The organism is Ectobacillus polymachus, assembly GCF_048159605.1.
GTDB classification, from domain to species: Bacteria; Bacillota; Bacilli; order Bacillales; family Bacillaceae_G; genus Ectobacillus; species Ectobacillus polymachus.
In genome coordinates, this window is the sequence record NZ_JBLREB010000001.1 from 691156 (window position 1) to 747701 (window position 56546).

At 36.1% G+C, this 56546-nt stretch carries 65 protein-coding genes and 2 pseudogenes (2 of these 67 only partly in view); 51 read left to right on the forward strand and 16 right to left on the reverse strand.

From position 1 onward, the window contains the following. Both ACM5BR_RS03480 and ACM5BR_RS03485 read left to right on the forward strand, forming a co-directional pair. Positions 1-947, forward strand: the 3' portion of a protein-coding gene (locus ACM5BR_RS03480) for a PTS fructose transporter subunit IIABC (protein WP_416825909.1). 901 nt of this gene lie to the left of the window's left edge; 947 of the gene's 1848 nt are visible here — the last part of the coding sequence; its start codon lies beyond the left edge, outside the window; the stop codon is at positions 945-947. Positions 948-1106: 159 nt separating this feature from the next. Beyond that, on the forward strand, positions 1107-1547 hold the full coding sequence (locus tag ACM5BR_RS03485) for a DUF3939 domain-containing protein (protein WP_416825911.1): 441 nt from the start codon (positions 1107-1109) through the stop codon (positions 1545-1547). Positions 1548-1639: 92 nt separating this feature from the next. On the opposite strand, the gene ACM5BR_RS03490 is transcribed toward ACM5BR_RS03485, so the two are convergent. Both ACM5BR_RS03490 and ACM5BR_RS03495 read right to left on the reverse strand, forming a co-directional pair. Beyond that, positions 1640-2119: a DUF3995 domain-containing protein gene (locus tag ACM5BR_RS03490; protein WP_416825913.1), complete on the reverse strand. Its 480-nt coding sequence runs from the start codon at positions 2117-2119 to the stop codon at positions 1640-1642. Positions 2120-2249: 130 nt separating this feature from the next. Next, positions 2250-2441, reverse strand: coding sequence for a DUF3896 family protein (locus ACM5BR_RS03495; RefSeq protein ID WP_416825915.1), 192 nt, complete (start codon positions 2439-2441; stop codon positions 2250-2252). Positions 2442-2699: 258 nt separating this feature from the next. On the opposite strand from ACM5BR_RS03495, the gene ACM5BR_RS03500 reads away from it, so the two are divergent. Together ACM5BR_RS03500 and ACM5BR_RS03505 are read left to right on the forward strand one after the other, a co-directional pair. Next, on the forward strand, positions 2700-3662 hold the full coding sequence (locus ACM5BR_RS03500; protein ID WP_416825917.1) for a CobW family GTP-binding protein: 963 nt from the start codon (positions 2700-2702) through the stop codon (positions 3660-3662). A gap of 220 nt (positions 3663-3882) precedes the next feature. Further along, positions 3883-4263, forward strand: a complete 381-nt coding sequence (locus ACM5BR_RS03505) for a VOC family protein (RefSeq protein ID WP_416825919.1) — start codon at positions 3883-3885, stop codon at positions 4261-4263. A gap of 201 nt (positions 4264-4464) precedes the next feature. On the opposite strand, the gene ACM5BR_RS03510 is transcribed toward ACM5BR_RS03505, so the two are convergent. Both ACM5BR_RS03510 and ACM5BR_RS03515 read right to left on the reverse strand, forming a co-directional pair. Next, a complete protein-coding gene (locus ACM5BR_RS03510; RefSeq protein WP_416825921.1) occupies positions 4465-5751 on the reverse strand; it encodes an MFS transporter in 1287 nt (428 codons plus the stop codon). A 9-nt stretch (positions 5752-5760) separates the two neighbouring features. Further along, a complete protein-coding gene (locus ACM5BR_RS03515; protein ID WP_416825923.1) occupies positions 5761-6051 on the reverse strand; it encodes an ArsR/SmtB family transcription factor in 291 nt (96 codons plus the stop codon). 508 nt (positions 6052-6559) lie between these two features. On the opposite strand from ACM5BR_RS03515, the gene ACM5BR_RS03520 reads away from it, so the two are divergent. From ACM5BR_RS03520 to ACM5BR_RS03535, 4 genes are all read left to right on the forward strand, one after another. Then, entirely contained in the window at positions 6560-7306 is a 747-nt protein-coding gene (locus ACM5BR_RS03520; protein WP_416825925.1) for a TIGR03943 family putative permease subunit, read from the forward strand. Positions 7307-7521: 215 nt separating this feature from the next. Continuing rightward, on the forward strand, positions 7522-8073 hold the full coding sequence (locus ACM5BR_RS03525) for an HD domain-containing protein (RefSeq protein ID WP_416827823.1): 552 nt from the start codon (positions 7522-7524) through the stop codon (positions 8071-8073). 134 nt (positions 8074-8207) lie between these two features. Then, positions 8208-8660 (forward strand): methylated-DNA--[protein]-cysteine S-methyltransferase, encoded by a 453-nt coding sequence (locus ACM5BR_RS03530; protein ID WP_416825926.1) that lies wholly within the window; start codon positions 8208-8210, stop codon positions 8658-8660. A 607-nt stretch (positions 8661-9267) separates the two neighbouring features. Next, positions 9268-9642 (forward strand): hypothetical protein, encoded by a 375-nt coding sequence (locus tag ACM5BR_RS03535; RefSeq protein WP_416825928.1) that lies wholly within the window; start codon positions 9268-9270, stop codon positions 9640-9642. A gap of 283 nt (positions 9643-9925) precedes the next feature. Here the strand turns inward: ACM5BR_RS03535 and ACM5BR_RS03540 are convergent, their stop codons facing one another. Continuing rightward, positions 9926-10309 carry a CotG/ExsB N-terminal domain-containing protein gene (locus ACM5BR_RS03540; RefSeq protein WP_416825930.1) on the reverse strand — a complete coding sequence of 128 codons (384 nt, stop codon included), beginning with the start codon at positions 10307-10309 and terminating at the stop codon, positions 9926-9928. A gap of 188 nt (positions 10310-10497) precedes the next feature. On the opposite strand from ACM5BR_RS03540, the gene ACM5BR_RS03545 reads away from it, so the two are divergent. From ACM5BR_RS03545 to ACM5BR_RS03560, 4 genes are all read left to right on the forward strand, one after another. Continuing rightward, complete coding sequence (locus ACM5BR_RS03545) at positions 10498-11568, forward strand: CotH kinase family protein (RefSeq protein ID WP_416825931.1); 1071 nt, start codon at positions 10498-10500, stop codon at positions 11566-11568. A gap of 185 nt (positions 11569-11753) precedes the next feature. Beyond that, on the forward strand, positions 11754-12353 hold the full coding sequence (gene uptA / locus ACM5BR_RS03550; RefSeq protein ID WP_416825933.1) for an undecaprenyl phosphate transporter UptA: 600 nt from the start codon (positions 11754-11756) through the stop codon (positions 12351-12353). 278 nt (positions 12354-12631) lie between these two features. Continuing rightward, positions 12632-13357, forward strand: coding sequence for an AzlC family ABC transporter permease (locus ACM5BR_RS03555; RefSeq protein ID WP_416825935.1), 726 nt, complete (start codon positions 12632-12634; stop codon positions 13355-13357). Further along, entirely contained in the window at positions 13348-13665 is a 318-nt protein-coding gene (locus ACM5BR_RS03560; RefSeq protein ID WP_416825937.1) for an AzlD domain-containing protein, read from the forward strand. The genes ACM5BR_RS03555 and ACM5BR_RS03560 overlap by 10 nt, the downstream gene beginning before the upstream one ends. Positions 13666-13878: 213 nt before the next feature. Here the strand turns inward: ACM5BR_RS03560 and ACM5BR_RS03565 are convergent, their stop codons facing one another. Together ACM5BR_RS03565 and ACM5BR_RS03570 are read right to left on the reverse strand one after the other, a co-directional pair. Further along, positions 13879-13968 (reverse strand): YjcZ family sporulation protein, encoded by a 90-nt coding sequence (locus ACM5BR_RS03565; RefSeq protein ID WP_416825939.1) that lies wholly within the window; start codon positions 13966-13968, stop codon positions 13879-13881. A gap of 171 nt (positions 13969-14139) precedes the next feature. After that, complete coding sequence (locus ACM5BR_RS03570; protein ID WP_416825941.1) at positions 14140-14925, reverse strand: SDR family oxidoreductase; 786 nt, start codon at positions 14923-14925, stop codon at positions 14140-14142. Positions 14926-15307: 382 nt separating this feature from the next. On the opposite strand from ACM5BR_RS03570, the gene spoIIP reads away from it, so the two are divergent. The 5 genes from spoIIP (at position 15308) to ACM5BR_RS03595 (ending at position 19638) form a co-directional block, all read left to right on the forward strand. Beyond that, positions 15308-16468 (forward strand): stage II sporulation protein P, encoded by a 1161-nt coding sequence (gene spoIIP / locus ACM5BR_RS03575; protein ID WP_416825943.1) that lies wholly within the window; start codon positions 15308-15310, stop codon positions 16466-16468. 157 nt (positions 16469-16625) lie between these two features. Beyond that, positions 16626-17045, forward strand: coding sequence for an NfeD family protein (locus tag ACM5BR_RS03580; RefSeq protein WP_416825945.1), 420 nt, complete (start codon positions 16626-16628; stop codon positions 17043-17045). Between the two features lie 2 nt (positions 17046-17047). Beyond that, a complete protein-coding gene (locus ACM5BR_RS03585) occupies positions 17048-17983 on the forward strand; it encodes an SPFH domain-containing protein (RefSeq protein WP_416825947.1) in 936 nt (311 codons plus the stop codon). Positions 17984-18160: 177 nt separating this feature from the next. Next, on the forward strand, positions 18161-18574 hold the full coding sequence (gene ytfJ, locus ACM5BR_RS03590) for a GerW family sporulation protein (protein WP_416825949.1): 414 nt from the start codon (positions 18161-18163) through the stop codon (positions 18572-18574). Positions 18575-18861: 287 nt separating this feature from the next. After that, positions 18862-19638: an oxalate:formate antiporter gene (locus tag ACM5BR_RS03595; protein ID WP_416825950.1), complete on the forward strand. Its 777-nt coding sequence runs from the start codon at positions 18862-18864 to the stop codon at positions 19636-19638. 144 nt (positions 19639-19782) lie between these two features. On the opposite strand, the gene ACM5BR_RS03600 is transcribed toward ACM5BR_RS03595, so the two are convergent. Then, the gene (locus ACM5BR_RS03600) at positions 19783-20115 is read right to left on the reverse strand and encodes a permease (RefSeq protein WP_416825952.1); all 333 of its coding nucleotides are present in this window, start codon (positions 20113-20115) and stop codon (positions 19783-19785) included. Positions 20116-20258: 143 nt separating this feature from the next. Between ACM5BR_RS03600 and ACM5BR_RS03605 the strand changes: the two genes are divergently transcribed. The 3 genes from ACM5BR_RS03605 to ACM5BR_RS03615 all read left to right on the forward strand — a co-directional run bounded on the left by ACM5BR_RS03605 (position 20259) and on the right by ACM5BR_RS03615 (position 24236). After that, entirely contained in the window at positions 20259-20948 is a 690-nt protein-coding gene (locus tag ACM5BR_RS03605; RefSeq protein ID WP_416825954.1) for a class I SAM-dependent methyltransferase, read from the forward strand. 250 nt (positions 20949-21198) lie between these two features. Further along, the gene (locus tag ACM5BR_RS03610) at positions 21199-22887 is read left to right on the forward strand and encodes a formate--tetrahydrofolate ligase (RefSeq protein WP_416825955.1); all 1689 of its coding nucleotides are present in this window, start codon (positions 21199-21201) and stop codon (positions 22885-22887) included. A 206-nt stretch (positions 22888-23093) separates the two neighbouring features. Continuing rightward, positions 23094-24236, forward strand: coding sequence for a DEAD/DEAH box helicase (locus ACM5BR_RS03615; protein WP_416825957.1), 1143 nt, complete (start codon positions 23094-23096; stop codon positions 24234-24236). Between the two features lie 83 nt (positions 24237-24319). On the opposite strand, the gene ACM5BR_RS03620 is transcribed toward ACM5BR_RS03615, so the two are convergent. Next, positions 24320-24529: a DUF3925 family protein gene (locus ACM5BR_RS03620; protein ID WP_416825958.1), complete on the reverse strand. Its 210-nt coding sequence runs from the start codon at positions 24527-24529 to the stop codon at positions 24320-24322. Positions 24530-24738: 209 nt separating this feature from the next. Between ACM5BR_RS03620 and ACM5BR_RS03625 the strand changes: the two genes are divergently transcribed. Together ACM5BR_RS03625 and ACM5BR_RS03630 are read left to right on the forward strand one after the other, a co-directional pair. Then, positions 24739-25218: a glutathione peroxidase gene (locus ACM5BR_RS03625; RefSeq protein WP_416825960.1), complete on the forward strand. Its 480-nt coding sequence runs from the start codon at positions 24739-24741 to the stop codon at positions 25216-25218. 86 nt (positions 25219-25304) lie between these two features. Then, positions 25305-25502, forward strand: coding sequence for a hypothetical protein (locus tag ACM5BR_RS03630; protein WP_416825962.1), 198 nt, complete (start codon positions 25305-25307; stop codon positions 25500-25502). A 305-nt stretch (positions 25503-25807) separates the two neighbouring features. Here ACM5BR_RS03630 and ACM5BR_RS03635 read toward each other — a convergent pair whose 3' ends face one another. From ACM5BR_RS03635 to ACM5BR_RS03645, 3 genes are all read right to left on the reverse strand, one after another. Further along, a complete protein-coding gene (locus tag ACM5BR_RS03635) occupies positions 25808-27682 on the reverse strand; it encodes an ATP-binding protein (protein WP_416825964.1) in 1875 nt (624 codons plus the stop codon). Then, on the reverse strand, positions 27679-28080 hold the full coding sequence (locus tag ACM5BR_RS03640) for an anti-sigma regulatory factor (protein WP_416825966.1): 402 nt from the start codon (positions 28078-28080) through the stop codon (positions 27679-27681). Before ACM5BR_RS03640 ends, ACM5BR_RS03635 begins: the two co-directional genes overlap by 4 nt. A gap of 405 nt (positions 28081-28485) precedes the next feature. Next, positions 28486-28824 carry a hypothetical protein gene (locus ACM5BR_RS03645; protein WP_416825968.1) on the reverse strand — a complete coding sequence of 113 codons (339 nt, stop codon included), beginning with the start codon at positions 28822-28824 and terminating at the stop codon, positions 28486-28488. A gap of 128 nt (positions 28825-28952) precedes the next feature. Between ACM5BR_RS03645 and ACM5BR_RS03650 the strand changes: the two are divergent. The 8 genes and pseudogenes from ACM5BR_RS03650 to ACM5BR_RS03685 all read left to right on the forward strand — a co-directional run. Beyond that, positions 28953-29075 (forward strand): annotated as a pseudogene (locus ACM5BR_RS03650) (HD domain-containing protein); the annotation flags it as partial. 130 nt (positions 29076-29205) lie between these two features. Further along, positions 29206-31095 (forward strand): ABC-F family ATP-binding cassette domain-containing protein, encoded by a 1890-nt coding sequence (locus tag ACM5BR_RS03655; RefSeq protein ID WP_416825970.1) that lies wholly within the window; start codon positions 29206-29208, stop codon positions 31093-31095. Positions 31096-31183: 88 nt separating this feature from the next. Continuing rightward, positions 31184-31915 (forward strand): Bax inhibitor-1/YccA family protein, encoded by a 732-nt coding sequence (locus ACM5BR_RS03660; RefSeq protein ID WP_416825972.1) that lies wholly within the window; start codon positions 31184-31186, stop codon positions 31913-31915. Positions 31916-32079: 164 nt separating this feature from the next. Further along, a complete protein-coding gene (locus ACM5BR_RS03665) occupies positions 32080-32859 on the forward strand; it encodes an ABC transporter ATP-binding protein (protein WP_416825974.1) in 780 nt (259 codons plus the stop codon). Between the two features lie 200 nt (positions 32860-33059). Then, complete coding sequence (gene ssb / locus ACM5BR_RS03670; protein WP_416825976.1) at positions 33060-33407, forward strand: single-stranded DNA-binding protein; 348 nt, start codon at positions 33060-33062, stop codon at positions 33405-33407. A 57-nt stretch (positions 33408-33464) separates the two neighbouring features. Further along, a complete protein-coding gene (locus ACM5BR_RS03675; protein ID WP_416825978.1) occupies positions 33465-34595 on the forward strand; it encodes a conserved virulence factor C family protein in 1131 nt (376 codons plus the stop codon). A gap of 76 nt (positions 34596-34671) precedes the next feature. Continuing rightward, positions 34672-35106, forward strand: a complete 435-nt coding sequence (locus tag ACM5BR_RS03680; protein WP_416827824.1) for a BrxA/BrxB family bacilliredoxin — start codon at positions 34672-34674, stop codon at positions 35104-35106. 89 nt (positions 35107-35195) lie between these two features. Further along, entirely contained in the window at positions 35196-35969 is a 774-nt protein-coding gene (locus ACM5BR_RS03685; RefSeq protein ID WP_416825980.1) for a class I SAM-dependent methyltransferase, read from the forward strand. Positions 35970-36064: 95 nt separating this feature from the next. Here ACM5BR_RS03685 and ACM5BR_RS03690 read toward each other — a convergent pair whose 3' ends face one another. Beyond that, on the reverse strand, positions 36065-36895 hold the full coding sequence (locus tag ACM5BR_RS03690) for a pirin family protein (protein WP_416825982.1): 831 nt from the start codon (positions 36893-36895) through the stop codon (positions 36065-36067). 207 nt (positions 36896-37102) lie between these two features. Between ACM5BR_RS03690 and ACM5BR_RS03695 the strand changes: the two genes are divergently transcribed. From ACM5BR_RS03695 to ACM5BR_RS03720, 6 genes are all read left to right on the forward strand, one after another. Then, a complete protein-coding gene (locus ACM5BR_RS03695; RefSeq protein ID WP_416825984.1) occupies positions 37103-37927 on the forward strand; it encodes a polyphosphate kinase 2 family protein in 825 nt (274 codons plus the stop codon). Between the two features lie 91 nt (positions 37928-38018). Further along, positions 38019-39062, forward strand: coding sequence for a DUF2332 domain-containing protein (locus ACM5BR_RS03700; protein WP_416827825.1), 1044 nt, complete (start codon positions 38019-38021; stop codon positions 39060-39062). 177 nt (positions 39063-39239) lie between these two features. Continuing rightward, positions 39240-39428, forward strand: coding sequence for a hypothetical protein (locus ACM5BR_RS03705; RefSeq protein ID WP_416825986.1), 189 nt, complete (start codon positions 39240-39242; stop codon positions 39426-39428). A gap of 83 nt (positions 39429-39511) precedes the next feature. After that, positions 39512-39988: an NUDIX hydrolase gene (locus tag ACM5BR_RS03710; protein ID WP_416825988.1), complete on the forward strand. Its 477-nt coding sequence runs from the start codon at positions 39512-39514 to the stop codon at positions 39986-39988. A 172-nt stretch (positions 39989-40160) separates the two neighbouring features. Then, positions 40161-40859 carry an ABC transporter ATP-binding protein gene (locus ACM5BR_RS03715; RefSeq protein ID WP_416825990.1) on the forward strand — a complete coding sequence of 233 codons (699 nt, stop codon included), beginning with the start codon at positions 40161-40163 and terminating at the stop codon, positions 40857-40859. After that, on the forward strand, positions 40849-42171 hold the full coding sequence (locus tag ACM5BR_RS03720) for an ABC transporter permease (RefSeq protein ID WP_416825992.1): 1323 nt from the start codon (positions 40849-40851) through the stop codon (positions 42169-42171). Before ACM5BR_RS03715 ends, ACM5BR_RS03720 begins: the two co-directional genes overlap by 11 nt. A gap of 46 nt (positions 42172-42217) precedes the next feature. Here ACM5BR_RS03720 and ACM5BR_RS03725 read toward each other — a convergent pair whose 3' ends face one another. After that, the gene (locus ACM5BR_RS03725) at positions 42218-42637 is read right to left on the reverse strand and encodes a hypothetical protein (protein WP_416825994.1); all 420 of its coding nucleotides are present in this window, start codon (positions 42635-42637) and stop codon (positions 42218-42220) included. 389 nt (positions 42638-43026) lie between these two features. Between ACM5BR_RS03725 and ACM5BR_RS03730 the strand changes: the two genes are divergently transcribed. From ACM5BR_RS03730 to thyA, 11 genes are all read left to right on the forward strand, one after another. Beyond that, positions 43027-43335: a TrbC/VirB2 family protein gene (locus ACM5BR_RS03730; RefSeq protein WP_416825996.1), complete on the forward strand. Its 309-nt coding sequence runs from the start codon at positions 43027-43029 to the stop codon at positions 43333-43335. Positions 43336-43338: 3 nt separating this feature from the next. Beyond that, positions 43339-43731: a hypothetical protein gene (locus ACM5BR_RS03735; RefSeq protein WP_416825998.1), complete on the forward strand. Its 393-nt coding sequence runs from the start codon at positions 43339-43341 to the stop codon at positions 43729-43731. After that, the gene (locus ACM5BR_RS03740; RefSeq protein ID WP_416826000.1) at positions 43643-44302 is read left to right on the forward strand and encodes a hypothetical protein; all 660 of its coding nucleotides are present in this window, start codon (positions 43643-43645) and stop codon (positions 44300-44302) included. The genes ACM5BR_RS03735 and ACM5BR_RS03740 overlap by 89 nt, the downstream gene beginning before the upstream one ends. Further along, entirely contained in the window at positions 44283-46112 is a 1830-nt protein-coding gene (locus ACM5BR_RS03745) for a VirB4 family type IV secretion system protein (protein ID WP_416826002.1), read from the forward strand. The genes ACM5BR_RS03740 and ACM5BR_RS03745 overlap by 20 nt, the downstream gene beginning before the upstream one ends. Before the next feature lie 133 nt (positions 46113-46245). Continuing rightward, positions 46246-47097 (forward strand): bifunctional lytic transglycosylase/C40 family peptidase, encoded by an 852-nt coding sequence (locus tag ACM5BR_RS03750; protein ID WP_416826004.1) that lies wholly within the window; start codon positions 46246-46248, stop codon positions 47095-47097. Next, entirely contained in the window at positions 47094-47585 is a 492-nt protein-coding gene (locus ACM5BR_RS03755; protein WP_416826006.1) for a hypothetical protein, read from the forward strand. Before ACM5BR_RS03750 ends, ACM5BR_RS03755 begins: the two co-directional genes overlap by 4 nt. A gap of 11 nt (positions 47586-47596) precedes the next feature. After that, positions 47597-48436 (forward strand): conjugal transfer protein TrbL family protein, encoded by an 840-nt coding sequence (locus tag ACM5BR_RS03760; protein ID WP_416826008.1) that lies wholly within the window; start codon positions 47597-47599, stop codon positions 48434-48436. Positions 48437-48504: 68 nt separating this feature from the next. Then, positions 48505-49206, forward strand: a complete 702-nt coding sequence (locus tag ACM5BR_RS03765) for an ABC transporter ATP-binding protein (RefSeq protein WP_416826010.1) — start codon at positions 48505-48507, stop codon at positions 49204-49206. After that, positions 49199-50398, forward strand: coding sequence for an ABC transporter permease (locus ACM5BR_RS03770; RefSeq protein WP_416826011.1), 1200 nt, complete (start codon positions 49199-49201; stop codon positions 50396-50398). Before ACM5BR_RS03765 ends, ACM5BR_RS03770 begins: the two co-directional genes overlap by 8 nt. 197 nt (positions 50399-50595) lie before the next feature. Further along, positions 50596-51168, forward strand: a complete 573-nt coding sequence (locus ACM5BR_RS03775; RefSeq protein ID WP_416826013.1) for a YpjP family protein — start codon at positions 50596-50598, stop codon at positions 51166-51168. Between the two features lie 168 nt (positions 51169-51336). Beyond that, positions 51337-52131, forward strand: coding sequence for a thymidylate synthase (gene thyA / locus ACM5BR_RS03780; protein ID WP_416826015.1), 795 nt, complete (start codon positions 51337-51339; stop codon positions 52129-52131). A gap of 60 nt (positions 52132-52191) precedes the next feature. Here the strand turns inward: thyA and ACM5BR_RS03785 are convergent, their stop codons facing one another. Further along, positions 52192-52686 carry a dihydrofolate reductase gene (locus ACM5BR_RS03785; protein WP_416826017.1) on the reverse strand — a complete coding sequence of 165 codons (495 nt, stop codon included), beginning with the start codon at positions 52684-52686 and terminating at the stop codon, positions 52192-52194. 188 nt (positions 52687-52874) lie between these two features. After that, positions 52875-53177: pseudogene (locus ACM5BR_RS03790) on the reverse strand (3D domain-containing protein); the annotation flags it as partial. A gap of 702 nt (positions 53178-53879) precedes the next feature. Here ACM5BR_RS03790 and ACM5BR_RS03795 point away from each other — a divergent pair. The 4 genes from ACM5BR_RS03795 to ACM5BR_RS03810 all read left to right on the forward strand — a co-directional run. Then, complete coding sequence (locus ACM5BR_RS03795; protein WP_416826019.1) at positions 53880-54515, forward strand: FMN-dependent NADH-azoreductase; 636 nt, start codon at positions 53880-53882, stop codon at positions 54513-54515. Between the two features lie 198 nt (positions 54516-54713). Beyond that, positions 54714-55430, forward strand: coding sequence for a lysophospholipid acyltransferase family protein (locus ACM5BR_RS03800; RefSeq protein WP_416826021.1), 717 nt, complete (start codon positions 54714-54716; stop codon positions 55428-55430). Between the two features lie 171 nt (positions 55431-55601). Then, positions 55602-55775 (forward strand): twin-arginine translocase TatA/TatE family subunit, encoded by a 174-nt coding sequence (locus ACM5BR_RS03805; RefSeq protein WP_416826023.1) that lies wholly within the window; start codon positions 55602-55604, stop codon positions 55773-55775. Positions 55776-55947: 172 nt separating this feature from the next. Beyond that, positions 55948-56546 carry the 5' portion of a DegV family protein gene (locus tag ACM5BR_RS03810; RefSeq protein WP_416826025.1) on the forward strand. Its footprint extends 244 nt past the window's final position, so 599 of the gene's 843 nt are visible here — the first part of the coding sequence; its start codon is at positions 55948-55950; the stop codon falls past the right edge of the window.

Sequence of the window (56546 nt, forward strand, 5' to 3'; positions counted from 1 at the left end):
TTGTTGTGGGCGGTGGTATTTTAATTGCGCTTGCATTTGCTTTCGGTGGTATACATGCTGAAGGTACAATTGCTTCGACCTTAATGAAAATCGGCGGTGGTACTGGTGCTTTCTTCTTCATTGTACCGGTTTTAGCAGGATTTATTGCAAGTAGTATTGCAGATCGTCCCGGATTTGCACCAGGTATGGTTGGTGGTTACTTAGCAGCTCAAGCCGGAGCAGGCTTTCTAGGTGGTTTAATAGCAGGCTTTCTTGCAGGCTATATCGTAGTGTTATTGAAAAAAGTATTTTCTTTATTGCCTGAACAGTTAGAAGGAATTAAGCCAGTGTTGTTGTATCCATTGTTTGGTATTATGCTTACAGGACTAATTATGATTCTAGTAATTAATGATCCCGTTGTTTTTCTTAATAAATCATTAACAAATTGGTTAAATGGATTAACAGGAACGAATGCAATTTTACTCGGTGTACTTTTAGGTGGTATGATGGCAGTTGATATGGGTGGACCAATCAACAAAGCAGCATTTACGTTTGGTTTAGCTGCTATTGCAGCAAATAATTTCTCACCACATGCAGCAGTTATGGCAGGGGGGATGGTTCCTCCATTAGGTATTGCATTAGCTACGACCTTCTTTAAAGGTAAATTTACATCCGAAGAACGTAAATCAGGTTTTACCAATTATATAATGGGTGCTTCTTTTATTACCGAAGGTGCGATTCCATTTGCAGCAGCAGACCCAGTTCGTGTAATTGTGAGCTGTATCATTGGATCATCTCTAGCTGGAGCGCTTTCAATGGTGTTTGGCATTACGCTGCCAGCGCCTCACGGAGGAATATTCGTTATTCCTCTAGTAAATCATCCATTGCTATATTTATTAGCTATCCTAATTGGATCTGCAGTAACAGCGGTTATTCTTGGAATATGGAAAAAACCAATTAAAGTTTAAGAATGTACTATTGATACAAAAAACGATACCGTAGCGTATCGTTTTTTGTATTTGGAATGATGGAGAGATTATTTCATTCATTTGTATCAATTTTCATACTTTCCCTAATTTTCAAAAATAAATATGATACAATGAAGATAAGAGAGGGGGAGAAATGTCATGTTTCACTTCTTTAAGGAAAAAAATAGAGAAAGAGAGATTACAAAAGACGAACTGGAACAAGCAATTGCGAAATTTCTCGAGCATAATACTCGTGTTACGTATACAGTCCTCGTAAATGATGATTATACTGTTAATTACAATTTATTAAAGCCGTATCTTCCGGCAATTCCAACAAATTCATTTTTAATTACGAGAGAAACCTTAGAAGTGTTTCAGAATACAGAGGAGAATAAACAATTTGTCAAAGAAATCGATTCAGTCCAACGAGCGGTTGATCGATATGTAGTAGAGAAAGAGACCTTTCCTATCATTGAAGGAGATAGGGATCGAAAAATTAGTTCTATAAAGATAAGACCTTATTTAGGTCGTGAACTAACGCGTGATTTATATATTTCAGAAAAACATTATTTAGTTACAAGTAAACCAGATCTTAAATAATAAGAATCAGTCTTTAGTATAAAATAAGGGCTTGCAACGGTAGCAGCCTTTTTCTTTTATAACTAAGAAAGAAAAGTACTTACATAACAATACTATAACGATAAAACTCTTTTATTTTTCTTCTTTTTAATGGAGAAATAATAAAATATACCTCCAATCATCCAATAAGGTTCCCAAAAAAACAATCTCCAAAAAGTAGCGTATTTATCTACTTCAAAGTCTAAAATACCGGCTGCGCTTAAAGATATAGTGATAAAATTAAGTAATCCATATAAAAATAGTAATAGGCCCAAAATCTTTGTTATGAAATAGAGTATCTTTCCTATCCGTAAATTTCTCCAATTAAACAATAGCATCATAAGTATTACTGCTCCCAGCAATTTTATGAATCCCGTAATCCAAACAATTATTATGAAAGATGGCTCCGGATGCAATGCCATTTTATAAATTGCACCCCCTAAAGATCTAACACCAATCATGCCACCCATTGCCCAGTAGAAACTTATGCCAGCAAATAAAATTGTCCATGTAACTCCTAAATACAAACAATATTTATTGGTTTTGGTTTCCATGCAGAAAGCTCCTCCAGTTTAACAAAAACAATTCTATACAAATTATGCCATTTTATAGAAGCTTACATAATAATACAGAATAGAACAAAAGGAAATAAAAAAAGAAAGGCTGTAGCCTTTCTTCTAGGTATTAATGTCGAAATCCTCTTTCATAGTAATTCATATCCGTTAAATCTAAAATGTATTGATAGTTGTCAATGGATAATTGAAGATCTCGTCGTTCTGACTCTGTAATGGCAGGGTTTTCTAATTTTTTTACTAAATCTAGTTTTTGTGTTTCTAATCGATCCTTCATTTCTTGGTAGCTGTATAACTTAGTCATAGTAACAACCCCCTATGGAATAGATTCCTTTTACATCTTTATTATAGTAAATTATGTAACCAATTTATTTCCTAAATTTTGAATATTATTTGAAACGTTTTATTGTAGTACCTTAAATCTCTGGTGTAGAAGGATTTTATTCAGTAGTGTAAACTAATGAAGGATACTTTTCAATTTCATACTGTCATTGGTAGTAAATAGTGAACGCGGTTATTTTGTGAAGAAGAGGCTTATACATGGCTAGGAGTTGAAATCAATATGAATCAAAAAACAAAGATTCCAGTTACGATCCTAACTGGATATTTAGGATCAGGTAAAACAACATTAGTGAATCGTATTCTATCCGAACAATTTGGACAAAAAATAGCAGTTATCGTAAATGAAATCGGCAGTATTGGAATTGACAATGAACTCATTGTACGTTCAGAAGAAGAAGTGGTAACGTTAACGAATGGATGTCTTTGCTGTACAGTAAGAGAGGATTTACTTGTTGTGCTTAAACAACTTGTGAAAAAATGTGAGACGGAACATTTTGAAGGCTTGCTTATCGAAACAACAGGTCTAGCAAATCCAGGGCCTATTATTCAAACTTTCTTTCTAGATCCTATTATTCAACAATCTTTTGAAATTGATGGTGTCGTAACTGTAGTAGATGCATACCATGTGGAACAACACTTTTGTAAAGGGATTGAAGCGAAAGAACAAATTGCGTTTGCAGATACTATCCTATTAAATAAAATAGACTTGGTAACAGATAATCAAGTAAAGAAGATAACATCTTTTATACGTAGCATAAATCCAACAGCAACCATTACTCCTACTATTGATTGTGAAGCAGACATACATTCACTGCTTCACATTTCGACTTTCCGAGTGAAGGATGATTTGCATGTCCATCACCATGAACATAATCATTTGGAAGAAATTGTATCATTCGTTTTACGAGAAGAAAGACCATTAGACTTTGAAAAAATAAACGAATGGATGGCTGCGATTGTTAGTGAACTAGGTGAATATTTATATCGTTATAAAGGAATATTAAATATTCAGCAAACAGATAAGCGAGTTGTGTTTCAAGGTGTCCATACGTTATTTGCTGCAACATATGATCGAAAATGGCGTGATGAGGAAACACGATTGAGTGAAATCGTTTTTATTGGAAAAGGGCTTAATAAAGAATGGTTTGAACAACATTTTCATTCGTGTGTCTTTGAAAAATAATAGATATACATTTTTATCTATAGAAAAATTATCAAAACATAAATTGTAAAAGATTAAGGGTGGTACATATTATACATGACTAATATGTACCACCTTTTACGTTTGATACATCAAACGTGCTCGATTGTTGAATGACTTTATTTTTAGTAAAAAATTTATTGCTCAACTTCCATTATTATGTATAGTCGAATTATCTGAAAGTTATAAGGGGAGATTTTTATTGGAAACTACTATGATTCAGAAGGTCGGACAAATCGGAGTGCCAGTTAAAAATTTAGATAAGGCAATTTATTTTTATAAAGAAAAACTAGGGTTATCACTTCTATTTAATACCGACAGTATGGCATTCTTTGAATGTAATGGGTTGCGTCTCTTTTTAAGCCTTCCAGAAAAAGAGGAATTTGCTCACTCTAGTTCAGTCATTTATTTTCAAGTTGAAAATATTAAAGAGACTTATGAAGACTTCTTAAGGAAGGAAATTGTTTTTATCGATGAACCACATATAGTAGCGAAAATGGGACAAACAGAAACATGGATGACATTCTTTAAAGATACAGAAGGTAATACTCATGCTTTAATGAGTGAAGTACAAACTCAATGATATGAATGAAAGAGATCGTCTAATATCAACGGTCTCTTTCATTCATATAAGTTTTTAGTATATTTCGGTTTACCTTTTGGAAAAAACAATAACCGTTCATAGATTTCGGGTGGGATTTCATATTCATACCGTTGGATGTCTTCCAAGATTTCCTGCAAACTTCAATGCATTTGATATATTTGTGAAAAATACCATCCCTCTTTATGCACTTTCTTTCACCTGTGCTTGTTTGTTAAAGATTCCACTTTTATTATAGATAAATAATGTAATAACATACATCACGACTGTAAAATAAGCAATTCCAAAAAATCCAGTAAATTTTGAAATAACAATTCCACCTATAATTCCTCCTAAGGAAGAACCAGCATACATTGCTGCATTTGCTAGAGAAGAAATCGTGCTTCTTGCTGTTGTTGTTGTACTTTGTAAAGTCGTCATGAAAATAGGAAAAATAAATCCATTTGTTAGCATTACTAAAGTTAGCCCCAATACAGCTAGATTTAGAGAATCTGCAAAAGGTAATACAATGTATATGCCAAGCAAAACATATAAACCTAAAAGTAATGATTTAGAAATCCCAATTTTATTAATTAATTTACTTCCAAAAGTTGTACCAATTAAATTACCAATACCGATAGCGATCATGGCTGTACCTATGCCCGATAAAGAAAGAGCAAAACTTTTTGTAAACCAAGAACCAATAAAATTTAAAACGCAGAAATTTCCTGTTTGAAATGTAAAGTAAGCAACCAAATAAGATAATGCACGCCTATTTTTGAATGCTTCAGAATAAATCGATGAAAATGAAGGTTTTTCCTTGAAGGTTTCCCCATTATTAATGCTTGGCATAACAAATTGTGTAATAAGGACTAAAATGAGGCTAGCTGCTGATATAACGAAAAATGGAGTTTTCCAAGAAATTGCTGCAAGATAACTGCCAATTGGAACCCCTATCAGTTGGGAAACAGAAAGAGCAGCTGACGTGTAGCCCATAACTTTAACTATATCCTTTTTTGGGATAATAACTGGAATTGAGGCCCATATTTGTGGCCCTGCGAAAGAAGCGCTAACCCCGGCAGCAAAACGAAAGAGCAACATTAAGTAAAAATTTGTTGCGAATCCACACAGAAGGGTAGAAATTCCAAAAGCAAGAAATCCCCAAATCAAAACTTTTTTCTTGTCTAGTCCATCTGAAATGGGTCCAGAAATTAATGCGAATAAAAAATAGCCCAAGGCATAAGCACTAACCAGCCACCCAGAAGTACTTGTTGAAATACCGTACATTTCTCTTAATGTAGGAAGTAAAGGAGAGATTAGAAAAGTATCAGTACCTATCACAAACATAATAAGAAAAAAGAGAATTGTATATTTTTTCAATTCATTCACCTCATTAGTTTTTGTTTTATAATTCGATAACAATAAAACTATCGAATTAATAATTATGTAGTTCGACAGTTTTGAAACAATTAGAATATAAATCTTAAACAAACCTAGACCCTATAAAGTGTCTAGGAAGCCGGGAAGGTACTTTTCAAAAGTATCAGTGCGAATGCTTACAAACTTGTTTTGTCCCTCTTTTCTAGTATAGGTCAATCCAGCTTCTTTCAGTGTTTTAAAATGGTAGGACACTGTTGATTTGTTTAACTTAAAATTTTCACCAACCTCTCCGCAACTCATTGCTTCCCCCTTTTTATACAACACACGTATAATTTTTAAACGACCTTCATCGGCAAGTGCTTTCAAAATTTTAACTCTGATTTCGTCTTCGTTTTGTAGTTTTATATTCATGAAACTATGATAACACTCTTGAATAATTTTACAAGTTTTAAATTCATGGTCGTTGTAGACTAATGAAATGAAAAAAAAGTTATTTATCTATTCCTAATATCAAGATAGGGAGGCAAAAGAAACAATCCTAAGGTCATTCTTGTCTAATTTTTCGACTAATAAAATTAAGGTACATTACCTCTTTTGTAAAGATAGGAATAGGGTAGTAGGACGAACATATATTTAAATAGAAGAGTAATAAGGGGGGATTACGATAATAAAACAAAGGGATCGTTTTGGTCTGCTTGTTGGCCTTATTATAATAATTTTATTCTACTTTGTTTACGATTCACACGTTTATTTTCATACAAGCATATCATCTTCGTTTGTTACCTTAGTAAATATTGCTTTTCTTGTATTTGTTCCAATATTATTGATTTGTATTTCATCTTACATGATCGCTTCACACCGCCAACGGAATCAAAATTTTTCTGGAATAAATTTTAACTATGAAAGGCTTTATGTTTATATGAGCGGTATTGTCCTTCTTGGGGTAGCACTTTTTTTATTTGAGTTTTTGGGGAAAAATCAGCAAGTGCCCCTATATGTTTTATACAGTCTTCTAGTTGTTTGTATTTTAATTGGCAGCGGTTCTATTCTAATAAGTTCAGAAAATAAAGATTATTTTATTAAAATGAACAACTCTATTCATTATCTATTCGTTGTAATTTCACTTATCATCATCTTCTTTTATATCGCTTACAATCATCGATCCCCTCTACCTCAAAGCAAAGCAAAAGAGAATAATGTCTTTCAGCTTATGCAAGATGCTGAGGAAACCCCACAAGCTACAGCAGAGCGGCCCAAAAATTATGAACAACAGTTAGAAAATACATTATTACAGGAAAATGAAATACGAGTGGATGATCATAATTACGTTTCTATTATGAATGTAATTGCGCATGATGTAGAAGCTTTTGTAGGAAAACAGATTACATTTATAGGATTTGTACATAAAGAAGCAGGGTTAGATAGAAATCAAGTTGTCATTGTTCGGTATGCTATTCCATGCTGCGGGGATGATGAGTCAGTACTCGGCATGATTACAACTAGTTCTACCACTGCTTCTTTGCAGGAAGGAGATTGGGTACGTGTATCAGGCCAACTTGGAAAAACTATTGTTTCTAGCACGTTACTCCCCTTTGTACAAGCTGAAAAAATGGAAAAAGTAGCTGCTCCCTATACACCGTATGTGTCTGAGACGTATTCGAAATAATATGTACATCCGTCTTTTCATTAGAAGGTTGCTAACTTAATCAAATATTTCATATACTTAAACTCAAATACGAAATAAAAAAAGCATAAAGGATAAATCAATCTGCTGCAGTATTAGAAAAAATTAGTGATTTTAGGGTGTTGACTATAGGAATTTCATCTATAAAACCTTACATGCTAAAAATGAATAAGGAAAGAATGTGATCATCATTGGATATGCAATTTGTTCATCGGATAAGTAAAGCAGTAGAGATAGCTGCTGCATCTCATCAATGGCAGCTACGTAAGGGTAGTGCTCTTCCTTATATTACTCATCCCTACTCTGTAGCAATGCTTTTACTTCAAGCAGGATGCGCTGAAAATGTAGTAATTGCTGGCCTTCTTCATGATACAGTTGAAGATACAGACCTTACCTTGCAGGACATTGCTCGTGAATTTGGAATACAGGTCGCTCAGTTTGTAGAAGAATGCACAGAACCAGAAAAATCAAAATCATGGGAAGAAAGAAAACTACATAGCATTAAGAAAATACAGTACATTTCAAAGGAAAGCTGTATGATTATATGTTGTGACAAGCTTCATAATATTAAATCCACGTCTGAAGAAAGGCTAAAAGTAGGGGAGAAAGTATGGGAACGTTTTAATCGTGGTAAGGAAGAGCAAAAATGGTACTATCGCTCTATGGTTGCAGCTTTAGAAGTACGTATTTCAGACTTTCCCTTATTTCCATTGCTTCAGCAGGCAGTGAATGATGTATTTCAGAGTTAGATTGTAGATAGCAATATAATTGATGGAAATGGAAATAGACGGGATAGTTAAAAACCCGTCTATTTCCTATACACATTTTCTTATGGATTTCGAATGATATAATAAAAGCATAGACAATATGAGGAGAGGTATATATGTTTCAAACTTACTATAAAAGTGAAATTGGCTGGATTGAAATAAAAGGTAGTGAAAGTGCTATTTCATCTATTTTATTTGTCGATACACCTGATAAGGAAGAGACAAATTCTATTTTAGAGGCTTGTAAACAGGAACTAGATGAGTATTTTCGCGGGCTGCGAAGAGAATTTACGATTCCTCTTTCCTCGGCAGGTACCGAATTTCAAAGTACAGTATGGAATGCATTAACAACCATTCCCTACGGAACGGTAGCTTCTTATTCTGATATTGCTACGAAAATTGGAAATCCGAAGGCAGTCCGCGCAATTGGGAATGCAAATAGTAAAAATCCAATTTCCATTATCGTCCCTTGTCATCGGATTATCGGAAAAGACAAAACTCTAGTCGGGTATGCTGGTGGTGTATGGCGAAAGAAATGGCTGCTATCGCATGAAGGTATACAGATTTAATAAAAGGTAAAAACAACAGAGAAACTTTTCTCTGTTGTTTTACTATGGTAATAAAATAAAAAAATATTAATTATTATCATAATTAATATGTCAATATAAATTAGATGATAGGTGATTTGAGTATAGACTTTGGTGGAGATTATTCTTACAAATGGACTTATATTACGAAAAATTAATAAGTAATAGTTAGTTTTGATAAAAGTGTACATCGTAGATAGATGTACACTTCATGTAAATAGAGGAATGAAGGAATCATTTTGTTCAATAGTCTTATTTGTCTTTACCAAGTAAAACCGAAATTACGGAAATTACTTTGTTTCGGTTCTTCAGAAGTCTTTTTTTCTTCATCTATATGCTTAGGTTTCACACATGATTTATGCTTAGGTTTCTCACATGATTTATGCTTCGGCTTTGGAAATTCATTGATAATGCGAACGCGTACTTCTTTTTTGGAGACGTGCGAGCGTTTAGACCGAGAAGAGAATGAAGTAAATTGAGAACGTTTAGAACTGCACGGAAATGATGTAAAATGCGAACGTTTAGAGAAGCAAGAGCAAGAAGTAAAGTGCGAGCGCTTAGAACGATGAGAATGCTTAGAGTGACGAGAATGCTTGAACCGGTGAGAATGCTTAGACCGGCGAGAATGCTTAGACCGGCGAGAATGTTTAGACCGGCGAGAATGCTTAGACCAGCGAGAATGCTTAGATCGGCGAGAATGCTTAGACCGGTGAGAATGCTTAGACCGGCGAGAATGTTTAGACCGGCGAGAATGCTTAGAGCGACAAGAGTGCTTAGAGAAGCAAGAATGCTTAGAGAAGCAAGAACGCTTAGAGAGGAAAGAATGCTTAGAGAAGCAAGAACGCTTAGAGAGGAAAGAATGCTTAGAGAAGCAAGAATGTTTAGAGCGACAAGAGTGCTTAGAGAGGAAAGAATGCTTAGAGCGGTGAGAGTGCTTAGAACGACCAGATTGCTTGTGTTTTGATTTAGTCCATGAAATAGATTTTTTCTTTGAACGGTTAAAGGTAAATGGTTCTTGTTTTAGAAATTTTTCCATCCCTGCTAATTTCACTTTTTTTACCGCGTTTTTTATTTGGTGTTTATCATAGTTCCTCATGTAGAACCCTCCGATTTATGATATTTATCTTTTCTTCCCTATACAATATGTGATAGAAAAACAGGTTGTTGCTATTTTGCAAAAAATAGTTTCTAACCTAAAAAAGATCGCATGAGAGCGATCCATCTCTTTCAATTTTAATTAGTACTATCTAAAAGCTTTTCTTAGTTTTTTTTCTAAAGGATCTATGTTTTGATTTCTTTGTGCAATGAGACTTTTTAGAAGAGTGTTTCTTATGACAAGAACGTTTCTTATGACAAGAACGTTTCTTATGACAAGAACGTTTCTTATGACAAGAACGTTGTGGAAAAAAGGAACGTTTTGTGCAAAAAGATTTTTTTGTCCAGACAAATCTTTTTGTAAAACGAGTACATTTTGTTATTAAAATACACTTTTTCACGTGTGTGCATCTCGTTTTTGGACATGAAGAGCATTTCTTTTTAGAATGAAATTCCATTCCTGGCTCTTGACGTAAAAAATCCCCCATACCTGTAGCAATTACCTCATCTACTGCTTTACGAATATTACGCTTCACTTAAAATTCCCTCCTTATCAATATTGACAAGAATATTGCTTGTCTTTTCTCTTTACAATATGAAAGCGCCTTAAATAATGACATAAGACAAGCGTTTATTTCTCCTAAAATACACAATTACCTAGCGGTCAAGTTAAGGTGTAAATGCATAGAGTAATGTAGATGTTACAGTGAAGGGAAGAGGCTCTATGTTGCCTTCGTATGAGTTATATATTCATCCAAAGTATATTACTGAAATGCGTCATGATATTTGGAATGAGGATGCATTTCCTGCCAAATTCACATATGCACGCCAAAAATATGATATTGATATCGTATATCGGGGCTCACATATTCGGAAATTTGAGAAAAAATCCTATCAAATTATGTTTTATAAGCGAATGTTTCAAGGAACAAAAGAGATTCATATAAATTCAGAATATATTGATCCTTCGTTGATGAGAAATAAACTCTCGCTTGATTTCTTCGCTGATCTTGGTGTACTATCCCCAAGATCAAGGCATGTATGTATTTCGATAAATGGAAAATTTCAAGGGATTTATTTACAACTTGAATCTGTAGATGAAAGGTTTTTAGCTGCACGAAAACTCCCTACAGGTTCAATTTATTACGCAGTAGATGATGATGCGAATTTTTCTCTTATCAGTGAACTAGACAACGATATTAAAACGTCATTATCTTCTGGGTATGAATTGAAATGCGGTGATGAAAAGAGTGAAGAATATGTAAGCGAACTTGTATATCAGATTAATACGATTTCACGTGCGGACTATGAAAAGGAAATTGTAAAGTGGATTGATGTTGATAAATATTTGCGTTGGTTAGCAGGGATTGTATGTACATCCAATTTCGATGGCTTTGTGCATAATTATGCCTTGTATCGAAATAGTGAAACAGGTCTCTTTGAGATTATTCCTTGGGATTATGATGCGACGTGGGGAAGAGATATAAATGGAAAAATATTGGAGTATGATGCCATTCGAATTGAAGGATACAATACATTAAGTGCAAGATTATTAGATATTTCTGCATTTCGCAGGCAATATCGTAATTTGTTAAAGCAGATACTCGAAGAGAAATTTACGGTATCCTACATGAAACCCAAAGTTGAGGAAATGCATACCTTGATTCGTCCCTATGTGCAGAAAGACCCATATATAAAGGATAAATATCATGCATTTGATAAGGAACCAAACGTCATATATTCTTACATTGAAGAGCGAAACGAATTTTTACGAGAACATTTGAAAATGCTGTAGATTGAATGTGAATTTACACTGTTACAAGAAATCCTCATGAACCAAAGAATCATATCATGAGGGTTTCTTGTATTCTGCCAAATCATATATCTATAGATAATTCCTTCTAAGCTACCCTTGGCAAGAACTGTTTTTCATGGAATAATGGTACTTGTGAAAAGTAATAAGAAAATGAGGGGAATAAAATGCTTTCAGGCTTTGTAAATCATATGTTAGATTTCTTTATTAGTATGGGCTATTTTGGAATTGCACTTGCTTTAATGATTGAAATTATTCCGAGTGAAATTGTTCTAGCCTATGCAGGTTTTCTAGTTTTAAATGGTCAAGTCAACTTCGTTGAAGCTGTTATTGCTGGAGTAATCGGAGGAACCATTGCACAACTCTTTTTATATTGGATTGGTTATTATGGTGGTCGTCCATTTGTTGAGAAGTATGGAAAGTACATTTTTATTTCAAAGCATCATTTGGAAGTTGCCGAAAATTGGTTTAATAAATATGGCGTTGGTGTAATTTTCTCAGCACGTTTCATACCAGTCGTACGACATGCTATTTCTATTCCTGCAGGGTTAGCAAAAATGTCTTTTTGGAAATTTACAACGTATACAGTGCTAGCGATTATTCCATGGTCTATTTTATTCATTTCTTTAGGTGAAAAGCTTGGTGCAAACTGGCGTGATATTAAAGAGTATGCAAAACCTTTCACTCCTTATATTGTAGCAGGAGCAATTCTATTTATTGTGTTGTATTTCGGACTTAAGATGTTTAAAAAGAAAAAGAATGCATAAATAAGCTTAGAAGCGGACCGAACCGTTGTCTGTGTAATCGATCAGACAGTTTCGGTCTATTTTTTATTATATGGAAACAGTCTTAAAAGGGTAATGTATGTTCTTTCACAGCTATTTTTTTTGTTGTTACCGTATGTGTTGTTGTATCACAATACAAATTCATAACGATCTCTCCCTTTTTTGTATTATAAAAAGTTTGAATATTCCGGTTATTTTTTCGGAAAAATGGATAATGTCCTTTACATAACAAGAGAAGTTGTACATATGGAGGGGTATATGTGCTTGCGAGTAAACAGGTTGAAGAATTCAATTCAAGAAAAGAGGAATTTATCAAAGGAGTGAAGGCATGCTTACCAACCGTGTTTGGTTATGTAAGTATTGGATTTGCTGCTGGAGTAATTGAAAAAGCGTCTGGATTTACGATCTTAGAAATTGCCTTGCTATCATTGATTTTATATGCGGGTTCTGGACAATTTATAATTGCTGGTATGTACGTAGCTGGGGCACCGGCTTTAGCTATTATCATCACTATTTTTTTTGTTAATATTCGTCACTTAGTGATGAGTGCAGCATTATCTCCGTACTTTAAAAGATTCACCTTTTGGGAAAATACTTCGACTGGTATTTTGTTGACTGATGAAACGTTTAGTGTAGCTGCAAATGAGATGAATAAGAGTAAAGAAGGAAGCTATTACTGGATGCTTGGTTTAAATGTAACTGCTTATATTCATTGGGCCATCGCAAATATTATTGGAGCTTCTCTTGGACAATATGTTTCCAATCCTAAGTCATTAGGACTTGATTTTGCATTAGTAGCGATGTTCATTGGATTATATGTGCTGCAATTTATTTCAAGAAGAAATGTACGAAAAGATGGGATTGTTACAGTAGCAGCGATTGTTATGGTTGTCTTACTGGGTCAATTTATGTCAGGAAATATTGCTGTGTTATTTGCTATTGTTGGATCAGCAACAGTGGGGGTGTATGTTGACAAATGGAAGTAAGATGGAGCGTATTTATTATTATCATTGGATCGGCAATTGTTACAGTTATTCCGCGTGTGTTGCCGCTATTATTTTTAAGTAAGATTACGTTGCCTAAAAGCGTACAAACATGGCTACATTATATACCAACTGCTGTATTAGCTGCTTTACTTGCACAGCAGCTTTTCCTTCAAAAGCAGATTAGCTACAGTGATTGGATTGCAGCTTCTGTTGCATTTGGAGTAGCAATTGTAACGAGAAGTTTATTAATTACCGTTGTGGTAGGTATGGTTGTTGTAATGATTTGTCGTACAATTATCCCGTTTTAACGGGCAGTAAGACCCCCACTTCAAGGCTTAGTAATCGAAGAAGACTAAGTGGGGGATAACTGCCCGTAAAAGTCCGAATTGGCCTTTGCTAACCCTAGGTGGGGGATGAGAGAAAACCCCCACCTAGGGAAGTTTCACTTTATCATGTAAGTAGGTAAAGGAAAAAAGACACTTCAAAGAAGCGTCTTTTTTGTATAGTGTTTGTTTCTTGCATTAGCAGAAGCAGGCTGCTCCAACGATAATTAAGAGGATAAAGAGAACAACAATTAACGCAAATCCACCTTGAAATCCAAATCCACCCATACTATTTCCTCCTTTAAATCATTTACACTATACAATATGTAATGAAGTGAATTTTGACAGTAAAAGGAGGATGGGTATGAGCGGATTTTTTGTTGTTCATCCTAAAAAGAGGGCGTCTTCACGCTATCCTACATGAATTGTCGCGATTATTACTTGATGGGAAGTTTCACTTTATAATCCTTTCACTGCTCCACCATCCACTAAAAATGAATTTCCAGTCATATATGTATTGGCAGCAGAAGCGAGGAATGTTACAACATTCGCAAATTCGCTTGGCTTGCCATAGCGTCCAAGCGGAATGCTAGCTTCGAAGGCTTTCTTCGTTTCTTCAATAGATATGCCAAGCTGTTTACTTTTTATTTGATCAAGTGAAGCCACTCGGTCTGTTGCAATACGACCAGGAGCAACGGTATTAATTAATATTCCGTAAGGTGCAAACTCTGATGCTAACGTTTTTGTTAGACCTGTAATTCCTACACGAAATGTGTTAGATAGCAATAGACCAGCAATTGGCTCCTTAACAGAGGAGGAAGCAATGTTAATAATTTTTCCACCATTTTTCTTTAAATAGGGAAGTGTTTCCCGTATGGTACGGATGTAGCCTAGTAAATTTAGCTCAAACGAACCGTACCAATCTTCGTCTGTTAATTGTTCAAATGTACCAGGTTTCGGTCCACCAGCATTATTTATCAAAATATCAATTCCACCATAGGTATCTGCTGTTGCTTGAACAACTTCTTGGATTTGCTCAAGATTCGTAATATCGCAAACCTTGTATTGTACTTTTCCAGTTCCAATTTTACGTAATTCATCTTGTACTGCTGCTAATTTTCCTTCATTTCGACTCGTTATCATGACATTAACACCTTCGCGAACGAATTGTTCTGCGATGGCTTTTCCTAATCCTTGACTAGATGCGAGCACAAGAGCTGTTTTTCCTTCTAATTGTAAGTCCATATGGATCCTCCCTTTTCGAAATCATTTCTTTTTAGTATAACGTAAAATAAGGAGATTTGGGAATTTTCAAACTTTATCCCGTTTTAACGGGCAGTAAGATCCCCACCTCAAGACTCAGAGAAAAGCGAAGAAGATAGGTGGGGGATAACTGTCCGTAAAAGTCCGTATTGGTCGGGCTAACCATCAGTGGGGGATGAAGAAAACCCCCACTGATGGAAGTTTCACTTTATAAACTTGCTATCTATTATTAAAAAAACGATAGAAAAATACGTGCAGGCATTGTTATACTAAGCAAGGTAGCACTATCACTCCATTATTGTAAATGTGTAGTTCTAATTCAAACAGCTTGTACATATCGTTTCATTAAGAGGGTGATGAGACGATGAATAATTATTTTTATGTGAAAAAAATGAGCCTATGGAAAGTGAGCGCACTTCTTTTAGTAGGCATTGTCTGTATTTTTTTATTTACAAGTATACTTGTTACTTCATTTAAGCAAACGAAATCGGTATACATGCATGATTGGTTAAGCGAGCTTTCGATGAATGCCTATATGTATGCATTTGGAACAGAAAATCATTACTTCACACAAGAATACCAGCATTATAATAAAGAATTCTCACTAGCTACTTTTATGTTGTCCAATGTAACGAATATTCGCTTTCATGATGTGAGAAGCTTACTTGGAATAGAATTACCAGGCTTTGCAAAGTATGATACAGAAATATTAATTGCTGGAGAAGGGTCTACATATAATAATCTTCCGATGGAATCCACTGTTCCATTAGAAGAACTGTTACAGGAAAGAAAAGGACAAGGAGTACCGACTCCTGAACCGAAAACGGATCTACCGAAAAATCCAACGCCTCCTTCTCATAACACGAATGGAAAAAAAGTCGTTTTTATTTATCATACACATAGCTGGGAATCATATTTGCCGCTTTTGCAGTTGCCTGCTAGTTCCGATGATAGCAAAGCAACAAGTTCTGTTATGAATATCTCAATCTTTGGCGATCGTTTCAGGCAACAGTTAGAAAATAATGGTATTGGAGCGAGCGATGATAAAAGCGATGTTGGGAAGATGCTCGTATCGAAAGGGCTAAATTCAAACAGTGCGTATAAAATGTCAAGGCAAATTGTGCAGCAGGCAATGACTGGTAACACAGATCTTAAATACTATTTTGATCTTCATCGTGATAGTGCTAGAAGGGACACGACAACGAAGGAACTGAACGGTAAATCCTATGCGAAGCTATATTTTATAGTGGGATCTGGAAATCGAAACTACGAGAAAAATGAGCAGTTTGCAAAGGCTCTTCATGAAATAATAGATAAATCTTATCCAGGTGTCAGTAGAGGAGTCCTTCGAAAAAATAGTAGTACCGGTAATGGTGTATACAATCAAGACTTGTCCGGACAAGCAATGCTAGTGGAAGTAGGCGGAGTTGACAATACGGTAGATGAAGTAAATCGTAGTATTGATATTTTAGCAGAAGCATTCAGCCAATATTATTGGAAAGCTGAAAAGGTGAACGGTCCATAATTGTTTCTTAACCCGTAGAAAGAAGAATTTTAAAGGAATTGAAAGAAATTTGGCGAATAGTGTATTAGAATCATATGAATTGTATGAAATTGTAGAATTCATTTACTGCTTTTGCCTCTTTTATTCACATAAAGATTAGTAGAAAGAGGGTGAAAAAATGGCAGGATGGATGATTTGGTTCATCGTATCAGGCATACTCATAGTCTTCGAGATGTTCACGCTTACCCTTTATATGCTTTGGCTTGGAATCGGTGCATTTGTAGGTGGAATCATTGGGATTTTTGTACCTAATACTTGGGTTCAAATATTTGCTGCTGCCTTGGTTAGTATTACATTGACGTTGTTTACAAAGCCATTATTACGTAGAATCCGATCTGATAAGAAGTATGATGATAGTGTGGAATCCATAATTGGGAAAACAGGCGTTGTTACAAAAGGAATTTCAGAGGACGGCTATGGTATTGTGAAAATCAGTGGTGAAACATGGAGTGCTACTTCCTCAGATTCTATCTCAGTTGGGGAACAAATCATCGTTTTAGAACGTCAAAACACAATCTTAATTGTTAGGAGGGTCTAATCGTGGTAGGCACGATTCTATCTATTTTTTTACTCGTTCTTGTAGTAGTTTTTGCTGCTCTTTCTGTAAAAATCATCCCGCAGCAACAGGTTGGGGTAGTGGAACGTCTTGGTCGTTTTCATCGAACAATGTCTGCTGGTTTAAATATTCTTATTCCAATCATTGATCATGTTCGTATTTACCATGACTTACGTATTCAACAAACAAATGTTCCTCCGCAAAAAGTAATTACGAAGGATAATGTTCAAGTTGAAATAGATACGATTATATTTTTTCAAATTATTGATCCAGAAAGAGCAACATATGGTATTTCGAATTACTCATTAGGTGTTCGTAATGTAACGACGGCTACAATGAGACAAATTCTTGGGAATATGGAACTGGATGAAACATTGTCTGGTCGTGAAAAAATCTCGACTGAAATACGAATTGCGCTAGACGAAGCAACAGAAAAATGGGGGGTTCGTATTGAGCGTGTAGAAGTCGTTGATATTAATCCTCCTAAGGACGTACAAGTGTCCATGGAAAAACAAATGAAGGCAGAACGTAATAAGCGTGCCATAATATTAGAAGCGGAAGCTGCAAAACAAGATATTGTACTCCGTGCTGAAGGGGATAAGCAAAGTAAAATTTTACGTGCAGAAGGAGACAGGGAAGCTCGGATACGTGAAGCTGAGGGGGTTCGCCAAGCTCGAGAATTAGAAGCAATCGGGCAGGCAAAAGCCGTTGAAATCATAGCAATTGCTGAGCAAAAACGAATTCAGCTTTTAACCGAGTCTGGTTTATCAGAAAATGTATTGGCTTATCAATCGTTTGAAGCACTGCAAGAAATAGCGAAAGGGTCAGCTAATAAAATATTTCTTCCAACAAAAGCTGTTGAAACACTTGGTAGTCTCGGGGCAGTTGGGGAAATTTTTAAAGAAAAGAAAAGCGAGTAAAGTACAATTGAGAAGAAGTAAAAAGAAAACACATGTAAATGATACACAAAAAGAAGAAGCGTATTCGCTTCTTCTTTTTGTGTATTGCTTTGCACATTCCTGCCATCACATTTTTATGTTTAGTTCTGGTTTTTTCCGGAAAAACTAGGAAAAGAATCATGAAGGAGGGAATAGCAAGTGGAGCATCCGATTCAAGGGTTAATGAGTGCAGCTATGGAAAATTTAAAGGGAATGGTAGATGTTAACACCATTGTTGGTGAGCCGGTGCAAACAGCTGATGGTGGTGTTGTACTTACCGTATCGAAAGTTGCTTTCGGGTTTGGTGCTGGCGGAAGTGACTATATAGCGGAGGGTACCCAAAATCGTAATGGTGACATCCCTGCCTTTGGCGGTGGAAGTGCAGGAGGGGTATCCATTACACCAATCGCCTTTCTTGTTGTTAATAAAGACGGAGTAAAAATTTTGCACCTTCAAAATACAACACATTTAATGGAAAAGGCTATAGAATTAGCTCCGCAAACACTTGAAAAACTAAAATCCATCCTTAAGAAAAACGAGAATGAAAGTTCAGATGCAAGCATCGATTTGTAAAACGAACCATGCTAAAAAAGAATAGTATTCTCCCATTGCTTCTATTGGATCGTTCTACAAAATCTTGAAAAATCAAGATTTTTAGTAGCGATCCATTTCCTATTTCATGACAAATTGTAGTGAAACAAAGATGATGAATGTTATGTAATTATTTTGTAATAAATATTAATAAAATGTAATGCTAATATGTAGCTGTTTTCGGACGTTTTCCTATGTTTCTGGAAATTTTCATGATAAAATAAATCGTACTACTTAATATTAACATTATACAAAGGTGGCTAGGTGCTTTGGCTGGAGGATCTGACCAAATAAAAGAAATTATTTATATTAATGGTGATCGACGCAATCATTGTTATCTTTCATCTGGCATAACGTTTCAAGAATTTGCGAACAACATCCCATCTCCTCTTCATAACGTACTCTTGTTAAAGCATAATTTTGAATGGACTGATATTAATTATCATACTCTTCTTGAGTATGTCGAGGAAGAAAATATGCCAAAATTGATTACAGCGGAAACGGACCAATATGATGAATATTGTTGGGTCGATTTTGACGATGTGAGCGATTTAGATGAGCTAGAACCGATGGAAATTGCTGAACTTTTATATTTAGCTCATAAAAAAGAACCAATTGAAAAACCATTTTTTCCATTACTAAAAAATAAATTCGTTTATTTATCGCATGAAGACGGATGGTTTAATAAAGTGTATTATCGCAGGCAGCAGGATATGGCAGGCCTTTTAAGTAAGGTCATACCATATAAGCTAGGTTCCTTTGGTAAAAAACGTCGTATGCTTTTCCAGAAAACGAAAATTTATCCTGCCATTACAAAAGAAATCGTACTTCGGTTTCTACCTCTAGCCGAAGATGGATTATTAATTGATTTACATAATAAGGTAGAATCCAAACGGGGATTGGAAATACCATTTTATGTAGTAGGATCTTTTACAAATATGGACGAAATTATGGATGGTTTAGATGAATTGAAAGAGGATGCTCTTGAAAAAGCAGTACTGATCTTTGATAAAAAGGATCAGGAGTGGAGATGGGAAAATGAGTAAAAAACTTGACTGAGTCAAGTTTTTTTCTTTTAAGAGAAGTGAAAGAGGTCTACCGAGTATTATTTGTTGGATTGAAATCGTACGAGACGCTATCATCATATTTTGCCTAAATAGGACTCGTATAGAGTCCTATTTTATTCCCAATTAACGAACAAAAACTGGATATAATAGGCTAAATAGTACTGAAAATGCTGCAAATCCTATTGCTGTAAATGCTAGTGTTCTTGCACCGAATCTGATTGCAAGTAAACCTATTAAGATTGCTAGTATACCGAAAAGAAGAGGATAAATAGCAATCGAAAACAAGGCTATAAATAGTGCTAAATAGCCTGTTATGACCCCCCAATTGATTCCGGAAGATAGTAAATCCTGATTTTCACTACGATTGATATGGAATTGATCAGGTGTAATATCGGTTGCGTATTCTTCATTTATTTCTTTTTCTGTTGAATCTTCCTTTGAATCGTATTGTTTCATTCTAATTCCTCTCTCTCTATTGTTGTTATTACTATACCCATGACTACACAAAAGCATGTCTGGAACGTTTTCCCTCTATCAAAGGAAATAGACGTAGATACGTTGAATATGTATGGATATTACAGAAATGGAGTGATTTTAGGATGAAATCTTTTGATTGGAATGAAGCTGTACAAGAAAAGTGGGATGAACAGGCAACGGAATGGAATGAAAAAAGTAAAGAGATGTGGGAAACGGGAAGTAGGAGTTGTATCCCTTCTTTTTTTCGAAACTATGTAGCAGACGGTGCAACGATTCTAGATTCTGGATGTGGAGATGGTTATGGGTCTCTATATTTTAGTGAAGAGGGATACAATGTGTATGGAGTAGACATTAGTTCACATATGATTGCTTATGCGAATGGCTTTTCTCAAAAACCAAATCTTACTTTTATACAATCTGATATGGCAGCGTTGCCATTTGATGCACAAACATTTGATGCCGTTCTTGCCATTAACTCTCTTGAATGGATTGAACAGCCACTTCTTGTACTTCATGAATGGAAGCGAGTGCTTAAACGGGATGGGTTAGCTTGTGTTGCCATATTAGGACCCACTGCAGCACCGCGTGTGAATAGCTATCGGAGATTGTATAATGAACCTGCAGTATGCAATACGATGATGCCTTGGGAATTTGAAATGTTAGCAAAAGAAAATGGATTTTCCATTATCGATAGTCAAGGTGTATATAAACGTGGTGTAGACGAAGCGCTGCTTCAGGATCTCCCTCATACACTTAAACAAGCGCTGTCATTTATGTGGGTTATGATGTTAAAGTATAACGGTGAGAATTGACATAGTACATTGTAAAGGAAAAGGCCAGTGGGTAGAGCCCACTGGCCTTTCTTTGTTTAAGATAGCAATTTGACTAGTATGTAATTTGAAAATGGGAAACCATAATAAAATGTAAAATAAGATTGGTTTGGTTGAATCGAATGATTAAAAAGTAAAATTAACGAATATTTAACGAACAATTGATGAAAATGTGCGTATTTTCAAAAAAACTGATACAATAGAGCCTAGAATACAAGAGGAGTGAAGCTATATGACAACTGTGTCTTCAGTGAAATCTGATATTGAAATTGCGCAAGAAGCTAAGATGAAACGCATTTATGAAATAGCAGAACAATTAGATATACAGGAAGAGGAGCTAGAACCTTACGGACATTATAAAGCGAAATTATCGCTTAACATATTAAAACGACTGGAAACGAAGCCTGATGGAAAAATCATTTTAGTTACGGCTATCAATCCAACTCCAGCAGGAGAAGGAAAATCCACGGTAACAGTAGGGCTTGGACAGGCGTTACATCAAATTGGCAAAAAAGCAGTCATTGCTTTGCGTGAACCTTCCTTAGGTCCAACAATGGGGATTAAGGGCGGAGCAGCTGGCGGCGGCTACTCACAAGTAGTACCGATGGAGGATATTAATTTACACTTTACAGGTGATATTCATGCTATTACTACTGTGAATAATGCATTAGCTGCTTTACTAGATAATCATCTACAACAAGGTAATGAGCTTGAAATTGATACACGAAAAATTGTATGGAAGCGTTGTGTAGATTTAAACGATCGTGCTCTTCGTAATGTCATCATTGGACTTGGTGGACCGATGCAAGGAGTACCTCGTGAAGAAGGCTTTGATATTACTGTAGCTTCAGAAATCATGGCTGTATTTTGTTTAGCTAAGGACCTTCATGATTTAAAGGAACGTTTGTCGAGAATTGTAATCGCCTATAATATATACAATAAGCCTGTTACGGTAAAAGACCTAGGTGTAGAAGGTGCTCTAGCATTACTTTTAAAGGATGCGATAAAGCCAAATCTTGTGCAAACATTAGAGCATACACCGGCCATTATACATGGAGGACCATTTGCAAACATTGCTCATGGCTGCAATAGTATTCTTGCAACAAAAATGGCTGCTAAGCTTGGAGAATATGTCATAACAGAGGCAGGATTTGGTGCAGATTTAGGAGCTGAAAAGTTTCTTGATATTAAAGCTAGAGCAGCGGGGATTCATCCGGATGCGGTTGTAATTGTAGCGACTATTAGGGCCCTAAAAATGCATGGTGGTGTAAAAAAAGAACAATTACATGAAGAAAACATCGCTGCTCTCGAACTAGGAATTGAAAATTTACATAAGCATATTGAGACGATTCAATCGTTCGGGTTGCCGTTCGTGATTGCCATGAATCGTTTTATAACGGACACGGAGGCAGAGATAGCATGGCTTAAAAACTGGTGCAACCAGCATTGCTATGATATAGCACTCACAGAAGTATGGGAGAAAGGTGGAAAAGGAGGAATTGAACTCGCAGAAAAAGTACTCCATAGTATAGAAGAAAAAGAAAATCACTTTGCACCCCTCTACTCACTCGAGCAGCCGCTAGAAGAAAAAATACGTACCGTTGCTAATGCAGTGTACGGAGCTGATGATGTTCATTTTACAGCGAAAGCAAAGAAACAATTGCAACAATTTACAGAGCAAGGATGGGGCAATTTACCTATCTGTATGGCAAAAACACAATATTCATTATCTGATGATCCAAGTAAACTAGGCCGTCCTGATCATTTCACAATTACTGTACGCGAATTAAAGCCTTCGATTGGAGCAGGCTTTATCGTAGCTCTTACAGGTACAGTACTTACGATGCCTGGTCTTCCTAAACAACCAACTGCGTTAAAAATGAATGTCGACGATAATGGAAAAGCGATAGGATTATTTTGATTTGTTACTCGGTTAAAGGGCTGTATACGGTTTGCTGTATACAGTCCTTTTTATTTTTAAAAAGGTAGTCGTGTAGCATATACATACATCCTATGGTACAATGCATACAGTTTGTTACACTTTGTTTTCGGTACAATAATAATAGGATAGAAAATAGGTCCGAATGAGTAAGAAACATGTAAGGATATAGTAAAAGGAGAAATGAAATGATTGAACAAATGAAACCATTTTTACAAAAAGCTTGGGAAAGTGCAGGCTTTCAAGAAATGACTACGATACAAAAAACAATTATTCCTGCCATCATAGAAGGAAAGGATGTAATGGCAGAATCACCGACAGGTACAGGTAAGACGTTAGCCTATGTATTGCCCCTACTACAAAAGGTTGATGAAACTGCGAAACAGCCGCAAATTATTATTTTGGCACCAACTCGTGAGCTCGTTATGCAAATTCAAAGCGAAGTAACGAAATTTACAAATGGCAGCGGTATTACTTCAGTGAGTTTAATTGGCGGTGCAGATGTCAAACGCCAAATCGAAAAACTAAAAAAGCATCCGCAAATTATTGTCGGCTCACCTGGACGTATACTAGAGTTAATTCGTCAGAAAAAGTTAAAAATGCATGAGGTAAAAGCAATTGTATTTGATGAATATGATCAAATGCTAAAGCAAGATACGAATCTTACGGACATCGTAAAAACAACATTACGTGATAGACAATTAATTTTCGTATCAGCGACAATTCCAACTGCAGCGGAAGAACAAGCAAAGAAAATGGCTAATGAGCTTGAGGTATTTCGTGTTAAGCGAAAAGTGGAAGCAAATGTACAGCATTTATATGTCGTAGTCCCACTTCGTGAAAAGATAGATACTCTTCGCAGAATTCTACATATGGATGGGGTTAAAGCACTAGCATTTTTAAATGATCCATTTCGGTTAAATGAAATGGAACGTAAACTTACCTTTGGAAAAATAGCCGCTGCAGCTCTACATTCTGAAGCAAAATCACAGGAACGCAGGGGAATTATGCAAGCATTCAAGCAAGGTAAGCTTCAAGTTGTGCTAGCGACAGACGTGGCTGCTAGAGGGTTAGATATTGAAGACGTAACCCATGTTATCCACATGGAGGCTCCAACTACGGCTGAACAATATATTCACCGCTCAGGAAGAACAGGTAGAATGGGGAAAAATGGAACGGTTGTGTCCATTATTACAAAGGACCAAGAAAAAGCTCTTCTTCAGCTTGGAAAAAAATTAGCACTCAATTTAAAGCAAGTGGAAGTATACAAAGGTGCTTTCACAGCGCAGCGTCCATCTATAAAATCTACTAACAGCAAAAAGCCTAGATAATTATCTAGGCTTTTGTTGTGGAAAATAATAGTGAAATAAAAAAGAGAGAAAACAAAACTTGTTTTCTCTCTCGTATTAACATATTAGTGTTGTACTCGTTTAGTAAAGGACATTAGCATGTAACCGATTACGCCGCCAATCACAGGAACAAGGATAACATTAGACATAGCAAAATATTTACTTAAAAATAAGGCATTCGTATCAAATAACCATCCGACTACAACAAGTAATGATAAATAAAGTACGAAAAAAAACTCACGATCAGAAAGCATTTCATATTGTGTGTTTTTCATAATAAATTCCTCCTAATAGATTTATAGTCTTTGTCACAATAAATTCGATATTTAGTCACAGAATGTTCATAAATTAATTGTAAAGCTTTTGTTAATTTATGTCTAGATTTTTTTGCCAAATTAGAAGAAGAAAATATTTCGTTATCTTCGACATTGTGTACGGTACACTTTATGATAAAAGTAACAACATAAAATAGGGGGGAAAAACGATGAGCGTGTATGATTTTTCAGTAAAAGCGATTAAAGGGGAAGACAAATCACTTCAGGATTATGAAGGAAAGGTGTTAGTAATCGTTAACGTTGCCAGTAAATGCGGCTTTACTCCACAATATAAAGGCTTACAGGCATTGTATGAAGAATACCAAGAACAAGGTTTAGAAATATTAGGGTTTCCGTGTAACCAATTTTTAGGGCAAGAACCAGGCAATAATGAAGAAATAGCAAGTTTTTGTGAATTAAACTATGGTGTTACGTTCCCGATGTTTGAAAAAATTGAAGTAAACGGTGACGGGGCACATCCTTTATATAAATATTTATGCGAGGAAGTACCAGGAATGCTTGGATTAAAGGCTATAAAATGGAATTTCACAAAATTTTTAGTTGACAAAAAAGGGAATGTTTTAGAAAGATTTTCACCACAAACGACACCAGAAGAGATGAAAACTAAAATTGAGGAATTGTTAAAGTAAATAACGGGTTTATTGATTGAAAATTCTTTATAATCTAATATTTTCGTAAGAATATGAAATGCCTTATAAAGGAGAGTGATTACTGTATGTTAGGTAAATGGATGAATAAGATAAAACAACCTGAATGTAGACATAAATATAATTTTATTAAAGCGCAGGATAGTGAAAACTTTATGACAGGGCAGATGGGGATAGCTTATTTTTATAAGTGTGAAATGTGTGGAAAAGAAAAAATTGAATATAAATATAACAGTGATATCAATAGTGATTTTTGGAATATATAAAAAACTTTTGTTAATATAGCTTTTTGTGCCGCTATTATGTTTTCTTATCTTGAATTTTAGAGATACATAATGTATTAAGGAAAAGTTAAGAAACCTAATCCATAATGTAAGTATTGATAAGGTAGTACCCTCCTTTGATAAGAGACAGTATCGCGATGCTGTCTCTTTTTTTTGTTTATAGAAATTTTCTCCACTGCAAAAACGAATAAGACTTATTTTCATTATATATAAAAGTACCCTATAGGATTGTCTATAAGGTACAGTTTATCTATAAATAAAAAGAGTTTACTTTATTGAAAGTCCTATTATTTCTTGTTGGAAAATTGTTGAATCTCCTGCAATGCTTGTTGCAGGTCGGATTTTGTTGTTAATTCATTGTCAATTTCTATTCCTAATTCGATCATGGTATCAGCAATTTCAGCACTAATTCCTGTTAAAATAGTAGAGCAGCCTAATAATTTAATTCCTTTCACGATTTTAAATAAGTGGTTGACGACGGCTGTATCGACAAACGGTACACCGGAAATATCAATAATTAATTGTTGAGCTTTTATTTCTTTTACGCGGATGAGTGTTTTTTCACGGATTTTTCTCGCTCTGAATGTGTCTACATTACCAACTATTGGAAGTATGCATATTTTATCAGCAAGCGGAATGATGGGAACTGACAACTCGTCCACTGTTTCACGATGACTTTTTAATAATTCCTCTTTATAGTTTACAAAGTAAGCAGTATATGAATCGATATATAAATCAATGATATCATTTACAGATCTTTCTAATGCGAAAAATTCATCGGTTGTCAGGGTGTTGTTCGATTCATTATAAAACGCTCTAATTGCATTCCAAATAATGCCGCGGCTAGACTGAAATAGTTCCCAAGCCAAATGAATAGGGAATTCTGTTTTCGCACTTTTAACGCCTCTTTCCCTTGCTACATCCATAATATCTTCCATTTTTAATTCAATTATATTTTGGGCTACAAGCTTCATAATAGGATTACCGAATTCTGCGAATGCATCCTCATCCCCGTTTTCTCTCAATAAGGATACAAGATAATTTTTACTTTTCTCTAAATATTGAACCCATTCTTTCGTGTAAAAATCTAAATTATCAGATAAAAAATTTGATAGCTCAACTTTTGAATCAACAGTATTTATCATTCCATTCCCTCCTAAAAATGAGTCAGAGTGTTTGATTGTTTTGGAAAATGAAAGTAAGAAAGTGGTTCCTTTTCCTTCCTCACTTGTCACTCGTATTTTGCCATGATTTGTTTGGATTGCATTAAAAACTTGCGCTAAACCCATTCCTTTTCCATCTTCTTTTAAACTAAAGAATGGGGTCCCTAGTAGGCGCAATTTGTTTTTTGGAATACCAATGCCAGTATCAGAAATGTTGAGATGAATATACCTAGCGTCTTCAAATTGCTCAAGAATTAACGTTCCCCCATCGGTCATAGCCTCAATAGCATTTTTGATTAAATTGAATAATGCTTTTTTAATTTGATCCTTTCTGCCGACGATTAGTGCGCTTTCATTTTGAAAGTTCTTATTTACATGTATTTGATAAAGTTGATTTTGAAATAGTAATAATACAGATTCGATCTCGAAGCATAGATTAAAGGTGGTTCGCTGTTCTTGAGCAAATTCAGGCTTTGTTACACTCATTAAATCATTTAAAATATGAATGGCTCGTTCTAATTCACTTTGTGCAATTTGCGAATATTCTTCCTTATAGGATTGTCCCATCAATTGAAGAAATCCTTTTACGGAAGTCAAAGGATTTCGGACCTCATGGGCAATCCCAGCAGCCATTTCACCAATAGATGAAAGTAAATGGTTATTCCAGTTGTTTTGGTCATAGGATGATTGTAAGGAATGGATATTGAACATATATATATGTATTTGCTTGAGTCTTTGCTCCTTAAATGTTCGATGGAATAAAAAAAAGTATGGCTGTGAATCTATATTTACAATAAACTCGTTACTTCTGCCCATGAAGCACTCATGGAGCTTTGTTTTAATTTCCTTGTTTTTTATTCGATGGAAAAGATAGTTGGTCTCATTTTCTTGAGAGAGCAGGAGTCGTTTTCCTTCTTCATTTACTTTTTGAATGGTTCCATTAGGATGGAGTTGAATCAAGCCATATGTGGTATGCCGAGATGTAGCAGATGTTATCAACGTAATGCCCGCCCTTCATTAAGCCATTTTATGGCTCTAACCTTTGTACCTAAGTCTATGCTGCTACTGATTTCAAATTCGTCCATTAAACGTCTCACTCCTGATAAACCCAATCCTAATCCAGTTTTAGAAGGGAATTCTTGATTTAAAACTTGTTCGAGGTTTGGAATGCCTGGACCTTGGTCGATTGCTATTATTTCGACTCCATTGGAAGAAACTGGCTTTATATAAATCTCTCCTTTACCAGCATAAAAAACTATATTTCGAGTTAATTCCATTATTGATACAACTAATTTCGTTTGCTGAATCTTATTCATTCCGCACTCTTCAGCTACTCGTTTTCCAATCGTACTAGCTAGGTATACGTCATCTTCTCGTGCAATAACAATTCTGTACAAATAATCTCCCCTATACCTTTCTTAAATAATAAAATCTGTATTTTTACTGGTATTTTAGCATATTTAGGTAAAAATAGAATGTAATTTTTTCAAAAATATAGATTGTTTATCTTATTTTTGAAAAAAAAAATAATACTAGCTAGTTATAGATAGGTAAGGTATTTTCTATACCATTGAAAATCCCATTATCAGATGTAAATAAAATATAAGTTCTGATTCCTAATATAGTTTGTAAAAAATACTATTTTGGAAATATTTATCTTTTAGCGTGTTTATTAGCTTATTGTAGAAATGGCCATTAAATTATAACAATTTAATTTACATGAAATCTAAAAGTGCCAAAACCCTTATATAACAAGGACTTAGGCACTTCCACAGTTTGTATGCATGACAAAATGAACTGTTTTAAAAGTGTTCATTCTTTTCCCATGACTCCACAATATAATGAGCAGTTTGAGGATCGATTCCTTTTCCAAGTAAGTATGCAATGGCTGCTACTTCTGTCATTGCATGATGGACAGAAGTATGCTGTGCTTCTTTTAATCCATATTGCACCCATGGCGCTACGCTTTGCAAAACAGGGGCTTTCCAAGATTGATAATGGGTTCCTACGGCTTGCTGAGCATGTTGATGCGACGGTTCAGTTGGAACTTGTCGTGGATATAGTGGATAGGGTTGATAGGATTGAACTGGATATTGCTGAGTGAAGCGAGGATCAGCATAGTAATTAGGTTGATGTTGCATGATTCATTCCTCCTTTTTATGAGATACCTTATAGTATGGGCGGACGAGAAATGGTGTGACTCCGATCTTGTTCGTGGTAGTATAATAGAAATGGGTGAAGAAATTGAATACGATCATAAACGAGGGCGATTCACTTTGTGAAGGATGCCTTGCAGGGTGATGCGAGTGGCCATGACTGGTATCATATAGAACGTGTACATAGATTAGCAAAGAGGATATGCGAAAGAGAAGGGGGCAACCTGTTTATCATACTTTTACGAAAAGTTATTCAAATTTAAAAAGTCTCTTGAATACAAAGACAGCGAAAGAAATGGCAAATGAGCGCCATACGTATATAGTGCAGTTTGTTGAACAATTTATGAAAGAGTGGAATGTAGAAATATGAAAATGTTACAAGTAGAACATCTGGCAAAGTCCTACGGAATAAAACCGTTATTTACGGATATAACTTTTAGTATTGCAGAAGGACAACGAATAGGTGTAATTGGTGTTAATGGAACTGGAAAATCAACCTTGCTTAAAATATTAGCAGGCATTGAACAAGCTGATAATGGAAATATCAGTCATACAAGGGATTATACGATCAGCTATTTGGCGCAGCAGCCTGACTTCAATGGAGATCTTACCGTATTAGAGCAAGTATTCTATGGGGATTCACCACTCATTCGCCTACTTCGCGAATATGAAATGGTACTATTGCAATTAGAAAGTGATCCAACAAATGAAGATGTGCAGCAATTATTGTTTTCTATTCAGCAACGAATGGATGCTATGAATGCCTGGGAAGCAAATGCAAATGCAAAGGCTTTGTTAACTAAGTTAGGAATTACAGATTTCACATCGAAGGTTGGTACACTTTCTGGCGGTCAGAAAAAACGTATTGCTATGGCGCAATCACTCATCCAAACACCAGATTTACTTATATTAGATGAGCCTACGAACCATCTTGATCATGAGACGGTGGAATGGTTAGAAGAATATTTATCCCGTTATATGGGTTCCTTACTTCTTGTAACGCATGATCGTTATTTTCTAGATCGCGTAACAAACCGTATATTTGAACTAGATCATGGTAATTTATATAGCTATGAAGGGAATTACGCAGCTTTTTTAGAAGCAAAGGCAGTACGTGAGGAGACAGAAATTGCAAGAGAACAGAAAAATCAAAATTTGTACCGTAGAGAACTGGCATGGATTCGTCGCGGTGCCCAGGCTCGTTCCACAAAACAAAAGGCTCGTATTCAGCGTTTTGAAGAGCTAGCAAAAAGAGAAGGACCAAACATAAAACAACAAGTGGATATTTCTATTAGTGGAAGCCGACTTGGTAAAAAAGTAATTGAACTTAAAGAAGCAACGAAAATGTTTGACGATAAGCTCGTACTGGATCATTTTAGTACCATAATAAAGCCGGGAGATCGCACTGGGATTATTGGTCGAAATGGTAGCGGAAAATCAACACTTTTAAACTTATTTGCACGAAAACTTCAGCCTGATAGCGGTGAAGTTGAAATTGGGCAAACTGTCAAGATTGCCTACTATACGCAAGAAAATGAGCATATGAATGAAAATGAGCGAATGCTTGATTATATTAAAGAAGTAGCTGAGGTTATCCATACAACCGATGGTAAGATTCTTAGTGCTTCGCAAATGCTGGAACGGTTTCTATTTATACCGAGTTCCCATGGTACTCCTCTTGGTAAACTATCAGGTGGAGAGAAACGAAGACTATATCTTCTTCGCCTTTTAATGGGTGAACCAAATGTTCTCTTACTTGATGAACCGACCAATGATTTAGATACGCAAACATTAACGGTCTTAGAAGACTATTTAGATGATTTTCCAGGTGTTGTGATTACAGTTTCGCATGATCGTTACTTTCTTGATAAGGTCGTTGATCAATTATTCGTTTTTGAAGGAAACGGCAATGTGCAATTGTATTTCGGAAGTTATTCTGATTATCTGGTGCAAAAGAAAGAAAAGGATCTAGTGGTAAAGGAAGAAACAAAGGAAAAGAAAGTTGTCGTTGAACAACCGAAACAAAGAAAGCGCAAGCTCTCCTATCATGAGCAGCGCGAATGGGATACAATTGAAGATAAAATTGCAGAGTTAGAGGCTAAATTAGAAGAAATTGCAGGACAATTAGAAGCGGTTGGATCGGATTTTGAACGAGCGCAGCAGTTATCATTAGAGCAGAAAGAAACAGAGGAAGAACTAGAAGTAGCTATTGAACGATGGAGCGAGCTTTCAGAAATAGTGGAGAGTATGAAGTAAATCTGTAAGCGGTAGGTAGATTCATCTATTGAACTGTAAGGGAAAAGCAATTACACTTAAAATAGCAACCTTTTTAGGAGGGAATTGGATGAGAACAAACAATCCGATGTTAAGAGAAGATACCCTTAGAAATGCCCCAGCCAGCAATGGTGTAATGACGATTCAGGGTGCAGTAGGAAAGACCTTTATCATGCTAATTTTATTAGTAGCTACTTCTTTGTATTCGTATGTGCAAGTTTTGATGAATAAAATGAATCCTTCTGTTTTAATGGGAGCGTTGATCATAGCTGCAATTGTAGCTATTGTTACAACCTTTGTTCCTAAGATATCGCCGGTAACAGCTCCCATATACGCAGCTGTAGAAGGTATTGTACTTGGATCCATTTCAGCAATGTATACAATTCACTTCGGTAATACGCTTGTACTGCAAGCAGTGCTATTAACGATATCCATCTTGTTTGCAATGCTCATTCTCTATGCGACTCGTATTATCCGAGTATCAGACAAATTTAGAATGGGAGTTATTTCAGCAACGCTTGGAGTTGCAATTATGTATCTTGGTGTTGCGATTCTCCATTTGTTCGGGATTCAAGTTCCTTTCTTGCATGCTGGTGGCACGATTGCAATTATTATTAGTGCAGTAATTATTGTAATTGCTTCACTAAATCTTATACTTGATTTTGACTTTATCGAAAGCGGTGCAAGTAAACATGCTCCTAAGTATATGGAATGGTATGGGGCACTCGGTTTAATGCTTACGATTGTTTGGCTTTACTTTGAAATTCTTCGTTTTATTTCGTACTTTACTCGAAATAATTAATTTTTTTTAGAAAAAAGAAAATGAATAGACCGCCGTTCTGAATATCAGGAGGCGGTCTATTTGTTTTATTAAATATTAAAATGGTTGATTGAAAGCATTCGTAGTATACTTATTGTTAAAATATATTGAATATTCGATTTTTTAGAAATGGAGGAAGCAGAAAAATGATTGTTTCTCTCGAACATGTATCTTGGAGAAGAGAAAATAAATTGGTTTTGAACGATGTTTCTTGGAATATACAGTCTGGGGAGCATTGGTGTTTAGTAGGGTTAAATGGGTCCGGTAAAACCACCTTGCTTCAAATAATCAATGGATATATATGGCCGTCAGAAGGTAAAGTGAAGGTGTTTGATTTTACTTATGGAAAAGTCAAGCTTGCAGAGGTTCGGAAGCGGATTGGCTGGGTTAGTACAGCACTGCAGCAAAGGTTTCATGGAGATGAGATGACGGAAGAAATTGTGCTAAGTGGTGTTTTTTCGACTATTGGCTTACATGAAGAGGTGCAAGACGTGGACTTACATAAAGCGGTAGGCCTCTTACAATCTATGCACTGCGAGGCGCTAATTGGAAGAGAATTTGCAACCTTATCACAAGGGGAGCAGCAAAAAATACTTATTGCTAGAGCACTTATGGCATCCCCTGAACTTCTAATATTGGACGAGCCGTGTACAGGGCTTGACGTGCTCGCACGAGAGCAGGTGCTAGCAATGATTCAAATGATTGCTAGGCAACCGGATGCGCCAACACTTATATATGTTACGCATCATATTGAGGAAGTTCTTCCTTGCTTTACGAATACCCTTTTATTAAAGGAAGGAGAAGTATATGCATCTGGAAAAACAGAGGATTGCTTAACGACAGCTACATTATCTGCATTCTATGAAGTGCCAATTGAAGTGGTACAGCAGAGAGATCGAAAGTGGCTCATGCTTCAAAATAAGTGAAAAATGGAGCTACTATAATCCCTATTAAGTCAGCTCTTATTCTTTCCTGCATAACGAAAAATTTATAAATTCTACTAAGAACAATAGGGAGTCTTCTGTAAATATACGAAGATTCCCTATTGTTCTTAGTTATTTTCCATATTTTTCATTCTATCTATCCGCCAAGTACAATAAACAAAACAAAGATAGGTGGGGATGAGATGATAAATCGTGTTGTTTTAATTGGCAGGCTAACTCGTGATCCAGAATTATTATATTCCAAGCAAGGGTTAGCATACGCTAAAATACGAATTGCTGTGAATCGTAATTTTAAAAATGGTAATGGGGAACAAGAGACAGATTTTATTGATTGTACCGTTTGGCGTAAATCTGCTGAAACGATTACACAATACTGTGCGAAAGGCTCCTTAATAGGAATTACTGGACGTATTCAAACGAGCAGCTATGAAAACAAGGAAGGAAAACGTGTATACGGAACGAATGTTTCTGCTGAGAATGTGACGTTTCTTGAACGTAAAAAAGAAAATGCTGAAAATGCGTCTTTGTAGTATGTATGTTTTATCTCATGCTAAACTATAAAAAACGTTACATAAGGGGAGAGAATTTTGAAGATTAAAGCGATTGAACCTACTCCGAGCCCAAATACAATGAAAGTACTCTTGGATGAAGAACTTTCATTTGGAGCACGTAATAACTATAATATAGAAAATGTAAACACTGCTCCTAAGGAAATCCAGAGTATTCTTGCGATAGAGGGAGTGAAAGGAGTATATCATGTTGCCGATTTTCTAGCCGTTGAACGCAATGCAAAATACGATTGGAAGCCTATTTTGCAAAATGTTCGCGCCGTTTTTGGTGAAGCAGATGCTACCGAGGCAAAGAAAGAGGCAAAATTGTCTCACTATGGGGAAGTGAAGGTATTCGTGCAAGTATTGTATGACATCCCTATGCAAGTGAAACTAACTGACGGTGAAAAGGATCAACGCTACGGACTTCCAGATTATTTTAAAGCATCGATTATGAAGCTGCAATTTGCAACGCCAAATGTTGTGAAGGAGAGAAAATGGGTCGAACAGGGAACGCGGTATGGAGAATTTGATGAAATCGGCCAAGAGGTTGTAGATGAACTCACTGCTGCTTTTTCTAAAGAACGTGTAGAATTGCGGATTCAAGAATTACTAGACCAGCCAGATAACAAAGAGCTTGTGTTAAAGAGAAGAGATCCTTATCATGTAACATTAGAAATGATGGAGGATCCGGATTGGAAGAAGCGCTATGCGGCATTAGAACAAATGAATCCGAGTGAAGAAGACATTCCTGTTCTGGAGAAGGCACTTCTGGATACAAAAGTATCCATTCGCAGACTAGCGACTGCATATCTAGGTATGATTAAAGGGAAACAAGTGTTACCCTTGCTCTTGCAAGCATTACAAGATAAAGCGGTTAGCGTTCGTCGTACAGCTGGTGATTGCTTATCTGATATTGGTGATAAAGCAGCTATCCCAGCCATGATTGCTGCTTTAGAAGATTCCAGTAAACTCGTTCGCTGGCGCGCAGCGATGTTTTTATTTGAAGAAGGGGATGAAACAGCATTGCCAGCGTTAAAGCTTGCAGAGCACGACACGGAATTTGAAGTGGTCATGCAAGCTAAACTTGCAATTGAACGGATAGAAGGCGGTGAAGAAGCAAAAGGTTCCGTTTGGAAACAGATGACGGAATTACGCCGCAGTAAGTAAAAAGAAGTACCTTATAATTTTCAAATACTATGCATCATGATAAGATGAATCATGATGATGTATAAAGGAGAATGAAATAATGAATGCTTACGAAGAATATATGAAACAGATGGTTATTCCAATGCGACAAGAACTTGTTGATGCTGGCTTTGAAGAGCTTACTTCAGCAGAATCGGTAGAAAATTATATGGAAGCTGCAACAGGTACGACTCTTATTGTTGTAAATTCTGTTTGTGGTTGTGCAGCAGGACTTGCTCGTCCAGCCGTAGCTGAAGCATTGCGTGCAGAGGATAAACGACCGCAGCATCTTGTAACTGTGTTTGCAGGACAAGATAAAGAGGCAACTGCAAAAATGAGAGAATATTTTGGGGAAATTCCACCTTCTTCTCCGTCTATTGCATTAGTGAATGGAAAAGAGGTCGTTCATTTTATCCATCGCCATGAAATTGAAGGAAATAGCTTAGAAGGTATTAAAGAAAATTTACAAAACGCTTTTGAACAACATTGCTAGGATTTGCAATTGTAAGCCCCTGCTTGCCACAAGCAGGGGCTTTGTTAGCATAATAGGAAATGAACTAAGGATGCTCTTGAGGTGAGAGAATGATTGTTACAACAGCTGGAAGAACAACGGCAGAAATGATTGTATCTGCAAAACAAGTTGCTGAAGAATTACAATGCCGCTTTGAAAAGAGGAAAGAATATTCTATCGTAAATATCGCACAAACATTTCAAGACGATGTGCTTGTTGTTGGAAAAAATCGGTTGGAAATCTATTTTAGAAATGGAGGAGAATCGTTCTTTTTTCATCCGAATTCCGCCAGCTTTCGAATGAAACGACTCCTTCGAGGGGAGAACGATCCTTTTTTAGAAGCAGCGAAGTTAGAGACTGGAATGAGCATGCTAGATTGCACATTGGGACTTGCTTCGGATAGCATTCTTGCTAGCTACGCTGTCGGAGAGAAGGGAATTGTAACAGGAATCGAAGGAAACCAATGGATTGCCTACCTTGTAAAAGCCGGGCTGCAAAAGTGGAAGAGTGATCTAGAGGAAATGAATGAGGCGATGCGCCGGATTTCGGTGATATATAGTGAACATCTCGCGTATTTAAAACAATGTCATGATCAATCGTTTGATGTTGTCTATTTGGATCCGATGTTTGAACAAACGGTAATACAATCAGATGGAATACGTGGACTTAAACAGTTCGCGTTATACGAAGATATCGGGAAAGAAACGATAAAAGAGGCGCTGCGCGTGGCTAACAAACGGGTTATATTAAAGGATCATTTTCGCAGTACTCGTTTTGAAACATATGGTTTTACGGTGTATCGCCGTAAAAGTGCAAGTTTTCATTTTGGTGTCTTGGAAAAATAATGAATCCTGCTATGTAAGGGCAGGAAGATCTCTGCTTCAAGGTAGTATACAAAATAATCGGTGGGGGAGAAACCCCCACTACTTTTGAAAAAAGGCTATACATTAAATTTTCCTTCATGAAAATCTGTAAATGCTTGTCTAATTTCCTCTTCTGTATTCATCACAAATGGTCCATAAGCAACAATAGGTTCATGAATAGGAGCGCCTGCATAAAGTAGCACTCGTAGTTTCTCTTTGGCACGGATTGTTATCTCACTACTATCCGAATCATCTGCAGAGCCAAGTAAAAGTGCTTGATTTTTTTTACCTTCCGTATTGTTGATACCAAAATAACCGCTGCCTTCCAGTACATAGATGAACCCTTTGTAATGGCCTGGTAAATCTTGCTTTACTGCAAATCCTGGTTCCACCTGAATTTCTACCATTGTTATCGGAGTGTGGTTCCATGTTTTTGATGAAATTCCAGCAGACGATCCAGAAAAAATACGAATGACGGCACCATTTTCTTGTCGAACCGGCATGTCCGCAGCACGAAGATTTTGATAGCGTGGTTCTACCATCTTTTTTGAACGAGGTAGATTGATCCATAATTGCAGGCTATGAACCGTATTTCCAACAGCTGTAGTTTCTTTATGAATGACTCCCCGCCCAGCAGTCATCCATTGTGCATCTCCTGGATGTAATGTATCTTTCCCTCCATGATTATCATCGTGTTCAAGAGACCCTTCTATTACGTATGTTACCGTTTCAATTCCCCGATGTGGATGAAAATCAAATACTCCATTGCCAAACCAATCTTCTGCAAGCAACAAAAAAGGATCAAATTCCTTCATGCTTTCAGGTGGTATAATATGCCCTGCTTTGTGTATAGGGCTATGTTGAACGTAATCAATATCCCATACATATTCAATATTTCTTTCTTTCATGTAGTACTCCTCCAGTAATGTAATCATTCCATCATCTACTATATATACACATCTAGTAGTTAAACTAAAATAAGTATAGTAAATATATATTAAAAAGTAAAATGAGTAATATATATTTATATTTTTAAATTAATATAGATATATATTCCAAAAACACTGTAAATTAGGTTAAAATAATATTAATTTATGTAAAAAGGGGATTCTATTATGGCAAAAGACCGTCTTGCAAAAACAGATTTAACCAAAAAAATCGAATCAAAGCAAAAATATATTAAGAAGCTTGAAAAATATCAAATGCGTTTACTAGCTTTGCAGCAGATTTTACGAAAAGAAAAAATCGCTGTTATTTTGGCAATGGAAGGATGGGATGCTGCTGGAAAGGGTGGAGCAATTAAACGAATTACCGAGCATCTTGATCCGCGTGGACTGCAAGTTAATCCAATCGGCGCGCCTGCCCCCCATGAAAAACGTTATCATTATATGCAACGATTCTGGCGGAAAATCCCGCAATATGGACAAATTACTATTTTCGACCGCTCTTGGTATGGTCGTGTATTGGTTGAACGCGTAGAGGGTTTCGCTACAAAGGAAGAGTGGACCAGAGCATACGATGAAATCAATGATTTTGAAAAACTATTAACAGATGATCATTATATAGTATCTAAGTTTTTCTATCATATTAGCAAAGATGTACAGCTAGAGCGATTTAAAGACAGAGAGAAAAATCCTCTTAAGCAATGGAAAATTACAGATGAAGATTGGCGCAATCGTGAAAAATGGGATGAATATGCCCTGGCAATGGAAGATATGTTTGCAAAAACAGATAAACCGAATGCTAGATGGAATATTATACCTAGCAACGATAAAATGTTTGCACGTTTGAAAACATTGAAAATAATTATTTCTTTAATTGAAGACTATTTCTTAGAACATGATATAGAATTGCCATCCTATTATCAGGAAATGAAAGAAGAAAAGCAAGAGGAATGCGAACAAATGAAAGATATGACTAGTAAAACTTGTATAGAATGAATCCTATACGAGCATGGAACTGAACACAGTTAGTTTCATGCTCGTATAGGATTTGTCTCATCTTTTCATATATTATTAGTTAGGAGTGACCATTGTGAGCATAGAGGTAATTGCCGAACGATTTAAAGTATTTGCGAAAAGAGAGTGTAAGGGCTCAAGTGAGTTATATGAATTTTTATCTAAAAAAATATCTGAAGATAATGAATTGTTAGAATTATCATCTTGTGCTAAGGAAGGACAACCCATACCTAATCTATTCTTAGGAGCTATTCATTATCTCTTATTGAAAGGAACCAATCATGAACTAAAAGAATACTATCCAAGTTTAGTAGTGTATCCAAGAGATATTCATCATGCAATCCTTCCTTTTAAAGATTTTTGTAATATGTATAGAAATGAGATTATTTCCATTCTTACAACAAAATTGGTTCAAACGAACGAAGTAAGCCGATGTGGATATCTATATCCTAGCTTTTCCTACATATATAGTAAGGTTAAAAAACCATTGGCATTAATTGAGATTGGAACGAGCGCAGGACTTCAACTACTTTGGGATAAATACAACTATTCTTACGATTCTCATGAAGTTTTTGAAAATATCAAATCAAATCTGTTCATTCAATCAGAAGTAAGAGGTAACAACAAGCCGCATTTTCTTCAGCCTTTTCCTCCTGTCACTTCTCGATACGGCATAGATTTACATACAGTTGACGTTGCAAATCCTGATGATTCGCTTTGGTTACAAGCACTTATTTGGCCTGAGCATAAAGAAAGAAGAGAACGATTTAAACAAGCAGTTGCATGTATGAATCAGTACTCGGATCAAGTGCATTTAATTGAGGGAGATGGTGTGATGTTATTACCTCAAATTGTTCAGCAAATTCCTCAAGATTCGGCTGTATGTATCTATCATACTCATGTGGCGAACCAAATTCCTGATAAAGTAAAGCATAGCTTAACGGAGCATGTAAGAAAAATAGGAAGCTTACGGGATACATTTCATTTATATAATAATATGTGGGATCGAGATCTTCATTTGGATTCTATAATCGATGGCATCGAATATAATGAAAGAATTGGTGAAACAGACGGCCACGGTAGATGGTTTACGTGGGAGCCTTCAGAAACTGTATAAAATTAAGAGGTTAGAACCGGCTCAAAAAGGAAGCAATTATTCCCTTTTGAGTCAGCCATCTGCATGAATCGCCATTTATAAAATTTCACGTATCGTATTAAAAATAGAATTTAAATTCTCAAGAAACTTATAATGAATGGTATAATTTGCATGAGTAGATACAATGGAGGGATTACCATGACCAAGCTAAATCCGTTTATCATTGCTACAATGTTTATTAATACATGTACGATGGGGATGTATGCTTATCGAAATTTTTCTGCATTTAACATCGAGGTAGCAATTACGTTTACAATCCTGTCTATTATGTTTTTCTGTTTCGGTGTGTATGGGGTAATTCGAAATTGTCAAAGTAAGACCGAATAAGTATCAATTATGATAAAAGCTATTTATATAGTTAGTTGTCTATTACATTCAAATGTAGAATATAGAATTTAGAGGTGTAGCTTATGGGATATATTATGGATTTACGAGAGAAGCTTGGAAGCAGACCCATTATAATGACAGCAGCATGTGTCATCATTTTGGATGAGGAAGGACGATTATTGCTTCAGCATCGAACGGATAACGACTGTTGGGGATTGCCAGGTGGAGCCACGGAGCTTGGTGAACGGTTAGAGGAAACAGCAAAGCGAGAGTTGTTTGAAGAAACAGGACTAATAGCAGACTCCTTGCAATTATTTGATGTTTTTTCAGGTCCTGAATTGTATCATCAATATCCGAATGGTGATGAAGTTTATGTAGTTGCTGCCGCTTATTTTTGCCATCAATATCATGGAGTGATGCAAGCGGATGAGGAAGAAACAAAGGAGCTTGAGTTTTTCTTCTTAGATGAATTGCCTGATCAACTGCAACCACCTGATGTTACTATTTTTAGAGCATTACGCCAAAAGATGAACACGATTCTTACAAAAGTAAATAAATAGAAGAATAAACTGCAAAAAACGAGATGCTTAAAATAATAGCATCTCGTTTTTTTAGTAAGAATTATATTTATATATTTTACAAATATATACTAATTTTACATATGATTAATTGTTATGTATCATAATGGTAGAAAACGAATGTTGTAGAAATAAGAGGGAAAGAGGGAGAAATGTGATTGAAGTAAAACAGCTAAAGCATTCATTCCATATTGGTAGAATGGAAGCGAAGCAGACTGTACAAGTTCTGGATAATATTTCTTTTAGCGCTCAGCAGGGCGAGATTCTTTCGATTGTAGGGAGAAGCGGATCAGGGAAGTCTACTTTATTACATTTGCTATCTGGTTTTATTTCACCAGATTCTGGTTCGATTCTCATAAACGGAATAGAGGTAACTTCCTTTTCAGAAAAGCAATGGGCACAATTTCGTTTGCAACATTTGGGGTTTATTTTTCAAAATTTTCAGCTTATACCAGGTTTGACAGCCTATGAAAATGTAGAAATGCCTCTTATTTTAAAGGAAATTCCACCTAAGATGAGAAGGGAAGAAGTAAAAGAAATACTAAAACAAGTCGGGCTTGATTCGTATGGTGATTTTTATCCGAAGGAGTTGTCAGGAGGGCAGCAGCAAAGAGTGGGCATTGCACGGGCCCTTATTACGAAACCAGATATTATATTGGCTGATGAACCGACCGGTAGTTTAGACTCAGAAACAGAGGCAGACATTTTACAGCTCATTACAGAGTTGAATGAAGAACGGAAGATTACATTTATTATTATTACTCATGATATAGAAGTTGCATCGATTTCAACGAGGCAGCTGCAGCTCGTAAATGGTTCACTTTTGAGAGGAGATTACATTCATGAGGCTTAGCGACCAATTTTCATTTATACGTAAGAACTTGAAGCGAAATCGATTAAGACTTTTTATGACTATTTTTGCATCCACGATAGCCTGTGCATTTCTTATTGTGTTGGCATCCGTCGGGTTCGGTTTTCAAAAAAGTATTACAGATGACCTGTTAGCAAATCGAACTGTAACAGAAATCGATGTGCATGGGAAAAAAGAAGGGAAAAGTAGGGATCTTAGCCAGGAGGATATTCAGTTTATAAAGAAGACGAAGGATGTACAAGCAGTTACAGTTACATACTTTTTGAATCATGAAGCCAAAGTAAGTATCGATGACCGCTATAGTCAATCACAGCTGGATTTTCACAATATGGAGGAGGAAAGAAAGTCAAAGCTAGAGTTGTCTAAAGGGAATATTCCGCAACATACCAATGAAGTGATTGTTGGCTATGATTTTGCAAAAAGTTTGTTAACAGAAAGTCAATACAAAGAATTAACACAGATGGATCCATCTACGAGTAAGCAAAACCCTCAAGGATATGATGGCGAACTGCTTGGAAAAACGTTAACGATTACAAGTTCACGTGTGAAAAATGGTCAAAATGAAACAAAACAGGTTCCTGTTACGGTTGTAGGTATAACAAGTAAACCAACAAGAGAATGGATGGAGGATAGAAGTATAATACTTCCAGAAGAATTAAAGCAAGAGTTTGCGGATTTCTTTAAGGAGGATGACACTGCAAAAGAACGCGAGAAGCAAATACCGATCTTTACACAGAAAGTAAAGGCATACGCAGGCACTGTTGAACAGGTACAAGCAATCTCAAATACGCTGAAAGAAAATGGGTTTTTGGTGTTTTCCATTAGTGATGAATTAAAGCAGTTAAATACCTTTTTTACAATTTTCAAAGCTGGTTTAATACTAGTTGGGACAATCGCTGTTTTCATTGCCTCCATTGGGATATTCAATACCATGACGATGGCCGTAACAGAACGAACACAAGAAATAGGAATCTTGAAAGCGATTGGCGGAGAGCCAGCGATGATTCGGAAATTATTTCTTATCGAAAGTGCTTGGATCGGTTTACTTGGATCATGTTTTGGAGTTGTGATTGCTTACCTAGTTAGCTTTTGTTTAAATCGGTTTTTACCGATTATTCTTAAATCACTTGCTCATACTGAAGCGCCGCAGCAATTTATTTTTTCGTATATTCCATTAAGTCTCGTCATCATATCCGTAGCCATTAGTCTGTCAGTTGCGATTCTTTCCGGTGTTCGGCCAGCAGTAAAGGCTACAAAAATTAAAGTGTTAACGGCGTTGCGACGCGAACTGTAATGGTTACTTTTTAAGGAAGCAATCCAAATTGCTTCCTTTTTAACGCTTAGTTGTCTAGTTTCTTTACAATTTTCAAACCGAACATCATGGTGAAGAAAAGCACTCCAAACACGTAATACAGAACATAACTTACAGGTATCATCATATTTTGGTTGATTATGTATAGGACAAATAGTATCGCAGAACCGATCAAATGAGAAAGCCCAAAGACTTGGGCCATAAACTTCAAATTCTTTTTTTCAAGTCTTTCATCCATCTTTTGTAATGTGTACTGTTCAGGCTTTTTCTTCTGATTCTTAAATAATACATTCCATACTACTTCCTTTAATAATACGAAAACGATAAAGGTTCCACAAAATAGAAGGGCATTATGAAGACCTTCCTTATAATTAGCGCCATCAAAAAAAGAGAACGCAGATCCTAATACAAGAATGGTAATATAAGATATAATATCTATCTTCTTCATTATTTTCCCCCCTGGTTTTATATAAAATCCTCTCTTTCTATTTTTTCATATTATTGAAACGTGTTTCCATCTATTTCTAGATACAAACATATCCTTTATTCCCTTTTTTGTACAGTATCATATTTTCCTTCTGCATAAAACCTTTATCATCCTTTATCATTTACGTGTAGTACTCATATACAAGAAGAACTGTATTTTACACAAAACATCCCATCAAGGCTTGTCTAATGGGATGTTTTTGTCATTCTATTCATATCTTGTATGGACTATGTCAATATTTGTGGAGCGAAAGAGGAGAAGCCTGAGTTGAATTTAGGGACTCGCATGGATATACATAAAGGTGAGAAGAAAGTGACAGCGGGGATTCCAATTAAAGGAGGGTATCATCTATGAAGCGATGGAGGTTTGTACTATTCATACCTTTGCTCCTACTCATTCCTGAGCATGCATTCGCCATTAATGATGATCCAACTACAATCGTTAAAAATGTAGCAAATGGTATGATTAACTTTTTTATGATCATTGCGCCTTCCATTGGAACAGCTGCAATTATGGCATTAGGTATCATGTATATCTTAACAAATTCATCAGGAAAAAAGAGTGAGTATAAAAGTAATATGAAGGATATATTTATCGTCGTTGCAATTGTTATGTGTGCGGGTATATTAATGAAATGGTTTCTTGGACTGCTAGGTTGAACGATGGACCAAAAACAAGAATATACAATTCCGGAAAATGTAAATGGCGATTTTGAGATTTTGCAACATGTTACTTTAAAGGATTCCCTCTGTTTTGTACCTGCTCTATTGCTCATCATTCCTGTCGTTCTTATGCCAATTTCATTGTATGTAAAAATATCATTTGTGACGATTACACTTATTATATCGTGCGTGTTCGTGTATGTAAGACCGGTCCGGGAAAATATACCGTTTTGGCGCCATGCAGTTGAACTGATCCATTATCACTATAGACAACGTTTGTATTACTACCGAAAGGAGGAGTTCTATGAAAAGCAGGAAGAAGAAGCGAGAGCGGAAGAAACTTGGCAATCAACAAATGAGCATGCAAAACTTCATACCGGTTCGGACTCTTGATGCGGGCGTTCTTGTGACAGATGATTTTCGACTCGTTCAATTGTTACGTATTTCGTCCTTTAACCTAGACTTAATGAGTCATCGTGAATTAAATGAGACGATAGAAAAATACGAAATGTTTTTGCGAAGTATTTCTTTTCCCATTCAAACGACAATTATGTCACAGCCAGTAGATTTAGGAGGCTACGTGAGAGAGTTAAAGAAAAAGCTGGATTGTACTTCATCAGTAAAGCAAAAATTACTTCATGGGTATATTGCTTATGCAAAAGGAATTGAAACGAGTACAACTATGATTCAGCGCCAGCGTTTTCTTATTCTACAGGAGCGAATCATAGGTACAACAAAGCAAGCCTATGAAGAAAGTATGATTTTATTAGATCAGAAGAAAAAACAAGTGAAAAACGGATTAGAAGAAATTGGATTACAAGTGCAAGAAGCAAATGATGTGGAAGCAGCTCGTTATCTTCATACTCTGTTTGATTATAATAGTTCTTTGCATCGTCCAATGGAAGATATACAGATGTATCCCTATACGATGGGAGCGAGACTTCATGAAGTATATAAAGAGTAAGAAACGGTTAACGGAACTTGAACAATATGTAGGTAATTCTAATGCTTTAAAGAATAAAATTGCTCCAGGTTTTATGGAAGAAAATCGCGATTATCTAAGGCTAGGAGAAAATGTTGCTCGTACTCTCCTCGTAGTGGATTATCCAAATACCGTAAGAGGTAATTGGCTAACAAAGCTCTATCGTTTTTCTGGCAATATGAACGTAAGTACACATTTAGTGCCAATTGCAAGCGATAAGATGGTACGTCACTTGAATCATTCTATTGAAGAATACGAGGCGAGGTTAAATCAGCCATTATCTCCTTTGCGACGAAAGGAGACCGAACGAAAGAAGAAAAGCGCTGATCATATGCTTGATGTATTGCTTGGTCATAATCATAAAACGATATTGCTCATTCATATGTATATTCATCTACAAGCCTCAAGCCTGGATGAATTAAATCGATTAACAGATAGGCTTCAATCAATCATTTGGCAAACAGGACTGTCCCTTGTTCCAGCACGTGATAATATGGCAGAAGCCTTTCAAAGCATCCTTCCTATTTGCAAGATCACACTTCCTCACTATACGTATCAAAATATGCACACATCAGCAGCTTCTTCGATGATTCCATTTGATGAAAGTGAATTGTTTATGAAAAGCGGTATCATTATGGGGCAAAATCTACATACAGATAATCTTGTTCTCGTCGATATGAATGATAAAAAGCGATTTCCATCGCGGAATATGCTTATTCTTGGAACAACAGGAATGGGAAAAAGTTTTTTTATGCAAAAGCATTTACTCAGGCAATGGGTACTTGAGAGTAGTGATACGCGTTTTTTTATTCTAGATCCGGAGCGGGAGTTCGCTCGGCTCGTTGCAAAAATTGGAGGTCAAGTGATTCGTATTAGTAATAATACAGACCATGTGATCAATCCATTTCATATTTTGCATGATGTCACCGACGATGACATCAGGGGGAGCGTTCTGTTTTTAAAGATGCAGCGCCTCAAGATTTTCTTTCGGCTTATCTATCCGGCTATGACCGTCTTAGAAAGTGCACTGCTGGAGAGAGCCTTATTTGCAGTCTATAAACAGCACGGCATCACGGAGGAAACGGTATTTGCTAACCGAAAGGCAGAGGCATTTCCGACATTACTTGATTTATATCACCATATCAGTCAGGAAGGATTTGAAAATCTCCAAGAATTTCGTGAAATATTGCGGATGTATACAGAAGGAACAAATGCGAAGCTTTTTAATGGGACGACGAATGTGAACTTGCACAATACCATCATTTGTTTTGATATTAAAGACTTACAGCAGGACGGAGATAGTCAACCGGTTGCGATGTTTAATATCCTTTCTTTTCTATGGGAGGAGATTACACGTGACACGGTCACACCGAAAAAACTATATGTGGATGAAGCCCATCTATTAATGAGAAGTGCGAAAAGTGCTCTATTTTTACTAGATGTATACAAACGAATTCGAAAATATGGAGGAGATGCCATCGTTGCTACGCAGCAGCCCTTTGATTTTTTAGGTGCAGCGGGAGGAGGACATAATGTCGGAAAAGCAATTATCAATAACAGTATTAGTATGCTTATTCTTGGCTTACAGGATAATGATATTCGCGATTTAAAAGAGTACGATGTGCTTCGTCTATCCGAGGAGGAAGAAGAAATCATAGGTAGACGTAAACAAGGTGAGGGCATATATGTTGCAGGCCATTCTCGTGTTTATATGAGAGTAGATGTAACGCCGGAAGAGCTTCAGCTTATTGACCCTAAGCAGTACATACAGCTCTATGAGGGATCAAACTAATATGCCTGTTAAAGTAGTATTTCGATTTTGGAAAGAAATTGTAGTTGTTTTTTTCTTTTTTTTCCTTGTCTTTTTTCTATTGCTTTTTCCTAGCACCGTGCCACCTAGTAAAAAGGGGAATATTTCCGAAGAAGTGTGGATGTGGGAACCGGTCGTTCGAGAGCTAGCTATGAAAGAGCAAATTGGAGATCAGCTCCCACTTCTACTAGCCATTATGATGCAGGAAAGCGGAGGAAGGGCTGCGGACGTTATGCAAAGTAGTGAATCAGCTGGTTTAGCCGTAGGGGCTATTACTAACCCTGTTGCTAGTATTGCTCAAGGTATTAAGCACTGGAAGCAAATGCTTACTTTAGCCAGGGGACTTGGAATTACCGATACGGAAACGATTGTACAAAGTTATAATTATGGTCCAGGATGGTTGTATTTTGTAAAGGAGCAAGGAGGGATCGGTACAGAAGAACTCCGTAAGAAGTTTTCTATGAACCATGCAAAGAGTGAGAACTGCGGATGGAGGAGTCCATTCTGCTATGGTGATTATACGTATTCTATAAAGGTGATGAGATATTATACAAGTACCAAGCAAAATGAGAATCGTTCTTCTCAAGTTGAGACGATTTTAGCGGAGGCTCGTAAATTTGAAGGATGGCCATACGTATGGGGCGGGGATTCTCCTGATACAAGCTTTGATTGTAGCGGCCTTATGACTTGGATTTATGCGAAGGTCGGTATTCAGTTACCTAGAACAGCAGAGGAACAATATTATTATTCTAGTCGGGTCAGTGAAACAGAGCTAAAGCCAGGTGATTTAGTTTTTTTTACAGGGACGAGTAACCATGCTTTTATTAGTCATGTAGGCGTGTATGTGGGAAATGGAAAAATGTATAACAGTAACTCGTCAGGGGTTGGATATAGCGATCTTTCTAATCCATTATGGAAAAGTAAAATTTATGGTTATGGACGTGTTCTTCAAGGAGGAACGAAATGAAATTCATGAAATGGGTAATCTTATTATTTATTCTTGTCTTTCTATTTCTTTGGGTAATCTATTTTTATTTGGAGCACCAGCATGTTGTACAAAAATCTATTCAACCACCGAAAAAGGTAGAGGAAGAAAACAAAGTACTAGCTACAAAAAGTAAAGATTCGTGGGAAGAGACAGTTGTTTCATTTTGCACTGCGCTTTACAGCGGTGGTGATGTTTCTCCGTATACGACAGAACAAGTAAAGACAACGGTTGTCCCACCCGGTGACAATTTGAATAAAACCAGCATTAAGGTGCAAATAAAAATAGAAAACATACAAGTATACGCGGGAGCAGTTACTAATGATAGTGCGGAAAGTATTGCAGCCATAACACGATCTATTACGGTAAATTCTTCTACAACCACTCATGTTGAATATGTCCTTCTTCATTTACGTAAGCAAAATGTTTGGAAAATCCAAGATATTAAGTTTCTAGCAGATGTGCCCTAAGGAGGAAGATGATGTTTAAAAGCCCGATAGAATATGTAAATGAACTTATTCATAGTCTGATGAGTGACATTGCAAATGCAGCTTTCGGCTGGCTTTCTATCTATTTATTTTCCCCGACAGATTTAACGCGTTATCCATATGTATCTGAAGCCTACCATATCGTACTTTTCATTTCGGTAACAATGGGTGGTGTGTTTTTCATATTTAATCTATTCAAAATTATTATTGATAAAGTCGGAGGATATAGCCAGCGCGGCTATCAGGAGGTAATTGTGAAAACATTTCTAGGAGGAACATTAGCTATGTTAGCTCCTTTTTTATTAAAGGATGTATTACTGCCAATTAACAATGCAATTGTCGAAATTTTTCTCAATAAAGGAATTCGCGTGGAAACATTTTCGAAATTTGTAAGTCTTCCCGGCGCAGGAGCAACATCCTTGTTACTCGCAGGATTATGTATGGCAATTATCTTTCTATTGTTAGCTATTCAGTATGTGATTCGAACAGTAGAATTGCTTATTTTATTTATTATGAGCCCACTTGCAGCTTGGTCGATTGTAAATGAGGAAATGAATATATGGAGTATTTGGTGGCGAGAAACGATTGCGACTGTATTTACGCAAAGCTTACAAATTATGATTATATGGATTTCGTTTAATAGTATAGGGGACGCTGCTAATTTACAAGATTTTGTGATTGGATTTGGTTATATGGTGTTTTGCTTAACGGGTCCAAGCTTTTTAAGAAGATTTTTGTATAGCACGGGGGCAGGTAGGAAAGCCGTAGACGCTGTTGGCAGTACAGGGAAAGCCGTGATGATAAGATATGTCACAATGAAGCTCGTTAAGTAAGTATGCTGCATATAACAATTTAATGATAAAATAGAATGAAATGGAATTTTGTACAAGGAGGAATCAGGTTGCTTCATGTAGATATACATAGTGCAGGATATACAGAACAAAACGAAATCATTCGCAACATTACTTTCTCAATCAAAGCGGGTGAGATGGTTGCGTTAATCGGTGCCAATGGTGCAGGAAAAAGCACGACTATTAAAGCGCTGCTTGGACTTCTTCCACATGTGGATGGAACAATTACCTTTCAGGGGGCAGGTTATGCCTATGTTCCTGAGCAGCCTATCTATTATGATTATCTAACTCTTTGGGAGCATATAGAGCTTTTGGCTGCTACAAGTTCGATCGATAATGGCTGGCAAGGACGTGCAGAAGAACTACTGCACATTTTTCGTATGGAAGAGAAAAAACATCACTATTTAACGCAATTCTCCAAAGGAATGAAACAAAAAGCAATGCTCATTCTTGCGTTTTTAGCAAAACCGGGCTTTTATATTGTAGACGAGCCTTTTCTAGGGCTAGATCCGACAGCTATCCATGATTTTTTGAAATTGTTAAAGCAGGAGCAAGACCGCGGAGCAGGTATTTTACTATGCACACATGTACTTGATACGGCCGAACGGATTTGCGAGAGATTTTTATTAGTTTCAGAGGGAAATTTACTAGCCGATGGCAGCCTTTCGGATATTCAAACGATGAGTGGACTTCCGCATGGAACATTACTTGAATGCTTTGATCGTATTGTGAGACGTGATTGTTATGCATAATCAACTCTTTCTAAAACGACTGAAGCATGAAGTATTCGAGAAATGGAAATCTATTCGCTCGGTTGTAGATTGGACGATTGCATTATATGCAGTTGTACCAACCTTATTTTTTGCCGGTATGTATTATCATTCTCTTTGGACATCCCTTCCAACATGGATGATGCACATTCCACTAGTTGTTTTCATACTATTGTTATTTATTATTCTATCACTTGGTACGGTTCGTTCTTTTTTAGAGGATGCGGATAGCTTATTTCTCATGCAAAACAAATTCTTTGTATCTAGGATTGTACAGAATGGCATCATCTATTCTACTGTTGTTTTAGCATGTGAAAGCATACTCGCTATAGTTGTTCTATTGCCGCTTCTTCGAGTTGGATATGCATTCTCAGTTAGTAAGATTCTTCTATTAGGTTTCCTTCTTTTTAGTATTACGTTGTTACAACAATTTTTGCGTCGTTTCATTTCTGTCCGTATACAGAACAACTGGGAGTTAACTATTGTAAGGTCGACTGGTACTATTCTTATGATTATTCTCCTTTTGTTTGAAATATATATATTCCTTGTTTTTTCCTATCTTAGTGGTTTCTTTCTTATTCTTCATTTGATAGCAATTTCCTTTTTTATAAAGGATCGGTTACAATTTCATCGGTTTTTTCTGAGTGAAATTGAAGAAGAAAGAAAAGCAGCTATGAGTATTCTCTCATTCATAATTAGAAGTGGTGGTCATGTTCAGCAATCCAGTACTAGCATAAAACCAAGGCTGTTTCCGAAATCAAAGAGATTATGGAAAAAGGAAGATCGTATTCATTATGTGACAGAGGCGTTTATCAAACAGTATATTCGAAATCCACTTCATATACGATTTTATTTAATGGTTACGATGTATAGTTCGGTTATTATATTCATTGCTCCATGGTGGCTTACTCTTCTCATGTTGTTATTTGTCATATTTGCCCTATATAAACAGATGGATGAGAAGTGGACTGTGTTTGCAAATCATATATGGGTACGTTTACATGTAGAGCAAGGAGAAGTTTTGTTTAGTCGTGCAAAAGCTATTACATTTATGTGTATTCCTGCAGTTATTTGGTACGGTATTATTTCGCTAAGCATTGTGAATGTAGCGATTGCTGCTATTATTTTTCTCTTACTCATTGCCATTGGTATTCGGTATATTTTATTTCCATAATCCCCTTTCCCTCTATTCATACGATATTATTAAAACTTTATGAAATTTCATCTTTTTTCACCCATTCGCAGTGGAAAAGTTGTATTCTTGTTTTTAATAATAATTAAAAAAATATGAAAAAGCCTTCTCATTTAAGGAGGATTTTTCATAAAATTAAGCAATACATGGAATGAAGAGGTCGAAAGGGGTTGACCTACATGTTGAAAATGCTAAAAAAAGCTCTTGTTGTCATCATTACGGTGTGCACATTTGGTATTGTCACACCACCAGCTTCTTTATTAAATCCTACTAGGACGGATAAATCAAAAGCTAATGTAGAGCAAGTTCCGCAGGTAATAGTAGAGGAAAAGAAAGATGATATATCAGCTGAATCTTTCATTACTTACGCTGTGGGAGAAGCTGAGAGACAAACAAAAGAAAAATTCGGATCAAAAATTAGCCCTGTTATTGGTACAAAATTTGATGATACGATTTTACCAAAAGTAACAGATATGATTACATCGTTTGCTAACCAGCAATCATTACAAACATTTTCAAATTTAGCTGTATCTCAATATCCTAAGGGCGGAGAAAATGAAAAAATTTTACATATATATGATATATGTACGAACGAAGATTTATTGCGTTTTCATGTAAGAAGGGATCATCCACCTAAAGATGGATATTATTTTGACTTTCATTATCATACAGCCCAAGACAATTTCGTAGCACATCACGAATTAGGGACGATTTACTGGGGTAAAAACCAGCCTCCACAATGGTTGTCCTAAAAGGCAAGTTTAATGCTTGTCTTTTTTTTGCCTAAACACAAGGGAATTTTAGGAAAAATGGAAATGAGCGAATCTTTGGTTTCTAGGGGAGCCTGAATTTCAATTCTTTTCATTTGTTTGTTTCTGTTGTAAAGTAAAACAAGCAAGTGTTTGGGAGGAGATTTATATATGAAACAATATTTACAACTGATGCAGGATATTTTAGACAATGGCATCCAGAAGGGAGATCGTACGGGTACAGGAACGATTTCTACATTTGCTCGTCAAATGAGATTTGATTTGTCTGAAGGATTTCCGGTTGTTACGACAAAAAAGCTTCATTTACGCTCTATCATTTATGAACTCCTTTGGTTTTTAAAAGGAGATTCAAATATATCTTATCTTAAAGAAAATGGCGTTTCTATTTGGGATGAATGGGCAGATGAAGAAGGCAATCTTGGCCCTGTTTACGGGAAGCAGTGGCGAGCATGGGAAACGCCAGATGGGAAAGTGATTGATCAAATTTCGGAAGTGATTCAACAAATAAAGAACAATCCAAATTCCAGACGATTGCTTGTAAATGCATGGAATGTGGGAGAAATTAGTAAGATGGCACTTCCACCTTGTCATTATTCGTTCCAGTTTTATGTTGCAGATGGAAAACTTTCTTGTATGCTAAATCAGCGTTCGGCAGACTTTTTCTTAGGTGTTCCTTTTAATATTGCTAGCTATGCATTGTTAACCCATATGATTGCTCAGCAATGTGATTTAGAGGTTGGAGAGTTTATTTGGTCAGGTGGAGATGTTCATCTGTACGCGAATCATTTGGAACAAGCTAAGCTACAACTGACGCGTAAACCTTATCCATTGCCAAAGCTAGTAATAAAGAGAAAGCCAGCGTCGATTTTTGATTATCAATACGAAGATTTTGAATTGGTGGGTTATGAATCGCATCCTCTTATTAAAGCACCAGTATCTGTATGAATAAAAGCACCAAAGCATCGCTTTGGTGCTTTTTTGTGAATAGAAAATGAAAAAAGCACGCTAGTTTTGTTGTTTACGTTCCAATACATAAAAGGTATGTGGGTATTTGTTTTTTTCATCCACAATACCCTCTTCCTTAGATAATATCTTCCATTCCTCCTTGTTATAGGGCGGAAAATAGGTATCTCCTTCAAATGTCTGATGGATTAACGTTATGTACATTTTGCTAATGTATGGGAAAAAAAGCTTATATATTTCAGCTCCTCCAAATATAAATATTTCTCTTGGGTCATGTTGAAACGCAGAAACGACTTCATCAACGGAATGCATAACTACACATCCAGGTATGGATACATTACTATTCCTTGTTAATACAACATTTAATCGGTTTGGAAGTGGCTTTCCAATCGATTCAAAGTTCTTTCTGCCTAGTACGATAACATTCGAAGTCGTTAGTGCTTTGACTTTTTTTAAGTCACTTGATAAGTGCCAAGGTAAGGTATTGTTCTTACCTATTAATTGATTTTCATCCATAGCTACAATAAGTGAGAACATTGCTAGAAACTCCTTTTAGAAAAATAGTCATACTTTGTTTACAAGTATACATGAATAGGATAGTAAAACGATAGAGGTAGGAGGAAAAATAAAACTCCCACATCTGAGAAGGGATTGTAGGAGTTCTAAGAATAATTTCGTATTACATTGATGAATGAATGTAATTACCATAAATTTAGCTTCTATCTTTATAGGGGGGTTAATATCTTAACTTGAATAGTACGAACACCCCATTCATTCATCTGTTCTTTATTATCCATAAATATATCAATACGATCTCCATGAATTGCACTACCTGTATCTATTGCTTTTGCATAGCCATATCCTTCAACCCATACTGTGCTCCCAAGCGGGATTACATCTGGATCTACTGCAATTACCTTTGCATTTGGATTATCAGTTAGACTATAGCCTGTTTTCGTTAATACTTTTCCTTGGTATGTCCCACCATTTTCAGCAGGATCAGCTGAATAAGCAGTGGCCGTAACATGAATAGTACGAACAGAAGCGGATTCATCACTAGAAGAAAAGGAGACTCCAGCTTGTTCTAATTTTTGCTGTGAATCTTGTAGTTGCTGCGTGATTTGCTTTATTTCAGAATCCTTATCCTGATCAGTATGCTTCAGTTGATCTGCTTGCTGAGTAAGGACCTGTATTCTTCGTTCTAAATCATCATTTTTTTGTTGTAATTCGCTTTGCATTTCTTGGTGCTGTTGCTTTGCCTCATCATACTGGCTTTGAACGGTTACAGTCGCTCCTCCAAATCCTAATGCCAAGATTAGCGTAGGGATCATTCGCATCGACATAAATCGTTTTATTATTCGCAAGAGCATCACCTTTCATAGGAATATTTACCATCCTTGTGCATAAAAGGATATGAGATGTAATGGATTATAGCAAGCAAAGTAATTGAATTGTTAAGGGAATGTTACCGGGGTAATAATTATGTAATATATTTGATTCCCTTGACATGAAAGGAATAGGATTATTGTCGAAATTAGGAGGGTAATCAAAGAATGAAGCGTATTTTTTTACAAATTAATATCATAAAAATTAAAAATAAATATGAAGTGTAATAGTTGACATTCGTATTATATTTTTATAAACTTACTAAAGTAATGTAAGTAAATAAATTTTTACTTATATTTCTTAAATTAAAGATTTTATTTTACATTAAGTAGGGAGAGAAAAACATGGCAAACGTTCTATTTATTACTGGAAACCCAAATCCATCAACAGCATCTTACGGTATGGCTGTTGGCGAAGAATTTATCAAAGCATACAAAGAAGCAAATCCATCTGATGAAGTAATAACAGTTGATTTGTTTAAAACGAATGTACCATTCATAGATGGTGAAGTATTAGAAGCATGGGGTAAACTAGGTTCAGGTGTTTCTTTTACAGAACTTAGCACAAGTCAACAAGAAAAAATTAGTGCAATGAATACAAATCTTGAACAATTTAAGAATGCAGATCGTTATGTATTTGTAACACCTATGTGGAATTTAAGCTATCCTCCAGTTGTTAAAGCATACATTGATAATCTTTGCATAGCTGGACAAACATTTAAATATACTGCAAATGGTCCTGTTGGTCTTCTTGAAGGGAAAAAAGCTCTTCATATTCAAGGTGCTGGCGGCGTATATTCTGAAGGTCCTGCAACAGGTTTTGATCATGGACATAATCACTTACAAGCAATTATAGGTTTTATGGGTGTTACAGATTTTGAATATTTACCAGTAGAAGGTATGAATGCAACACCTGATCAAGCACCAGAAATTAAAGAAAAAGCAATCGAAGCTGCAAAAGAACTAGCAAAACGCTGGTAATCATATAACGTAAATCCCAGTCGTATATCTAGCTATCAAGCTGGGGATAAGAGCAAAATGGTTACGATACATTGTAAATGAGGATGAAAACAAAGTAAGTAAGCTATGCTTTGTTTCATCCTCGTTTTTGTTTTTTCTTCTTTTTACATAAAGAGTCTTGTATAATGGACACGAATGTATGTTATTTGGGGGTCTATTATGTTTCGTACTATATTTGCTGTAATTAGAATTATTATTCTTGTATTTGGGACAGTTCCGGGTTTAATTCGGTATAAGAGGTTACCAGCCACGCTTTCTCCAGAAGAAAAGGATAGAATTGTCCATCATGTACCAGATTGGTTTGGAAAGGGAATGATTGGTGTATCCGGTTCAACAGTAGATGTGATAGGACTTGAACGTATTCCAAAGCAGGGAGCTGTGCTCTTCGTCAGCAATCATCAGAGTAATTTCGATATTCCTTTATTAATGGGGTATTTACAGAAGCCGTTTGGATTTATATCGAAGGTTGAACTCCAAAAGTTACCGATTGTGAAAGACTGGATGATTATGATGAATAGTGTATTTATGGATCGAAGCAATCGGCGTCAATCCTTGCAAGCAATTAAAGATGGCATAGAGAAATTGAAGGAAGGTCATTCACTTGTTATTTTTCCTGAAGGTACACGTAGCAAAGGAAAAGAAATGGGAGAATTCAAGACCGGAAGTTTTCATTTGGCAACAAAATCAGGAGTAACAATTGTACCGTTAACCATTAATGGAACGTACAACATTTTAGAAGGAAACAATAATCGGATAAAACCGGCTCATATTACACTAACCATTCATGAACCAATCTATGAAGAGCAATACAAGGATATGGATTTAAAAGAATTGGCACATTATACGCATGATAAAATAGCTAAAATAATTAAATAATTGGGTTTTCAAACAAGCTAGCCTATGCTCGTAGGCTAGCTTGTTTATTCTGTATTTTTGAAACAAAAAGGAAATATAAGGAATTTTATTTCTTGACGTTTGTCTTCTTTTTTGACACAATAAAAAGAAGTAGGGGAAGTTGTAACGTCAAACTTTCAAGGGGGTTTTGACATGTTTTCAAACATTGGCTTTCCTGGGTTAATATTAATTTTAACTGTTGCACTCATAGTGTTTGGACCGAAGAAACTTCCGGAAATAGGGAGAGCATTTGGGGAAACGTTGAAGGAATTTAAAAAATCGACTAGTGATTTTCGAGAGGAACGGAAAGAAGACAAAAAACAATGATTTTTCTTTTCATTCGAAACTAAATAGGAACTATAGGATGTGAGCAGTGGTAACCTGTCGCATCTTTTTTTATTTTAGCTATATGTTGTAATATGACAAATATCATATTGAAAGCGATATAAATACTAGTATAATAACAAAGAGGGTGTTTGAGAAAGGAAAGAACTACACTATGACAAACATTAAAATTGTGACAGATTCTACTATAGATATGTCACAAGAAGAATTAAACAAGTACGGTATTCATGTTATTCCTCTATCTATTTCGATTGATGGTGTAACATATATGGATCAAGTTGAAATATCTCCTGAAGAATATTTAGAAAAAATGCAAGTCGCGAAGGAACTGCCGAAAACATCACAACCAGCTGTCGGTTCGTTCGTTGAAATGTATGATAAGCTTGGAGAAGATGGAAGTGAAGTTCTGTCCATTCATATGACAGGAGGTATGAGTGGTACAGTAAACACAGCAAGAACAGCTGCTACGATGACAAGTACAAACGTTACCGTAGTGGACTCGATGTTTATCTCACATGCTCTTGCATTTCAGGTGCTCGAAGCAGCAAAAATGGCTAGAGATAATCGCTCGATGGAAGAAATATTACAACGTTTAGAAGAAGTTAGAAAAAATTCGTATTTATACGTTGTAGTCGACACACTTGAAAATCTTGTAAAGGGTGGTCGGATTGGTCGAGGTAAAGCATTAATTGGTTCGCTATTAAATATTAAGCCCATTGCAAGTTTAGAAGATGGCGTATATACTCCAATTGC

Bases quoted from the DNA above. Each gene is read 5' to 3' on its own strand.
- ACM5BR_RS03560 (WP_416825937.1), top strand. From the start codon at position 13,348: ATGGAAGTAAGATGGAGCGTATTTATTATTATCATTGGATCGGCAATT.
- ssb (WP_416825976.1), top strand. From the start codon at position 33,060: ATGATAAATCGTGTTGTTTTAATTGGCAGGCTAACTCGTGATCCAGAA.
- ACM5BR_RS03620 (WP_416825958.1), bottom strand. From the start codon at position 24,529: ATGAAAAACACACAATATGAAATGCTTTCTGATCGTGAGTTTTTTTTC.
- ACM5BR_RS03725 (WP_416825994.1), bottom strand. From the start codon at position 42,637: ATGAAGAAGATAGATATTATATCTTATATTACCATTCTTGTATTAGGA.
- ACM5BR_RS03800 (WP_416826021.1), top strand. From the start codon at position 54,714: ATGTTTCGTACTATATTTGCTGTAATTAGAATTATTATTCTTGTATTT.
- ACM5BR_RS03525 (WP_416827823.1), top strand. From the start codon at position 7,522: ATGCAATTTGTTCATCGGATAAGTAAAGCAGTAGAGATAGCTGCTGCA.
- ACM5BR_RS03530 (WP_416825926.1), top strand. From the start codon at position 8,208: ATGTTTCAAACTTACTATAAAAGTGAAATTGGCTGGATTGAAATAAAA.
- ACM5BR_RS03735 (WP_416825998.1), top strand. From the start codon at position 43,339: ATGGACCAAAAACAAGAATATACAATTCCGGAAAATGTAAATGGCGAT.
- thyA (WP_416826015.1), top strand. From the start codon at position 51,337: ATGAAACAATATTTACAACTGATGCAGGATATTTTAGACAATGGCATC.
- ACM5BR_RS03695 (WP_416825984.1), top strand. From the start codon at position 37,103: ATGGCAAAAGACCGTCTTGCAAAAACAGATTTAACCAAAAAAATCGAA.
- ACM5BR_RS03615 (WP_416825957.1), top strand. From the start codon at position 23,094: ATGATTGAACAAATGAAACCATTTTTACAAAAAGCTTGGGAAAGTGCA.
- ACM5BR_RS03565 (WP_416825939.1), bottom strand. From the start codon at position 13,968: ATGGGTGGATTTGGATTTCAAGGTGGATTTGCGTTAATTGTTGTTCTC.
- ACM5BR_RS03685 (WP_416825980.1), top strand. From the start codon at position 35,196: ATGATTGTTACAACAGCTGGAAGAACAACGGCAGAAATGATTGTATCT.
- ACM5BR_RS03655 (WP_416825970.1), top strand. From the start codon at position 29,206: ATGAAAATGTTACAAGTAGAACATCTGGCAAAGTCCTACGGAATAAAA.
- ACM5BR_RS03690 (WP_416825982.1), bottom strand. From the start codon at position 36,895: ATGAAAGAAAGAAATATTGAATATGTATGGGATATTGATTACGTTCAA.
- ACM5BR_RS03730 (WP_416825996.1), top strand. From the start codon at position 43,027: ATGAAGCGATGGAGGTTTGTACTATTCATACCTTTGCTCCTACTCATT.
- ACM5BR_RS03630 (WP_416825962.1), top strand. From the start codon at position 25,305: ATGTTAGGTAAATGGATGAATAAGATAAAACAACCTGAATGTAGACAT.
- ACM5BR_RS03500 (WP_416825917.1), top strand. From the start codon at position 2,700: ATGAATCAAAAAACAAAGATTCCAGTTACGATCCTAACTGGATATTTA.
- ACM5BR_RS03760 (WP_416826008.1), top strand. From the start codon at position 47,597: ATGTTTAAAAGCCCGATAGAATATGTAAATGAACTTATTCATAGTCTG.
- ACM5BR_RS03610 (WP_416825955.1), top strand. From the start codon at position 21,199: ATGACAACTGTGTCTTCAGTGAAATCTGATATTGAAATTGCGCAAGAA.
- ACM5BR_RS03580 (WP_416825945.1), top strand. From the start codon at position 16,626: ATGGCAGGATGGATGATTTGGTTCATCGTATCAGGCATACTCATAGTC.
- ACM5BR_RS03545 (WP_416825931.1), top strand. From the start codon at position 10,498: ATGTTGCCTTCGTATGAGTTATATATTCATCCAAAGTATATTACTGAA.
- ACM5BR_RS03770 (WP_416826011.1), top strand. From the start codon at position 49,199: ATGCATAATCAACTCTTTCTAAAACGACTGAAGCATGAAGTATTCGAG.
- ACM5BR_RS03745 (WP_416826002.1), top strand. From the start codon at position 44,283: ATGAAGTATATAAAGAGTAAGAAACGGTTAACGGAACTTGAACAATAT.
- ACM5BR_RS03740 (WP_416826000.1), top strand. From the start codon at position 43,643: ATGAAAAGCAGGAAGAAGAAGCGAGAGCGGAAGAAACTTGGCAATCAA.
- ACM5BR_RS03495 (WP_416825915.1), bottom strand. From the start codon at position 2,441: ATGACTAAGTTATACAGCTACCAAGAAATGAAGGATCGATTAGAAACA.
- ACM5BR_RS03600 (WP_416825952.1), bottom strand. From the start codon at position 20,115: ATGAAACAATACGATTCAAAGGAAGATTCAACAGAAAAAGAAATAAAT.
- ACM5BR_RS03775 (WP_416826013.1), top strand. From the start codon at position 50,596: ATGTTGAAAATGCTAAAAAAAGCTCTTGTTGTCATCATTACGGTGTGC.
- ACM5BR_RS03645 (WP_416825968.1), bottom strand. From the start codon at position 28,824: ATGCAACATCAACCTAATTACTATGCTGATCCTCGCTTCACTCAGCAA.
- ACM5BR_RS03625 (WP_416825960.1), top strand. From the start codon at position 24,739: ATGAGCGTGTATGATTTTTCAGTAAAAGCGATTAAAGGGGAAGACAAA.
- ACM5BR_RS03665 (WP_416825974.1), top strand. From the start codon at position 32,080: ATGATTGTTTCTCTCGAACATGTATCTTGGAGAAGAGAAAATAAATTG.
- ACM5BR_RS03535 (WP_416825928.1), top strand. From the start codon at position 9,268: ATGCTTGAACCGGTGAGAATGCTTAGACCGGCGAGAATGCTTAGACCG.
- ACM5BR_RS03720 (WP_416825992.1), top strand. From the start codon at position 40,849: ATGAGGCTTAGCGACCAATTTTCATTTATACGTAAGAACTTGAAGCGA.
- ACM5BR_RS03490 (WP_416825913.1), bottom strand. From the start codon at position 2,119: ATGGAAACCAAAACCAATAAATATTGTTTGTATTTAGGAGTTACATGG.
- ACM5BR_RS03785 (WP_416826017.1), bottom strand. From the start codon at position 52,686: ATGTTCTCACTTATTGTAGCTATGGATGAAAATCAATTAATAGGTAAG.
- uptA (WP_416825933.1), top strand. From the start codon at position 11,754: ATGCTTTCAGGCTTTGTAAATCATATGTTAGATTTCTTTATTAGTATG.
- ACM5BR_RS03515 (WP_416825923.1), bottom strand. From the start codon at position 6,051: ATGAATATAAAACTACAAAACGAAGACGAAATCAGAGTTAAAATTTTG.
- ACM5BR_RS03660 (WP_416825972.1), top strand. From the start codon at position 31,184: ATGAGAACAAACAATCCGATGTTAAGAGAAGATACCCTTAGAAATGCC.
- spoIIP (WP_416825943.1), top strand. From the start codon at position 15,308: ATGAATAATTATTTTTATGTGAAAAAAATGAGCCTATGGAAAGTGAGC.
- ACM5BR_RS03755 (WP_416826006.1), top strand. From the start codon at position 47,094: ATGAAATTCATGAAATGGGTAATCTTATTATTTATTCTTGTCTTTCTA.
- ACM5BR_RS03805 (WP_416826023.1), top strand. From the start codon at position 55,602: ATGTTTTCAAACATTGGCTTTCCTGGGTTAATATTAATTTTAACTGTT.
- ACM5BR_RS03705 (WP_416825986.1), top strand. From the start codon at position 39,240: ATGACCAAGCTAAATCCGTTTATCATTGCTACAATGTTTATTAATACA.
- ACM5BR_RS03710 (WP_416825988.1), top strand. From the start codon at position 39,512: ATGGGATATATTATGGATTTACGAGAGAAGCTTGGAAGCAGACCCATT.
- ACM5BR_RS03795 (WP_416826019.1), top strand. From the start codon at position 53,880: ATGGCAAACGTTCTATTTATTACTGGAAACCCAAATCCATCAACAGCA.
- ACM5BR_RS03570 (WP_416825941.1), bottom strand. From the start codon at position 14,925: ATGGACTTACAATTAGAAGGAAAAACAGCTCTTGTGCTCGCATCTAGT.
- ACM5BR_RS03605 (WP_416825954.1), top strand. From the start codon at position 20,259: ATGAAATCTTTTGATTGGAATGAAGCTGTACAAGAAAAGTGGGATGAA.
- ACM5BR_RS03520 (WP_416825925.1), top strand. From the start codon at position 6,560: ATGAGCGGTATTGTCCTTCTTGGGGTAGCACTTTTTTTATTTGAGTTT.
- ACM5BR_RS03485 (WP_416825911.1), top strand. From the start codon at position 1,107: ATGTTTCACTTCTTTAAGGAAAAAAATAGAGAAAGAGAGATTACAAAA.